Consider the following 43,579-nt stretch of genomic DNA (forward strand, 5'->3'; position numbering starts at 1 on the left):
GGTGCAAATCAAGCGATGAGCACGGATATTATTGCGGATAGCGAGACTGTCATTGCGGATGCAGATGTGTTAATTTCACAATTTGAAACACCTCAGACAGTCGCTTATGAAGCGTTTAAGGTTGCAAAGAAACATGGCGTTATGACGATTTTAAATCCTGCACCGGCAGCCGATATTTTAGATGGTTTGTTGGAAGTGACAGATTTGATTGTTCCCAATGAAACGGAAAGTGCCACATTGACGGGAATTAACGTCACTGACATTGACTCTATGGATCAGAATGCTGCAAAATTTGCTTCAATGGGTATTCAAAACTTGATTATTACAGTTGGAGACCGGGGCGCATATTATCACACTCCTGATGCGAGTGGATTTGTACCAGCATTTAAAGTGAATGCAAAGGACACAACGGCAGCGGGAGACACCTTTATTGGTGCTTTCAGTTCGAAGGTGCTTAAAGATCTTTCTAACATTGAGATGGCATTGACTTACGCTCAACAGGCGTCATCCATTACTGTTCAAAGGATGGGCGCATTGCCTTCAATTCCGACAACCGAAGAAATTTCTGCTGAATATAAATAAAACTTATTGTTTCCATTAGACCTTTTAGGCAGGGGAAAGTGTTTTTTTCAAAGGTGTTGATTTACTAAAGTTTATCTGTTAACATTACCAGACGTTAACGGGAATTTAAATTTAAGAACTTAACATATTCTTTAGGATTGCTAAGTTTGGCGTTAATCAATTCATTTTATACGTTTAAAGGGGTTTATAGCTATGAGTAATAAGTTAGAAATTCTTAAAGATTATCAAAAAGCAGCTTCCAAGCTAAATCGATTGAAATCACAAGAGGCTGAGGTCTGTCGTTCTGAAGATGGCGAAGACAAGGACACGGTTGTGATTAAACCGCAATTTGGAAATGAAATGAATCATCTTAATAAAGAGTGCGAACAGCTAAATATGATTCTCGAAGCAATGGATGCTTCGGAAGATTAAGGTTAGTCAACTCTATCAAAAAGAGATCTGGATATTTTAATCCGGATCTCTTTTTGATAATATCACTAGGTTGATGTAGACATAAAAATTAAAAATAGTTAGATAAAAGGGCAAAGGAGACAGCAATTTTTATTTGGCCGCGACCTTTTAAGTCTTTTAACCAATTTGGTGGAAATGTCACAGGTGCGTAAAGTAATGAAGCTAACATGGAAGTGATAGAACCGATGGTGTCCGCGTCATGACTTAACAGCAACAAAATACTGTTCCGAGTTAAACAAACACCAAAAGACTGAATTTAGTGTATCAACAACGTAGGCAGAACTTTTAATTTGAGTGCTTGTTTGCCGCAAAAAGCCAGAATCGCCTAGTTGCTCGAAATAGGGGACTTGATCCTTAAATTGGTTTTTACCCTTATAATAGTCTAAAGCTTCTTGAATCGCCCGTAACATCGCATATTTGTTGGGATTTTGAATGACTCTGATGATAACGTTGATTAAAATTCCGGAAGCTACTAGGCTGCGGGGATGGCGATGAGTTGTTGCAGTGAATCGATGGACAAGTGATGCTACCTGATCATTAAATTGGTAGTGGCGGTAATCGGTTAAGATGAAAAAAGCCAGCGGCATCATCCGCATTAGCGCACCATTGCCGTTATCCATTTCATCATTGCCACCGCAAAGTTCAGGGGTGATACCTTTATCAAAACGTTTGATAGCGTCTTTTGTTGTTTTACCAATATCAAAGGCAGTTCCAAACGGTGTATAGTCACCAAAATGATACCATTGAGAGTATCTTGTCATGAGATCATTAAGGTTGAACCCAAGCGATAGGCTAACTAAAGATGCAATAGATAACGACGTGTCGTCAGACCAGGTTCCCTTGGGAACATCGAATGCTCGATGGCCCAGCATTGTATCAACAGGGCTTTCAAGTAATTTTTCGCGCTCTTCAAATTGTACAGGGACTCCAAGGGCATCGCCCAGGGCGACAGCAGTTAAGGATTGAAATAAAAGGTAGCTTGTTGAATACATGAGATTTACCTCGATCTTGTGATTTCTAAACGGTAGTTCATAACGGTTTTATTGAAAGCAAAGCTGTTCGTTTAACCATAAGCCACTTGATAGTCATTTTCAATGCTAAATGTTGGTATTAAGCGGTTTATCTTGATCGTTTTCTGTTAAGAATTGAAGTTAAAGGGGATTTATGGTTTGTTCTTGAACTTTCAAAGCTGGGAATTATCCGTTTTCTTTATCCAAAATGGATAATCCTTTGTTTCGTAAGAAGCGTTATAAGTTTTATGACCAAGTTCTTCGCCATCAATTTGGCCATAGCGAGCTTTTTTGGTCTTTAATTCAAAATGAGTCTCAGAAAAATGATGGACAAAGCGAAGATGCAAATGACGCTTCAATAGTAGCATAAAAATAAATAACAGGATCTGACGGTAGGTTGGCTTCTCGACGATTACCAAGTCCAATTGCTCCTTATAAACAGACGCTCGTGGCGCAATATCGATGCCTCCGCCAAAGTAAGGGTGATTTGTAGCTGTTACGAGAAACGCTTTTGAATAAGTGTGAACAGTGCCGTTGGGATGGGTGACTGTTAGCTCAAAAGGTTGAACGGTTTGAATAGCGTGTAAGACGGATACCCAGTATGAAAAGCCGCTGAATTGTTTATGATGTTTTAATAAGGAATGGTTCGCCAAATAAACAACGGTTGCATCTAATCCGATTCCAAAATTATTAAGGAAATAACCATCTGTTGAAAGATCGTGATTAATGAAATGCCCAATATGGATTTTAGTAGGGACTTGGCATTCAAAAATATCATGAAGCGCTTTTTTCCAATGACGAGGAATTTTTAATGCCCGTGCGAAATCATTTCCAGAGCCGATTGGTAAAAGCCCAACTGGGACTCTAGGAACCTTTATCTGGGGGTGCTCAGCATAAAATCGCATGCAACCGAGGATTGTTTCGTGAAGAGTTCCATCGCCTCCTGTAGCGATAATAATTGCATCAGGATGATTGGTGGCCGTTATTTGATCAAGAATTCGCATAGCGATGGAAACTGCATGACCGTCGTATTCAGTAAAGTAGGCGCGGTAAGAGATGTTTTTCTTTTTGAGATATTGTTCAATTTGAGGCCATATTTTACGGCCATTGTTCCCACCAGCCGTGGGATTTACGATAATAAAGTATTCCATTCTTGAAAATGCCCCCGTTACAATAAATAATAAGCTTTAATATATGTAAAAGAAGCTTGAGAATCGAATGGTTAAACTATCCGATTCTCAAGCTTCTTGTCAATTATAGCCCCAAAGGTTGTTTTGAAATGTTTAGTGATTACCGTTCATGATTAACATTGGCAGAATCATTGGATGACGTTCGGTTTTATCGTATAAAAACTCTTGTAAGTCATCAATAACAGCATTTCGAATAGAAGCCTCAGTTGCTTTTTTATTATGCATGGCTTTTCTGATTGTCTTAAATACGCGTCTTCTGCCTTCGTCAAGTAGTTCACCTGACTCACGCATATACACAAATCCACGAGAAAGAATATCAGGACCGGATTGGATTTCTTGATTATGCAAGTTGATTGTTGCGACAACGACTACAATACCTTCTTCAGAAAGTAACTGTCGATCTCGCAATACAATACTTCCAATATCTCCGATGCCACTACCGTCAATGTAGACATCACCGGCTTGGAAGTGACCAGCTAATCTGGCAGTGTCTTTAGATAATGCCAAGACGTCACCATTTTGCATGATAAAACTATGATCAAGTGGGACACCACATTGTTCGGCAAGCTCTGTGTGGATTTTTAACATTCGGTATTCACCATGAATCGGCATAAAGAACTTGGGCTTCATTAAGCGAAGCATCAACTTCTGTTCTTCTTGACCACCATGTCCGGAAGTATGAATGTTATTAACTTTACCATGAATAACATTAGCACCAGCTTCTTCAAGCTTGTTGATAACATCATTCACGCTAGTTGTATTACCTGGAATTGGGTTACTTGAAAAAATAACGGTATCTCCAGGTTGAATTGAAATCTGTCTGTGAGTACCATTAGCAATTCGTGAAAGAGCTGCCATGGGTTCACCCTGAGAGCCGGTACATAAGATCATTGTTTTATTAGCAGGTAAGGATTGAAGTTGATTTGCATCAACAAATGCGTCATCAGGAATATCCAAATATCCTAATTCACGGCCATTAACAATGGCAGCATCCATACTCCGGCCAAACACCGCGATCTTACGTCCCCGAGCCAATGCATTATCACAGGCAGTTTTAATTCGGGAAATATTTGATGCAAATGTGGCAAAAATGATCCGATCTTTCACCTGATCAAAAATATGGGAAATGGAAATACCAACCCATTTTTCTGATTTAGTCCAAACCGGTTTTTCGGCATTTGTACTGTCAGACATTAGACAAAGGACACCTTCAGCACCTAACTTTGCCATTTCCTGAAGATCAGGCGGCTGATTAGTTACCGGTGTGAGGTCAAACTTATAATCACCGGTTTCGACAATGACACCCACTGGCGTATGAACTGCAACACCTAGTGTGTCAGGAATCGAATGAGTTGTTCTGAAGAATGAAACTTTTGTCTTGCGAAACTTGATGACGGATTTATCACTAATTTCATGAAGTTCTACAGAATTTAGAAGGCCGTGTTCTTCTAGTTTGTTTTTGATAAGAGCCATTGCTAACGGTCCGGCATAGATTGGGACGTTCAAAACCTTCATCAGGTATGGAACGCCACCGATATGATCTTCATGCCCATGTGTGATAACAAGTGCCTTAATCTTATCCTTATTGTCAACTAAATATTTGTAGTCCGGAATAACATAATCAACTCCGAGAAGATCGTCTTCAGGGAATTTGATTCCGGCATCAATTAGAATAATTTCATCCTGAAATTGGACGCCATAGGTGTTTTTTCCAATTTCACCAAGTCCGCCAACGCCATAGATAGCTGCTTCGTTATTTTTGACGTTCAGTTTTTTCATTTATTGTTAAACTCCGTTAATTTGAAATTCGAACTGTCTTGCTCGTATTTCAAGTGTTCACCTTGGAGCGGCTCCACGAATTCGATAGCATAATCAGTATTATCTTCTACTAATCCGCGAGCTTCTACTTCTGTATCGGCCTCAAGATACAGAGAGAGTGTCGTTTCCCGACGAGGTGTTTGCTTTTTGTCGGGTTGATATAAAACTTTAAAAATCATAAAAAAACTCCTTTATTCATGTGCTTTTTCGAAACGATCAGGTTTCTTTCCGAACAAGTGGTTGTGAGAACACAACTAATGGAGTTATTTTACCATAATCTAAAGAATAAGTATATAAACATGATATCAAACTCTAAAGGCGTTCTCATGTTAAAATTAATTTAGCAAAGTGAAATGGAAGTGAAAGGTAGATTGACTATGATGCTTATCATTCAAATCGTTATCGGTTTAGTTGCAGCTTTTGCCGTGTATAACCTGATTCACTACTTATTTGTTACACGTCCAAGTCGGAAGAGACTACTTTCAGCACAGAGAACAGTTAACAAAGCAGTTGCCGAAGTCCTTAAAGCTTTAATTTCGGCTGATAAACTTGCTCCTATAAAGGAAGAAGAATTACACTCAGAAATGATTGCCAATATTTGGGGGAGGGGTGTGATGGCATTCGAATATCATATTCCAATCGACCGGGTAAAGGGGGCGATTCCGGATTTAAAGGAATTGTTGACAAAGGGATTGGATGAGTATAGCCAGAAGAACGAGATTCATGCGCATGGAAAAAAGTCGTCCGTTTTTGTAGTAACCGATATCTGGCAATTGGATGACCGCTTGCACTTTGATGTCGCCTATTTGATAAATTTAACCACAATTGAATATATTGATGATCTCAATCGACTACATTGATAAATAAGTTGATTATTAGAACCGTTTTGGTTGAGAGACACAGGCTAAAATGATCTTACAGAAGTCGTGATTGTAAAATAAAGAGATTGGGCAAAAATGATTTGCTCCAACCTCTTTATTTGTTTTGTAAATGTCAAAAAAACAGCAGCCATAACAGCGTCGCTTCCGAATTTTTAGATGGCTTTAAGCACATCTAGGTCGACGTGACGAATGATGAGTTCCAGATTCAAAAGAGAGAACAGGGCCACGCGCACTTTGATTATTGAAATTATGTTTCATATTTTTTGAAATGCTAAAAATTACTTACAAAAAGTACGCTAATATAGTGATTCACAGCAGCATTATCAATTTCACGTTTTCAAGCGGACAAGCCCTGAAAGATTGTACAAGAATTAAAATGATCGATGTGTCACTTTTTACTGTTCAAACAACAGATTTAGTAAATGAATACCTCGTCATCATCTCGTTTAAAGGGATTGTCTTTGTTGATGTGATCATAAAACAAAATGCCGTGTAAATGATCGATTTCATGTTGACAAACAATTGCGGGATAGTTTTTTAAACGAATCTTGTGTTCATTACCGTCAACATCCTGATATTTTAACGTAATTCTTGCTGATCGAGGGACGTATCCAGGTACGTCACGATCAACGGAAAGGCAGCCTTCACCCTCGGTCAATGCACCACGTTGAACAGAATTTGAAACAATGACGGGGTTAATAATAACATCCTTGAAAAGTGGTTTACCTTTTTCATTTTCATCATCATTCGGAACTAAAACAGAGGCCATCATTTTAGAGACACCGACTTGTGGTGCTGCTAATCCGACTCCCGCACGAAGCTTGTACTTTTCACATAGTTCTGGATTTTGACTGACTTCAAGGTATTCCATTAAATTGTGTGCCAATTTTTTGTCATCGGCAGATAATGGGAATTTAACTTTTTTAGCTTCTTGTCGTAGAACGGGATCGCCATCTCGAACAATATCATCCATTAAAAACAAATCAAAGACCTCCGAATATTTTTATCACTATTTACATTTTATCTTAATATCTAAAAAAATACTATGCGTTAAAGTCATAAGTTATTTAGGAAATTGTTCAAAAATCGGCATAAAAGGTTGAATGAGATATAGATTTATGGCATAGATGCAGGGGCATTTATTAAATAAATAAACATATAACATTTCACAATCTATACTCGCACAAGCGGTTTCAAGGTTTATTTGCAAGAAAAAAGTAAGCAAACGAAAAAACCTCTTTGAAAGCAATGTAAGGGCTTGCAAATGGACTGAAAAAATGCTAAATTTTAAGTGTGGTTTAGAAGTGATCTATTTGTGCATCACAAGTCTGGCTTTACAGGAAAGGAAAGTGTTATCTATGGCAGCAAAGAGTAAGCATGTTGTTGATTTTGAGAACATCAAATCGACGATGAGCGATCCATACAAGAAACCTGTTCAAGTAATTGATGAGACTGGAAAGATCGTTAATCAAGAATTGTTCGATCGGTTCAGTGATGATGAACTGGTTACTTTGATGGAAAAGATGGTTTGGGAACGTGCATTGCACGAACAAACAATGAACTTTTCGCGTCAAGGTCGTTTAGGCTTCTATGCTCCAACTTTAGGTGAGGAAGCTTCCGAAATGGGAATTGCTCACGCAATGAAGAAACAAGACTACCTATTCCCAGCATATCGTGATTTACCACAATTAATTCAACACGGTGCAACCGTTAAAGAAGGATTCTTATGGTCTAAAGGTCACTATCAATGCTATGACTATGTACGACGTGGTGTTCGTGCATGGATTCCACAAATTATCATTGGTGCTCAGTACGTTCAATGTGCTGGCGCAGCATTAGGTATTAAAAAGAATGATGAAAAGGACACAGTTGCTTATGTATTTACAGGTGATGGCGGTACTTCGCAGGGTGACTTCTATGAAGGAATCAACTTTGCAAGTTCTTTCCAAGCACCGGCTGTCTTCTTTGTTCAAAATAATGGTTGGGCAATTTCAGTTCCACGAAAGACACAAACTGCTGCTGAAACACTCGCTCAAAAGGGTGTTGCTTCAGGTGTTCCAGGTGTTCAAGTTGATGGAATGGATATTTTGGCAACTTATCTTGTTGCTAAGGATGCTCGTGACTTTGCCGCTGCAGGCAATGGCCCTGCATTAGTTGAAACCTTAACTTATCGTTTCGGCGCTCACAGTTCTGCTGGCGATGATCCAAGTCGTTATCGTACTAAGGAAGAGGAAAAGCCTTGGTTTGATCGTGACCCATTAATTAGATTAAGAAAAGTATTGACTGACAAGAAACTTTGGGATCAAGACAAAGAAGACAAGTTGGTCGCTCAATACAAGGATCAATTCAAACAGGATATGAAAGATGCTGAAGCTGCACCTAAGCAAAAGGTCAGTGACTTCTTGAAACACACATTTGAAGTGCCTACCCCAGATGTTGCAGCCCAAATCAAAGAATTTGAAGCAAAGGAGTCGAAGTAATCATGGCTAAATTAACGTATATTAAAGCAATTACCGATGGACTTGACCAAGTATTGCAAGATGATCCGAAGACATTGATTTTCGGTGAAGACGTTGGTAAAAACGGTGGTGTTTTCAGAACCACTGTCGGCCTTCAAGACAAATACGGAACTGACCGTGTCTTCGATACACCATTGGCTGAATCAGGAATTCTTGGATTGTCAATTGGACTTGCATTAACTGGTTGGCGTCCAATCCCAGAAATTCAATTCATGGGATTCACAATGGAAGCTGTTGACTCCATTGGCGGTCAAATGTCACGTAACAGGTTCCGAATGTCAGGCGATGTTTCAATGCCGATCACAATCAGAACACCATTTGGTGGTGGTACCCATACCGCTGAACTTCATGGTGACTCGCTGGAAAATCTCTTCGTTGGAATCCCGGGGTTACGGGTTGTAACACCTGCAAATCCTTATGACGCCAAAGGAATGGTTATTTCAGCTGTTGAAAATAATGATCCGGTATTGTTCATGGAAAACCTGAAACTTTATCGTTCAATGAAAGATGAAGTTCCTGATGGTCATTATACAGTTCCGCTAGACAAGGCGAAGGTTGCCCGAGAAGGATCTGACATTACAATCGTTGCTTACAGTGCCGAAGTTAATGAAGCATTGAAAGTAGCTGATAAATTAGAAAAAGAGAATATTTCAGTTGAAGTTATTGATTTACGTTCATTATCACCAATCGATACTGAAACAATCTTTAATTCAATTGATAAGACTCATAAAGTAGTTGTTGCTCAAGAAGCACAAAAGATGGCCGGTGTTGGCGCTCAAGTTGCATCAGCAATTGCCGAAGACGACATTATGTCACTTGATGCTCCTATTGGTCGGGTTTCTGCTCCTGATAGCGTATTTCCATTTGCAATGGCTGAAAATGATTGGCTTCCAAATGCAGATGACATCGAAGCAAAAGTACGCGAAATTTTAAACTACTAAAATTCTAAGTAAGAAAGGAAGTTAGATCCCATGGCTTATAAGTTTAAACTCCCTGAGCTAGGAGAAGGAATGGCCGAAGGTGAAATTGCTTCATGGCTGGTCAAACCTGGCGATAAAGTTAAAGAGGACGATCCGTTAGTAGAGATTCAAAACGATAAGTCCGTTCAAGAGTTGCCATCTCCTGTTGCCGGAACTGTTAAGAGTATCGATAAGAATGAAGGAGACACTGCAGAGGTTGGGGATGTCCTCATCACAATTGATGACGGTTCTCCCGACACGCCGGATGATGCTGCTCCTGCACCCGCAAAAGAAGAAGCTGCTGCTCCTGCACCTGCTGAACCAGCTAAAGAAGCTGCACCAGCACCTGCCGCAGCACCTGCTGCCGCTGCACCTGCACCGGCTGGTAATCCGACTCCTTCTGATCCAAATAAATTAGTTAAAGCAATGCCATCTGTTCGTCAATATGCGCGTGACAAAGGCGTTGACATTACGGCTGTTCCAGCGACTGGTAATCACGGACAGGTTGTTAAAGCTGATATTGACAGCTTTAATCCTGCTGCGGCACCAGCAGCTCAAGCACCTGCCGCACCTGCTGCAGAAGCTGCAGCTCCGAAGGCTGCCGGTGGCCCAATCAAACCATACAAGTCTGCACAACCGGATCTTGAGACCCGTGAACCAATGTCCATGATGAGAAAGATCATTGCTAAATCAATGAGAGAATCTAAAGATATTGCACCTCACGTAACCTCATTCGATGACGTTGAAGTTAGTGCCTTGATGGCTAACCGTAAGAGATATAAGGAAATCGCCAAGGATCGCGATATTCATTTGACATTCCTGCCATATATCGTGAAAGCCTTAGTTGCTGTTATGAAACAGTATCCTGAATTTAATGCTTCAATCGACGATACGACCCAAGAGATTGTCTATAAACATTACTTTAACGTTGGAATTGCAACCAATACTGATGATGGATTGTATGTTCCAAATATTAAGAATGCAGACGCCAAAGGCATGTTCGAAATTGCTAAGGAAATTACCGAAAATACTCAAGCTGCATACGACAACAAGTTGTCTGCAGATAAGATGAGCGGCGGTTCAATTACTATTAGTAATGTCGGTTCAATTGGTGGTGGCTGGTTCACACCAGTTATCAACCAACCTGAAGTTGCAATTTTAGGTGTTGGCAAAATTGCCAAGGAACCATATGTTGATCCCGAAGATGGCGAAATCAAAGTTGGCAATATGCTGAAACTTTCATTGAGCTATGATCACAGATTGATTGATGGGGCACTTGCTCAAAATGCGTTGAACTTAATGAATAAGTTGCTTCATGATCCAGATATGCTTTTGATGGAAGGATGATCGAATAATGGCTGAAGTTGAAAAGAAAGAAACGGTTATTATCGGAGCCGGCCCTGGCGGGTATGTCGCTGCAATCCGTGCTTCCGAATTAGGGCAGAAAGTGACCCTGATTGAAAAGTCCGATACACTCGGTGGTGTTTGTTTAAACGTTGGTTGTGTACCTTCCAAAGCATTGATTCAAGCCGGCCATCGCTTCCAAGAAGCTAATGATGCCTCAACTTATGGTATTACGACACAACCCGCAACCATTGATTTTAAAAAGACTCAGGATTGGAAGCAAAAGAAGGTCGTTGATCGAATGACCAGCGGTGTTAAGATGCTTCTAAAAAAGCACAAAGTTGATGTTATTCAAGGCGAAGCAGTTCTTGATAGTGATACGCAGCTTCGAGTAATGCCGGTTGGGCCACAACAATTCATGAGTGCTGATACTGGATTAACGATTCAGTTTGATAATTTAATTATCGCTAGTGGTTCTCATCCAATTGAGATTCCTGGGTTTAAGTTTGATGGCCGAGTTGTTGATTCAACCGGTGGTCTCAATCTTCCAGAAATTCCTAAAGAATTTGTAGTTATTGGTGGCGGTTATGTTGGAACAGAGCTGGCAGGTGCTTATGCCAACATGGGTTCACATGTGACAATCATTGAAGGTACACCGTCGATCTTGGCAGGATTCTCAAAGGATATGGTTTCAATTGTTCAGAAATCATTGAAGAAGAAGGGCGTTGATATTATTACCAGTGCAACTGCCAAGTCTTCTTCTCAAGATGCTAACAGTGTTAGTGTCACCTACGAAGCAGACGGCAAAGAATCAACGATTAAGGCTGATTACTGCATGGTTACTGTTGGACGTAAACCAAATACGGATGATTTGGGTCTTGAATATACCAAAGTTAAACTCGATGATCGTGGTATCGTTCAAACCGATGATCAGGGTCGAACAGATTCACCACACATCTTTGCTATTGGGGACATCGCCTCAGGGCCTGCATTGGCTCATAAGGCATTCTTCCAAGGTAAAGTAGCTGCCGGTGCAATCTCCGGTAAGAACACTGCCAATGATTACGTTGGTGTTCCAGGTGTCTGCTTTACGGATCCTGAAATGGCCGTTGTTGGCTTGACTCAATCTCAAGCTAAGGATAAGGGCATTGACGTATCAACTGCAAAGTTCCCATTTGCCGGTAATGCACGTGCGGTTTCATTGGATGAAGCAGAAGGATTTGTTCGCTTGATCTACACAAAGGATGATAAAACCATTCTTGGTGGTGAAGTCGTTGGACCTGGCGCAAGTGACTTGATCGCTGAATTAAGCCTTGCAGTGAATGGCCGAATGAATGTTGAAGATATTGCTTTGACAATTCATCCACATCCAACATTGAGTGAGCCGATCCAAGAAGCAGCCGATGTTGCATTAGGATTCCCAACACACATCTAATTTTTACAATAAATTAGATGCTGGAATGTTAAAGTAATATGGTTAAAACGACCTACCGCATTTTGACGGTAGGCCGTTTTACTGTACTTAAAATTAAAAAGGAAAAGAATATTAGACATCATTATCGGCTTTTCCATTTCACAAAGTTTTGAAATAATCTATAATTGTTATTAAAGACCGAATTCTTTAAAACCTAATTCGTAATGAAATAACGATCGGAGACGATTTTATGAACGATGACTACTCATATCCATTGATTGATGGTTTAAGCAACGGTGAAGTCATTATACTCGTGACCTTTTTTCAGAGGGTTGAAGAGGCTTATGAAAAGCAAAGTGGCGTTGATCGAGAGTCATTTATGAATGCTTATCAAGATTTTGTGACTGTTGTACCGTCAAAAATGGAACAAAAGCAATTAGAAAAGCAATTTCAAGAACGTTCCGGATACAATGCATATCAAGTTATTAGGCAAGCTAAACAAGATGTGAAAACTTTGAAAATGAATGAGGCGTACAATGGAAATAAATGAGCTTGAAGAAATTGATAAAACTGTTAAGGGGTGGTTAAGAGAGTCCCGGGATAATGTTTTAAGAAATATTGACACCCGTTTAACAGTTAGTACCAAAACAAGTCGTCGTGACTTGGTAACGAATATCGATAAACAAAATGAAAAGTTTATTGTTTCCAAAATTCGTGAGTTCGAGCCACATGCAAGAATTCTTGGTGAGGAGGGGTTCGGAGATAAGGTAGATTCGACAAAGGGTCGCGTTTGGATTGTTGATCCTATTGATGGCACTATGAACTTTGTGAAGCAGAGGAATCATTTTGCAATTATGATTGCTTTATATAATGACGGGATTGGTGAATTAGGGTACATTCTAGATGTAATTGGTAATCGATTGTTGTCTGGTGGGCCCAAAATCGGCGTGTTCGATAATGGACAACCCCTCACGCCGATTGCCGACACAGCTCTTAAGGATGGCTTGATTGGCTTGAGTGGGCCAATGGTGTTAAATAATGAATTTAATATGGTAGATATTGCTGAAAAATCCCTTGGAATGCGCATCTATGGTAGTGCCGGAATCGACATCATTTCCGTCTTGCGCGGTGAGTTGGTTGGTTACATTTCATATTTGAAGCCTTGGGATTTTGGTGCCGGCAAAATTCTTTGCGAATCGGCCGGATTAAAGATGACAACTATTGACGGAAAGCAATTAGGTATGTTATCATCAACAGCGGTATTATTAGCAACGCGAAACGCACATCGAGACGTTCTTACTATCGTCGGTAAGTAATTAGTCATACTGTGACATGACAGTGGTCACAGTTTTTTTATGCGAATATATTATAACTGGATGTGCAACATTCGAGACTGATTTAAATGAAGGGAAGCAAATAATTTGGATACAAAACTTAAGACACGTGATGACATTCGAAATATCGCAATCATTGCTCACGTTGACCACGGTAAGACAACTTTAGTCAACGAAATGTTGAAGCAATCCGATACTTTGGCTGCGCATACTCAAATCGAAGATCGGGCACTTGATTCAAACGCAATTGAAAGAGAGCGTGGTATCACTATTCTTTCAAAGAACACGGCTGTTAAGTATGGGGATAAGCAGATCAATATTCTGGATACCCCGGGACATGCCGATTTTGGTGGTGAAGTTGAACGTATTATGCGAATGGTTGACGGTGTTTTACTTGTCGTCGATGCATTTGAAGGTACAATGCCACAAACTCGTTTTGTTTTAAAAAAGGCTTTGGAACAGCATTTAACGCCTATCGTAGTAATTAATAAAGTTGACCGTGAAGGCGCACGTCCAGAAGAAGTTGTTGATGAAGTACTTGATTTATTTATCGAATTGGGTGCTGATGAGGAACAACTTGACTTCCCAGTCATTTATGTATCAGCTATGAACGGAACTTCCAGTTATGATTCTGATATTTCGACACAAGAGCATACTATGAAGCCCGTTTTTGACACAATCATTAACCGAATTCCAGCACCAATTGATAATTCGGATGAACCACTTCAATTCCAAGTGGCCTTGCTTGACTATAATGATTTCGTTGGCCGAATCGGGATTGGACGAATTTTTCGTGGAAAGATCAAGGTTGGAGATAACGTTACCGTTATGAAACTTGATGGTTCAAAGAAAAACTTCCGAGTAACTAAATTGATGGGCTTTATTGGCCTCAAAAAGGTTGATATTAACGAAGCAAAAGCCGGAGATTTAATTGCTGTTTCGGGAATGGAAGAAATTAATGTTGGTGAGACGGTTGTTTCACCAAGTACACCGGAAGCTTTGCCAATTCTTCGAATCGATGCACCAACTCTTCAAATGACGTTTGGAACAAACACGTCACCATTCTCAGGTCAAGATGGCAAGTTTGTAACGGCACGTCAATTGGGTGATCGTTTAAAACGCGAACTCCACACTGATGTTTCGTTGCGGGTTGAAGATACTGACCAACCTGGATCATGGGTTGTTTCAGGTCGTGGTGAGCTGCATTTATCAATTTTAATTGAAACACTTCGTCGTGAAGGTTATGAACTGCAAGCTTCTCGTCCAGAAGTTATTTATCGAGAAATTGATGGACAGATGAGTGAACCTTTTGAATCTGTTCAGATCGATACACCAGATGAATATACAGGTTCAATTATTGATACACTCTCTCAACGTAAGGCTGAAATGCAGAATATGGAAACAACCGATAATGGTCAAACTCGTTTGACATTCTTGGCACCGTCACGTGGCTTGATTGGTTATTCAACTGAATTTTTGTCATTAACCCGTGGTTATGGTATTATGAACCATACTTTTGAAAAGTACCTCCCTGTTATTAAGGGATGGAACCCTGGTCGTAAGAAGGGAACTTTGGTTTCGATGAATTCTGGCAAGGCCACTACTTATGCCATGATGGGTATTGAAAGCCGTGGCGAACTGTTAATCAATCCAGGTACAGAAGTGTATGAAGGAATGATTGTTGGCCAAAATAACCGTGAAAATGATATTACGGTTAACATTACAAAGGGAAAGAACTTAACTAACGTTCGTGCCGCTGGTTCAGATGATATGGCTCGTATTAAGACACCAACTCATCTAACACTTGAAGAATCACTTGAATTCTTAAACGAAGATGAATTGTGTGAAGTCACACCGAACTTTATTCGTCTTCGTAAAAAGATTCTTAACACCAACACGCGTGAAAAAGAAGCTAAGAGAAGAAAGCATTCATAAAATGGTGGTAGTCGCTTATTTATGAATTTAAAATAATAGTTTAAAAGGGTTGCGTTGAAAGTCATTTTTAGCGCAGCCCTTTTTGTGATGTCGGGAGGTATTCGCTCTTTGTTTAAAATCTACTTATATCTTTAAGAAGACCACAGTTACCAGATTTTAATATGCTATAATTAAACCCAATGTTTGATGATATATTTTAAGGAAAAGTGGAGTGGACTTAATGGCTAAGGTTCGTTTGAGACATTTGGATTTGTTTATTTTTTTGCCATACATCATCCTTTGTGTTTTGGGGATTATCATGGTGTATTCTGCCAGCGCAAATATTGGCATTCAAAATGGTGGCAGTCCCAAAAGCTATTTGATTAAACAGATTATTTTTGTTGTTATTAGTCTGGTTTTGGTTTTTGGGACAACGGCTTTTAATTTAAAAAAAATTCGTAATAAAAAGTTTTTACGTTGGCTGGGTTATTGCTTTATTCTGGTCTTAATCGGTTTATTGGCAGTTGGTCAAACCGTCAATGGTGCTGCTGGCTGGATTCATATCGGGGGAATCAACATTCAGCCTGCGGAGTTTGCCAAGTTTTACTTGATTATTTTAGTAGCAGATGCTGTTGATCGAGATGAAAATGAGTTAACAATTTCGACTTCTCATTGGTGGCAGGCTTTAAGACACCCATTATTAATTGTAGCGGTTATGTTAATACTTATTTTTTTCCAGCCTGACGTTGGTGGGGCAGCAATCAATTTTGCAATTGTATTTATCATGTTGATTGCAAGCGGCTTTTCATGGAAACGTGGTGTGACTTATCTTGTAGGTTTTGGAATTACCGCCTATGCGTTTATGATGGTCGTGCTAGTTCCTTTATCAGAGAGTGGCAAAATCCAAAGCTACCAGTTGAGTCGAATTACTGCATTTGTGAATCCTTTTAAGCATGCAACCGGCGTTGGTCAACAACTTGTCAATTCGTTTTATGCGATTAGCAACGGTGGTTTGTTTGGCTCCGGATTGGGAAACAGTATTCAAAAAACCGGATATTTGCCGGAACCCAATACAGATTTTATTATGGCAATTTTGACTGAAGAGCTTGGCGCTTTGGCGACTGTTGCTGTAATGGCTATTCTTGCGTTGATTATTTTTAGGACGGTCCTAATTGGTATCCGTTGCAATAGCACCTATCACAGTCTAATTTGTTATGGTGTGGCAGCATATTTAACTGTTCAAGCGTTGTTCAATATGGGTGGTGTGGTTGGTTTGCTTCCAATTACAGGTGTAACTTTTCCATTTATTAGTTATGGTGGTTCAAGTATGATGACTTTATCACTGTGTATTGGGATCGTTTTGAATATTAGTGGTCGACAAAGACTAGAACGAAGTGATTATCAGGCAGCCACTAATTAATAGTATAAAGGAGATGTTGACTTGCCATTTGAAATTCAACCAACGATTGGACTGATCATTTATTTGCATTCGTTGAAGTATGTTCGCAATTTACGAAACTATGGTCGTCTTTACTACGTTTCAAAGCGAATGAGGTATGCGATCATTTATGTTGAAATGGATGATAAAGATGAAACGATTGCCAAACTTAAGACGCTTAACTACGTGAAACAGGTTGTACCCTCTAAGCTGAATGAACTGGTAAAAGAGGTTCAGAGTAAAGACCCAACAGAATTAGACAAGCAATTTGATGAAGATTTTGATGATTAATGAGGAACAAAAGAAATGAGAATTGTATCAGGAAAATTTGGTGGTATTCGGCTTAATCCGGTTAAAAGCGATAAAACGCGACCAACAACCGATAAGGTGAAAGAATCGCTTTTTAATATAACTGGGCCTTACTTCGATAGTGGCTTTTTTTTGGATCTGTTTGCTGGCTCTGGAGCTGTTGGTATTGAGGCAGTTTCAAGAGGCATGGAAAAAGCCGTTTTAGTTGATCGACAATTTCAAGCTATTAAAGCAATTAAAGAGAACATCAGCAAGGTCCATGCTGAAGATCAATTTGAAGTTATTAAAGGATCCGCTGAAAAAGTAATGGTCTCACTATCAAAAAAGGGTGAGCAGTTTAATATGGTTTACTTGGACCCCCCGTATAAACAGCAGAAGCTGATCGAAACGTTAGTAGCTCTGAGCGATTTCAATTTATTGATTGATGGTGCTGTCGTGATTTGTGAAACGGATAATCACACCGAATTACCGGATGTGTTGGATGGATTTAAAGTCATGAAACAAAAGAATTATGGTTTAACGAACTTGAAATTATATACTTATCAAATGGAGAAAAAATAAAAATGGTAGATGCACTTTATGCAGGAAGCTTTGATCCGATTACATTTGGTCATGTTGACGTGATTCAAAGGGCTAGCAATATATTTGACAAGGTCTTTGTTGCGATCAGTATTAATACTCACAAACACGCTCTTTTTACACCAGAGGAAAGAGCCGATTTTGTGAAACAAATATTTGCTGATAATGAACGAGTCAATGTATTAGTTTCTGAAGAATTAACAGTTCATTTAGCAAAGCGTTTGGGGACTTCAGTATTAGTTCGCGGCGTTCGTGGTAGTGCCGATCTTGATTCTGAGATGTCGATTGCTGGTTTAAATAGTGGTTTGGCGCCAGGTATTCAGACCGTGTTTTTGCCAACCGCCGGTCAATATCGAGACTTATCTTCCAGTATGATTAAGGAAATTGCAAAGTTTCATGGAGATGTTTCGGCCTTTGTTCCACCAGTGGTGTCTGAGGCACTTAAAAATAAATTTTAATAGAAGAGTGAAGAAAAGATGAAGAAGAAGGGAATCAAAAAATATGTTCTGGGGGTCATTGCGACAATTATTGTATTAGCAGTGATCTTTTGGCCATTACCCAACTACATTGAAGGCCCTGGAGATGCGTCAGATCTAAGCCAAATTGTGTCTATAAAAAATCATCCCGATAAACGGAAAGGCATGTTTATGTTAACGTCTGTCAGTATTGCCCAAGCACGGCCGCTGACTTATTTATATGCTAAAATAAGCCCTTATTACTCAGTCGAATCTGATGATAGTGTGACTGATGGTCAGAATATGAAGGAATATGATAAGGTTCAACATTTTTACATGGAAAGCTCAATTGGAGAAGCCATATATACGGCATATAAACACGCTCATCAACAAGTTAAACGGACCTACAATGGTATTTACATTCTGGATATTGAGAAAAATTCCAAATTTTATCACCAGCTTCAGGTTGGAGATATTGTGGTTAAGATTGATGGTCATCAATTTAAAAATTCAGATGGATTTGTCAACTATGTCCGTAAGCAAAAGGTTGGCCAGAAATTAACAATTGAGTATCGCCGTGGACAAAAAATGCATAAAGTCACAAAACCGTTGATTAAAATCGCCAATCATCAGCCAGGGATCGGTATCACACTTACCGATGATGTAAAAGTCCATACGGGCGTTCCGATCAAAGTAGATCCGGGCCAGGTAGGGGGGCCTTCCGGCGGTTTAATGTTTTCACTTCAAATATATAGTCAATTAACCAATCAAGATTTACGGCACGGGAAAAAAGTTGCCGGAACGGGGACGATTGATTCATACGGCAATGTTGGTGAAATTGGTGGCATTGATAAAAAGATTATTGCGGCAAAAAAGAATGGCGCAAAAATCTTTCTGGCACCTTATATTAAGCCAACAAAGACAATTTTAAAGTATGAACCTGGGCACCAAACCAACTATCAACTTGCAAAACAAACAGCGCAAAAATATGCACCTAAAATGAAAGTGATTCCAGTCAAAACTTTTGATCAAGCTGTTTCAGCATTACAAAAACAATAGATATATTTTTTAAGGATTAGAAGACGGCTAATCCTTTTTTTCGTATCTAATCAATGAAGGGAGGAACAGTATGAATAGGATTCGCGAGTTTATTGATGAGTATCTTTATCAAGTATTAATCAGTGCAGCCGTCATCATTATTATTTTGGTGGTGATTGTGTTTTCTTTAGTTTTGGGGCACTCTTCAAAGCCACAGGTGCAAGGGATGGTTTCAACAACAAGCGTTACTGAGGCTTCAACAACTTCCCAATCGAAAGGCAGTGATCCCATAGATACAGCTAGTAGCGTCCCGCAGAGCAGTAGTCAACAGCTTTACGTTGATGTTAAAGGGGCAGTGAAAAATCCTGGCGTTTATCAAGTTGGTGCAAATATGCGGGTAGTTGATGCAATTGATTTAGCTGGGGGATTTAACAGGTCGGCTGATAAGAAGCAGGTTAATTTAGCACAAAAATTAACCGACCAACAAATCGTCTATATTCCGATCAAAGGAGAAATTAAAGGAAATCGGTCGCTGGGGGCAACACCAAGTCAGTCACCGCCAGCAGAGACGTCATCCACAAATCCCCAAACAGCGGCGACTTCAAATGCTGAAAGTTCAAGTGGTTCTCCCACTGAAGGAACAGAAAAAATCAATCTAAATACTGCGGACAAGTCAAAACTTCAGGAACTAAACGGAATTGGTGATAAAAAAGCAGATCAGATTATTGCTTATCGGCAAGCGCACGGTCAGTTTAAAAGTATTGAGGAACTAAAGGATGTTCCCGGTTTTGGTGACAAAACGTTCGATAATTTAAAATCTACAATTTGTGTGTAGATCAAATCATCAAATTGAGATATGATTTATCTCATGGAAGGTGAAAAAATGGATAATCGAATTAAATGGGATCAATATTTTATGATGCAGGCGGTCTTGCTTGCGTCCAGAAGTACGTGTGAGCGCCTTTCTGTCGGTGCAGTTATTGTTCGTGACAAGCGGATTATTGCGGGGGGCTATAATGGCTCTGTTGTTGGGGATGATCACTGTATAGATGTCGGGTGTTACTTGGTAGACGGTCACTGTGTTCGAACAATTCATGCGGAAATGAATGCAATTTTACAATGTGCAAAGTTTGGGGAATCAACGGATAATGCCGAAATCTACGTCACTGATTTTCCTTGCCTACAATGCACTAAAATGTTGTTGCAGGCCGGCATCAGGCGGATTAATTATTTGCGTAATTATCATAATGACGAGTATGCACAAAAGTTGATTAGATTAAAGAACGTTGAATTAAATAAAATTAAACTCACTCATTCCGACATGGACAGAGTTCCATTCAATTCCTATTTATCTGACTAATTATTGGAAACTGGCTTATTTTTCCTGCTGCTGCGATGCTTTTTCTGAGTATTTTATTATTTGGAAATCCACTAATCGGCAGTTTTCTTTTGTCATTATTAATGATTCGTTTATGCCTGCTTAAAAGTATCAAATATACGACATTGACGGTGGCTCTAAGTGTGGTATTTTTATTCTGGGTTGGATTGACAACTAGCCATGAAATAGCGATAACGGATAAAAATGTTCAAGAGACAATTAAAGTTTACCCGGATATGATAAACGTTGACGGTGATCGTTTTAGGACAGTTGCTAAGTCGCCGACAATAGCACGAAAGGTTATTTATTATGCCCGTTTTGAGTCTTTGAGCCAAAAGCGGGCTATCATAAATTCGTCCAAACCATTACTTCTTTCGATTAATGGTGAACGACGGATGATTAGCCCGGCGACCAACATGAACCAGTTTGATATGCGGGATTACTATCAACATCAAAAGATTTATGAAACGTTTTCGATTGGCACTATAACAACTATCCATCCTGTTAATAAGTTGTCTTTGATTGATATCATTCATATGGTTCGCTTTCAATTTGATCGGTACTGTGATGGGTTACCCAAAACATTGCGTATTTATTCGATGGGGTTGATCAGTGGCAATCGGGAAAATGATTTTTTTACTGAGATGACTGGTGCCCAACAATTAGGGCTACTTCATATATTCAGTATTTCGGGTATGCATGTCTACTATTTTTTGACCATTCTTGATCAGGTTTTAACCCTATTGGGTATAGGCGACCGATATAAGGCAATTGTTAAACTATGCTGTCTTGGCGGCTATTTTATTTTTTCGGGTGGGTCACCAGGCTTATTACGGGCAGTGGTTATGGCTGGAATTGTGATAGTTAGCCAGTTGCTTGGCTTTAAAATGTCTCAATTATCAGCACTTAGTTTAACGTTAATAGTGAATCTTTTTCTGTTGCCCGAAGCAATATTTATGATGAGCGTTCAGCTTAGTTATGGATTAGCATTTGGATTGATTGCCTCTAGCAAAATGACGTATTTGAGACAAACGGTTTTGTTGAATTTACTGTCACTGCCAATCCTGTTATTTCATTTATATGAATGGCATGTTCTTAGTTTGGCTGTTAACTTGATGGTTTTACCACTGTTTGGAAGAACAATTTTTCCACTAGTCATTTTTGGCCTTCTTTTCGGTCTGGTCAGCAGTAAATTGGTCATACCTGTGGAATGGGTATTGATGGCTTTTAATCGTTCATTAAATATGGTTGGTCGATTACCCGGGATGATTGTGTTTGGTAAACCACAGCTAGTTGTTGTGCTATTGATGTTGGGTCTAACATTGATTATTATGATACATTCGAAAAAAAGGGTTAGGGGATATAAGATCATTTTAGCTGGCCTTTATTTGGTGACGTTTATTTGGATTCATTTTCCCATTCATGGAGAAGTGTCAATGTTTGATGTCGGACAAGGAGATAGTTTTCTCATTAGGACGCCTTTTAATCAATCAGTAACGATCATTGATACTGGCGGAAAAGTGACTTTTAACCAGCAACAGTGGCAACGGGGAACGGAGAATTACCAGGCAAATCGTATCTCTATCAATTATTTAAAAAGTATAGGCATTTCAAGAATTGATAATATTTGTATCAGTCATCAGGACGCCGATCACTGTGGCGATTTACCTGCTTTTATTAAAGAACTGAAAATCAAACGCATCATTATACCGCTCGGGATGGATCAAAACCCAGGCTTTGTGAAACGACTATCAGGCAAAGATCCTGCAACGGTTGTTATGCCGGTAAATGATGAATTTCGAGTAGGCGGCCTACCACTCATCATTTTTCATCCCTATCAACCGGGAAAGGGAGAAAATCATGACTCGGAGGTTCTTGGTGGTCGCTTTGGCGGCCTCAATTGGCTCTTTACGGGTGACTTGGACCGCCAGGGGGAAATGGATACCCTACAACGGCATCCGAGCCTTAGAACAGATGTTATTAAGGTTGGACACCATGGAAGCCGTACATCATCGGATCCGGCCTTTATTTCACAGATCCAGCCAAAAATTGCTCTAATTTCCGCGGGCCGACATAACCGTTATCACCATCCAAACGAGGAAACATTAACCACATTAAAAAGGGAGCACATCCGAGTTTTAAATACTCAGAAATCAGGTATGGTAAGATATGTATATCGAAACAATAACGGTTTCTTTGAATCGATGTTAGGACATAATGAAGGGAAAAACGAATGAATTTTTCACAACTAATGACACAGTTAAAACAACATAAGCAAGACGCTATTTATCTGATTTTAGGTGACCAATCTTATCTTTCCGATCAGATTAAACAAGCTTTTACCTCGTTAATTCCTGATGAGCAACGAGCTATGAATATTGGCGTTTATGATATGGAAGAAACGCCAGTTTCTAGCGCTGTAGAAGATGCCATCTCAGTTCCCTTTTTTGGGGAACAACGACTGGTTATGATTAATCGCCCATACTTTTTGACAGGTTTGCGTGTTAAATCAAAAGTGGAGCATCATGTGGATGATTTTCTGGAATATTTAAAGCATCCGGAAAGCTCAACGATTATGGTCATTTTTGCCCCTTATGATAAATTAGATTCACGAAAAAAAATAACAAAATCACTTAAAAAAGTTGCAACCACCGTTGAAATCGGAAAACTTAGAGAAAGTGAAATTAAATCGACGGTTAAACAAAGGATTGCGGCAGAGGGTTATGCCATTGATGAAGACGCACTTGAAAGAATGATGCAGCTTACTGCCGGTCAATTAACATCAATGATGAATGATTTGCCAAAGTTGTTTTTATATAATAAAGACGGCAAACAAATAACATTGTCATCTGTCAATGGTCTTGTGAGCCCATCAATTGAGCAAAGTGTTTTTGATTTGGTTAATAGTGTTTTAAAGAAGAATGCTAAAGAATCAATGGATATTTATCGTAATTTGGTTTTGGAAAATGAAGCACCGATTGGTATCAATGCTGTTCTCATTCAACAATTTAGATTGCTTTTACAAGTCATGATCTTACAAAAGCATGGGTATTCTCAAGGAAATTTGGCTGCTAGTTTGAAGGTTCACCCATATCGTGTTAAATTAGCTCTGCAGACAATCCGTCATTTTGATTATAAGCAACTACGTGATGCTTATTTAGGATTGGTCGAAACTGAAAGGGAGATGAAGTCTTCCAATCGCTCTCCTGAACTTTTATTTGAACTATTTCTTTTAAAATTCATGCGACCTGATGTCGCTTAGATCATCTTCGGTCTTATGGTGGGGTTGGCGCCTTGCCTTAAAAAGAGTCCGTCTGACAACATTTCAAATGAAGTGTTGTCAGACGGACTCTTTTAATTAATAAAAAAGTTGTTAGCATGTAAGTGACTAACAACTGAAAAGTTTTATTTAGATAAACGAGCAGTAAGACGTGACTTGTCACGAGCTGCTTTATTAGCTTTAATTAATCCCTTTGACTTAGCATGATCAATGGCACTAATTGCATTGATGTAAAGGTCCTTTACATCGTCTGAACCACTGAGTTGAGCTTTTTCAAACCGTTTAACAGCTGTTCTGTAAGTACTCAATTGAGCTGCGTTACGCTTTTGGGCTTTTTCATTAGTTTTTACTCGTTCGATAGCTGACTTGATAATTGGCATTGGATTCACCTCCGAAAGATTTCTTGGTAAAATTATTAAATTTCAACAAGCATCATTATACAAAACTGTAAGGATGATTGCAAGTCAAACCCAAATGGAAACGGAAAGATTTCCTTGTATTTAATAGATAAATTAGGTATACTATCCTTTGTATGTTACACGGACCTTCGACTTAGTTTACCGGTACCACTGCCGTTGACTCAGTTGTTGGATCATTTAAAGAAAAGGTGGAAATTAATTATGGCAGTTGCACAATCAGAAAAAGACGCACTTATCAAAAAGTACGCTCGTCACGATGGCGATACAGGTTCTGCAGAGGTTCAAATCGCTGTTTTGACTGCAGATATTAACGAAATCAACATTCATATGAAGAATCACCGTAAAGATTATCATTCACAACGTGGTCTTATGAAGAAAATTGGTCATCGTCGTAACTTGTTGGCATACTTGCGTAATAAGGATGTTACTCGTTATCGTGAATTAATCAAGAGCTTAGGATTGCGTCGTTAATATATCGACAATATCAAGTCTTCTTTGATAATTGTAAAAAGTCGCGGACAAAACATTTTTGTTTTGTTTGCGGCTTTTTTCGGTTTACAATGGAAAAATTCGGTTGTTTTGAAAAAATATGGTAAACTAATAGAAGCTGAATCCGAACGTTTAAAAAAGAACGATAAATATTTTTTGAGGTGAAACATGAAAAACGATATAAAAATTATGGCCATTGGTGGTGTCCGCGAGAATGGTAAAAACATGTATGCGATTGACATCAACGGCGGGATTTATATTTTAGATTGCGGTCTTAAATATCCCGAAAATGAATTACTGGGAATTGATGTAGTTATTCCTGATTTTAGTTATTTAGAAGAAAATAAGGATCGAATTGTTGGTGTATTCTTGACTCATGGACATGCTGATGCAATTGGCGCAATCTCATACTTTTTGAGTGAGTTTGATGTACCTGTATTTGGATCAGAAATGACAGTTGAGTTAGCTAAATTAAATGTGGCTGATTCTGAAGAGTTAAGCAGTTTTGACGACTTTCACATTGTTAGTGAACGTTCTGAAATTGATTTTGATGATGTCAAAGTTACTTTCTTTAAGACAACCCATTCAATTCCTGGCTCTTTAGGGATAGCACTTCATACTTCAGATGGTGCAATTGTATATACCGGTGACTTTAAGTTTGATCAAACAGCCGCCCCAATGTATCAAACCAATTATTCTGCTCTAACGCGCTTAGGCGATGAAGGTGTTTTGGCCTTACTTAGTGATTCTGGGAATGCTGAAAACCCGGCATCCAGCGCTTCGGAAAAGAAAATTGGCGAGTATATCACAGAAACATTCCATTATCATGATAGTCGGATTATTGTTGCTAGTGTTGCTTCAAATATCTTACGAATGCAGCAAGTCTTTAATGCTGCTGCCGAAACTGGCAGAAGGGTCTTCTTAACTGGTCACGACTTGGAGCGAATTGTTAAAACAGCACTAAGATTGCACAATTTGAAACTACCAGTGGACGATTTGTTGATTGACTCTGTGAAGGATGTCGATAAGATGAATCCTGATAAAGTGGTTATTATCCAAACGGGTAAAATGGGTGAGCCTATCAAGGCAATTCAACGAATGGCTAATAAAGAGCAGGGCGACATTAACATTGAACCTAATGATTTAGTCTTTATTACAACTACTCCCTCAACTGCTATGGAAACAACAGTTGCCAAAACGCGTGACATGGTTTATCGGGCTGATGGTGAAGTTGAGATGATTTCTGATCAAATGAATTCGTCTGGTGATGCAAGCCAAACCGATCTTCAGCTTATTATGAATTTATTAAAGCCGAAGTTTTTAATCCCTGTTTCAGGTGAATATCGCTTGTTGGAATCCCACGCACAATTAGCAAAACAAATTGGTTTTACAGATGATCGCATTTTTATCCCTGATAAGGGAGATATTGTTTCTGTTAATAAAGATGAAATGTGGATTAGTGGGAGTGCACCAATTTCTGATACCATGATTGATGGTATTGGTATTGGTGACATTGGTAATATCGTTCTTCGAGATCGAAAGGTGCTTTCAGAAGATGGCATTTTTGTTGCTGTTGTCACGATTGATCGGAAAAAGAAACGAATTGTTTCTCAGCCTAAGTTGACATCACGAGGATTTGTATACGTTAAAGCAAACAAGGACTTAATGAAGGAAGCTGCGGGAATTATTGAGAAGACAGTCCGCAATAATCTTGATCACAAAGAGTTTGATTGGAGTAATTTAAAGCAGGATGTTCGTGAAACTTTAAGCGATTATTTGTATAAGCAAACAAAACGTCGCCCGGTTATTCTTCCTGTTATTATGGAAGTTAATCAGCATCATAGACGTACTAATAAAAAGCATTCAAAGAATGCTGCCAAAAGTACAGCTAAAGAAGAAAATTAACTTTAATATCTTTATAACAAATAATCAGAGGTTGGGGGACAGAATGTTATTTTTGTTCCCCCAGACTCTGATTTGTTTTTAAACCACCTTTTTGTAATTAGTAACGGAGGGAATATGAGTAAATTTTCCAAAAATGATCAGGTTATCTTTTGGAGTGCTGAAGAGGACCTTGATGATCAAAAATTCCATCAGGTATTGAACAAAACGGAGCATCTAGAGAAAAAGTATCCTGACGACCTTCGTATTCACTTACTGATGGCGCAAGCTCTTTTTGCTTTGCATGAGTCTGCTGATGCCTATCGCATTATCTTTGATTATCGTGAGCAGCTTTTCGAGGTTCCCAAATATTTACCAGCTATTTTTCATATTGTGCTAGAAAATAATGGATTTATGTTTGCCAGAGAATTCTTGCCGAATGTGTCGTCAACTCAAAGGCTGAAATGGCTTGCCAAAATTGAAAATGCAGAAGAAAGATATCGAGAAAAAGACAGAAATGACTTGAATAACAAAATGAAAAATTTAGCACACTTGGGCTCATTGGATGCCTATAAACAGGTTCACGGCATTAATGATGCGCTGAAGATGCCATTGAAAGAGTATTTGACAGCAGCTAAATTGCTTCTGTCCGATCCATTTGGGTGGCAGGTTTCCAAAACCCAGGTTTTGCTTGAATTAAATGCAGTTGGAAGTGGGGAAACGATCGATTTAACTTGGATTGATAAAAATAGCTATCATCTTCCTCTCAATGAACTGAAACCGTTAACCGCTTATCATGTGCTTATTGATGCGTTGAGGGAAATCGATAAGCAATATGGAGCCGATGATCCTATTAAGTTTCAGTTACTCGAAAAAGAACTCTTTACGCAAAGCAGTTATATTTATCCTTTCTTTGATAAGGTTATTCAAGATTCTAAGTTCTGGGTTAAAATTATCGTAGCTGATTTATTTGGCGATCACTTAGAGGCAAACACACCGGCTCAGCGAGAGATGCTGGGATGGATTAAACAAATTCATCAAGCAGAAAGCTTCATAAAATTCGTTTAATGAAAAATATTTCGAGAAAACGATAATAATCTGTTTACAAACAAATTAAGTACCGATATAATACTTAAGGATTCTTCGAAATTAGACTGCTTTGTCTTTTCAAGAAGATGTAGTATAATATCATTTAGAAATGCATTGATGCGAATTGATGTAATTCTTGAAAACAACAGGAGGTTTCATTAATGGCAAAAGAACATTATGAAAGAACAAAACCCCATGTAAATATTGGTACTATTGGCCATATTGATCATGGGAAAACTACTTTAACTGCTGCAATCACAAAGGTATTGGCTTCTAAAGGTCTTGCAAAGGCTGAAGACTATGCTGATATCGATGCAGCCCCAGAGGAACGTGAACGTGGTATTACGATCAACACTGCTCACGTTGAGTACGAAACTGAAAAGCGTCACTATGCGCATATTGATGCCCCAGGACATGCTGACTACATCAAGAATATGATCACTGGTGCCGCTCAAATGGATGGTGCCATCTTGGTTGTTGCTGCAACTGATGGTCCTATGCCACAAACTCGTGAGCATATCTTGCTTGCCCACCAAGTTGGTGTTGATTACATCGTTGTCTTCTTAAACAAGACTGATTTAGTTGACGATGACGAATTAATTGATTTGGTTGAAATGGAAGTTCGTGAATTACTTTCTGAATACGATTATCCTGGTGATGACATTCCTGTTGTCCGTGGATCCGCTCTTAAGGCTCTTGAAGGCGACAAGGAACAAGAACAAGTTATCCTTGACTTAATGGATATCGTTGATGAATATATTCCAACTCCAGAACGTGATGACAGCAAGCCATTCTTGATGCCTGTTGAAGACGTATTTACGATCACTGGTCGTGGTACTGTTGCTTCAGGACGTATTGACCGTGGTGTTGTTAAGATTGGTGACGAAGTTGAAATCGTTGGTTTGAACGATGCTCCTTTGAAGTCAACTGTTACTGGTTTGGAAATGTTCCGTAAGACACTTGATGAAGGTCAAGCCGGCGATAACGTTGGTGTTCTTCTTCGTGGTATCGATCGCGACCAAGTTGTTCGTGGACAAGTTCTTGCCGCACCTGGTTCAATTCAAACTCACAAGAAGTTTGAAGGCCAAGTATATATCTTGACTAAAGAAGAAGGTGGCCGTCATACGCCATTCTTCTCAAACTACCGACCACAATTCTACTTCCATACTACCGATGTTACCGGTGTTATTGAACTAGAAAAGGGCGTTGAAATGGTTATGCCTGGTGATAACGTTACATTCAATGTTGAATTAACTAAGCCAGTTGCCATTGAAAAAGGTACTAAGTTTACCATCCGTGAAGGTGGCCATACTGTTGGTGCCGGTATTGTTAGTGACGTTAACGACTAATTTCGCTAATTAATATTGAAAAGCTGTGAGGAGTGATCCTTGCAGCTTTTTTATTTATCATATCAATTTGTCTACTTTAAATTCATTTAGCATTTTACATTTTGTTATTAATACGTTAAAATAACAATGTTATGCAATTATGAATTGTAAAAAAATATGTTTGTCGTCTCGGAGGGAAAAAGATGTCTGCAAAATGGGAAAAGAAGGGTACCAACGATGGTGAATTAACTTTCGAAATTGGTACTGATTCTATCAAAAGCGGTTTAGACCGTGCATTTAAGAAAAACAAAAACAGTATTCGGGTTCCTGGATTCCGTAAAGGAAAAGTACCTCGTGCCATTTTTAACCAAATGTATGGCGAGGAAGCATTGTATGAGGATGCTTTAAACATTCTATTGCCAGACGAATATTCAAAGGCTGTTGACGAAGCAAAAATTGAGCCAGTTGACCAACCAAAGATTGACGTTGAATCAATGGAAAAGGGCAAACCATGGGTTATTAAGGCTAATGTGACTGTTAAGCCGGAAGTAAAACTTGGTAACTACCAAGGATTAAGTGTACCAAAGCAAAATACCCGAGTTTACCAAAAGGATATTGACGCAGAACTTGAAAAGAAACGTCAAAACGAAGCAGAACTAGTTCTTAAAGAAGGTAAAGCTGCTGAAAAAGGCGATACGGTTGTGATCGACTTTGACGGAACAGTTGATGGCAAGCCATTTGATGGTGGCAGTGCCAAAAACCATTCCTTGGAACTTGGATCAAATTCGTTTATTCCAGGCTTTGAAGACCAATTAGTTGGCCATAAAGCTGGTGATGAAGTCGACGTTAAGGTAACATTCCCTGATGATTATCAAGCAAAGGATCTTCAAGGTAAAGACGCGATCTTTAAGACTACTATTCACGAAGTAAAAACAAAGGAATTGCCAAAATTAGACGACGATTTTGCTAAAGATGTCGATGAAGACGTAGATTCACTTGATGAGTTAAAAGAAAAGATTAAAGACGATCTTAAGACTCAAAAGAAAAATGAAGCTCGTGAAGCAATTGAAGATGCTGCTATTAACCAAGCTGTTGACAATTCAGAAGTTAAGGATATCCCACAAGCCATGCTTGATGAAGATATTCAACGACAAATGGATCAATACCTTGCAGGTATGCAACAACAAGGGATTAATCAGCAGATGTATTTCCAATTGACTGGTACAAAGCCGGAAGATTTGAAGAAACAATTTTCTGATGGTGCTGAGCGTCGTGTTAAGACCAATCTTGTTCTGGAAGCAATTGTGGATGCAGAAAAGATTAATCCAACCGAGGATGATATCAAAGCTGAAGTGAAGGATCTTGCTTCACAATATGGCATGAAAGAAGACGCTGTTCGCAGTGCTTTGACTGATGACATGCTCAAGCATGATATTGGTATCAAGAAGGCTATTGACTTGATCGTTGATTCTTCGAAACAGGATGCTAAAGCTAAAGAAGAAAAGTCTGATACAGATAAAAAAGATAGTTCGGAAAAGTAAACGGCTTTTCTTTAAAAGATCCGTTTTAATAACGGGTCTTTTTTTGAAGTGAACCCTTCTAATTGCAATTTGACTATTATATGTTAAAGTTACGTATAGTTGGAGAGTGAATAGGGCTAATTTTTACTGTGGTCAGTTTTATTCTTGGTCTCCATTGTTTGACCAGAATTAACTTCCAACTCTAATGGAGGAGTGAATATATTGTTCGAAGATAACGAATCAAATGGACCAATTACCTGTTCTTTTTGTGGTAAAACTCAAGATCAGGTAAAAAAGATTGTTGCTGGTCCAGGCGTTTACATTTGTAATGAATGTATCGATTTGTGTAAAGAGATCATTGATGAAGAACTAGCACCAGAGAAAACTTCAGAAGATTTATTGAAGGTGTTGACACCCGCACAAATCTTGGACAAACTAAATGAGTTTGTGATTGGCCAAGGAAACGCCAAACGTACTTTGGCTGTAGCCGTTTATAATCATTATAAGCGGGTAAATGAAATGATTAGCGATCCAAATGATGACTTGGAATTACAGAAGAGTAACATTTGTGTCATCGGACCAACGGGTTCTGGTAAAACCTATTTAGCCCAGACACTAGCTAAAATTTTAAATGTCCCATTTGCAATTGCAGATGCAACGACTTTGACGGAAGCCGGTTATGTTGGTGAGGATGTTGAAAACATTCTTTTAAAGTTATTGCAAAATGCAGATTATGATGTTGATAAAGCTGAAAAGGGCATTATTTACATTGATGAAATTGATAAGATTGCAAAGAAATCGGAGAACGTATCAATTACACGAGATGTTTCCGGTGAAGGTGTTCAACAAGCACTATTAAAAATTCTTGAAGGTACGATTGCAAATGTACCGCCTCAGGGTGGTCGTAAGCATCCGCAACAAGAATTCATTCAAATTGATACAACCAACATTTTGTTCATTGTTGGTGGTGCGTTTGATGGGATTGAAGGAATTGTTAAGAGCCGACTTGGTGATAAAACAATTGGGTTCGGCACAGATTCTGATGAAGCTAAAAATGTCAATTCAAAGAATATTATGCAGTCAGTTATTCCGGAGGATATGTTGAAATTTGGGTTAATTCCTGAATTTATAGGCCGACTCCCAATCCTGACAGCTTTAGATAAGTTGGATGAACATGATTTGGTTAGAATTTTAACGGAACCAAAAAATGCACTTGTTAAGCAATATCAAAAATTGATTGAGCTAGATGGTGCTGAACTTGAATTTCAACCAGCTGCTTTGCAAAAGATGGCACAACTTGCGATTTCTCGAAATACAGGTGCCCGTGGGCTCCGTTCAATTATCGAAGATGTTATGCGTGATATTATGTTTGATTTACCAAGCAGAAATGATGTTTCTAAGGTGATTATTACACCAGAAACCGTTACAAATCATACAGAGCCGCAACTTGTTCTGAAAAAGGCATCGTAATTAAAGGGGGTCTGATGTAAACTTTAATCAGTTTACCGTCAGGCTCTTTTTTTGTCTAAAATGAGATTTTGCATTATTTGAAAGGAAAGGAACGGTGATTTAATGGACGTACAAAACGTCGATTTAACGATTAGTGCAGTGGAGGCAAAGCAGTACCCGAATACGCGGTTTCCAGAAATTGCATTTGTCGGACGCTCCAACGTTGGGAAATCTTCTTTAACAAATGTGTTAATTAATCGAAAAGGATATGCACGAACTTCCAGTCAGCCGGGGAAGACGCAGACACTTAATTTTTACAATATCGAGGATAAACTTTTCTTCGTTGACGTGCCAGGATATGGTTATGCTAAAACTTCGAAGGCTAATCGTGAAAAATGGGGTAAAATGATTGAGAAGTATTTAACGGAAAGAGAACAATTGCGAGGGGTCATTACGCTGGTTGATGGTCGTCATGCGCCAACCAATGACGATGTATCCATGCATGAATGGTTGAAATACTACGGTATTGAAATTCTGACAGTGGCCACCAAGATGGATAAGATTGCCAAAGGCAAATGGAACAAACAAGAGTCCTTGATTCGAAAAACACTTAATTTGGATGCCAATGAAAAACTGATTTCTTTTTCTGCATTAACCAAACAAGGAAAGACAGAAATCTGGCAATGGATTGAAGGGAGAATGCATCAATGAATTTTGATGATTATCAAAAGGCTGCCAATCGTACTTTGATGGGGAAAGAGCAGGTCCTTACTAACTGTGTTTTGGGGCTAACAGGGGAATCAGGTGAAGTTGCTGACCTTGTCCGAAAATATACTTTTCAAAGTACAAAATTAGATAAAGGCCAACTGACAAAAGAATTGGGAGATGTTTTGTGGTATCTCTCGCAAATTGCTGAATGGGCTGATATTCCTTTTGACCAAATTGCTTCTGAAAATATTAAGCGATTGAAGCAACGCTACCCGTCATCAAAGGGTGGCCTGAATCAAGTTAATTTGTAATAATTATAAATAAAAGTAAGATGCTTTAAACAAGTAGATTAGGTCAGCCTGTATTTTGACCTAATCTACTTGTTTTTGTTTACAAAGAATTTCGGTTGTTATGTGATTAAATTCTTATCGTTTTCTAAGTAAGCGTCTGATTTGAAAAGGTTCTCAGTGCACAAGATACGCGCCAAAATGCATATTAAACTTAATATTTAGAAAAATAATGAATAAAACGCAAAAATGGTTGCAATTAATGAATATCGGTGTTAACCTCATTACTAATTGATAATTAAGAAATTCGAGGTATTTATAAATGACAGAAAATAAAAAAGTAATTTTAGCTTATTCAGGTGGTCTGGACACATCCGTTGCTATTCCTTGGTTAAACGATAAAGGTTACGACGTTGTCGCTTGTTGTATAAATGTTGGTGAAGGTAAGGATCTTAACTTTATTAAGCAAAAGGCACTTAATGTTGGGGCTGTCGAAGCATATGTTATCGATGCTTTGGACGACTTCGCAGACCATTATGCGTCTGTTGCATTAAAGGCTAATGCAATGTATGAAGGGGCTTATCCGTTAATTTCAGCATTGTCACGTCCACTTATTTCAAAGGCATTGGTTGACCTTGCTCATCAAGAACATGCCCAAGCAGTTGCTCATGGCTGTACTGGTAAGGGGAATGATCAAGTACGTTTTGAAGTTGCAATTCACAGTTTGGATCCACAGCTTGAGGTTCTAAGCCCGGTACGTGACTGGCACTGGTCTCGTGAACAGGAAATTGACTATGCAAAGAAACATAATATTCCAATTCCAATTGATTTGGATTCACCATATTCAATTGATGCAAATATTTGGGGACGTGCCAATGAAGCCGGTGTCTTGGAGGATCCATGGCATAGTGCGCCGGAAGATGCGTTTGCCATTACAAATGCATTGGGGGATACACCTGACAAACCCGCAGTTGTTGATTTAACCTTTGTTAAGGGACTTCCAACTGAGCTAAATGGTCAACCGATGAAATTCTCAGAAATTATCCAACAATTAAATACTATTGCTGGCGAACATGGAATCGGCCGAATCGACCACATTGAAAATCGTTTGGTGGGTATCAAGTCTCGTGAGGTTTATGAAGCCCCGGCCGCAACTGTTCTTCTTAAAGCACATAAAGAGCTTGAAGATCTAACTTTCGAACGTGACTTGGCTCATTTTAAACCAACGGTAGAGAAACAATTGAGCGAGCTGGTCTATAATGCACTTTGGTTCTCTCCTTTGATGGATGCTTTAAATGCCTTTATTGACAAGTCACAAGAAGTCGTTAGCGGTGTTATTAAAGCACAATTATTTAAAGGAAATGTCACAATTCTCGGTCGTAAATCGGGTTCCTCACTTTACGACAAGGACTTGGCAACTTATACGGCATCAGATTCATTTGATCAAGAAGCTGCCAAAGGATTCATTAAGCTTTGGGGCCTTCCAACACAGGTTTATTCACAAGTTCAACTAAAAAATAAGCAGTCCCAATTTGTAAAAGCAGTCACTGAGTCACACGCCGAAGACAAGGTTACTATTCAAGGAAATTACTCTTCTCAAATGGGAGCAAAGAAATAATGAGTACAAAGAAGCTTTGGGGTGGTCGTTTTCAGGAGCAAGCATCAAAATGGGTTGATGAGTTCGGTGCATCGATTTCGTTTGATCAACAAATGGCTGATGAAGATATCGAAGGGTCATTGGCTCATGTCAAGATGTTGGCTTATACAAAAATTCTTAATAGTAAAGATGTGGATCAAATCGTGGCTGGTCTGGAAGAACTTCGACAGGAGTTACACGAAGGTAAGCTCACCTTTACAGTTGAGAATGAAGATATTCATATGAATATTGAGGCACTCTTAACTGAGAAAATTGGGCCGGTTGCCGGAAAGCTCCATACGGCTCGTTCACGAAATGATCAAGTAGCGACGGATTTTCATTTATATGTCAAAAATCGTTTACCAAGGATCATCGATGAAATTACAACGCTTCAAAAAACGCTGGTATCAATGGCGGCACAAAACGTTGAAACAATTATGCCAGGGTACACGCATCTTCAACACGCACAACCAATTTCTTACGGTCATTATTTAATGGCTTATTATCAAATGCTGAAGCGGGATAAAGAACGCTTTGAATTTAACATGAAGCATACGGATATGATGCCTTTAGGAGCGGCTGCATTGGCTGGTACGACTTTTCCGATCGATCGGGAATACACAGCTAAAGAGCTTGGATTCGGACAAGTATATGCAAATTCTCTGGACGCTGTTTCTGATCGAGATTTTGCATTGGAGTTTTTAAGTAATAGTTCGATTTTGATGCTTCATTTATCACGTTTTTGTGAAGAAATCAGTATGTGGGTAAGTCACGAATTTAAGTATCTTGAGTTGAGTGATGCCTATACAACCGGTAGCTCAATCATGCCGCAAAAGAAGAATCCTGATATGGCAGAACTTATTCGTGGAAAGAGTGGCCGTGTGTATGGGCATTTAATGGGACTGTTAGCCACTATGAAGTCATTGCCACTTGCGTACAATAAAGACCTCCAAGAAGACAAAGAGGGTGTCTTTGATACGGTTAAGACGCTCCTGCCTTCATTAAAGGTCTTTAATGGGATGCTTAAGACTGCCAAACCCAACGTTGAACGTATGAAGCATGCGACTGAAAATGATTTTTCAAATGCTACTGAATTAGCTGACTATCTTGCTGCCAAGGGTGTACCGTTTCGTGAAGCCCACGGTATTGTGGGGCAGTTAGTGCTTAAGGGGCTTCAAACGCACAAAAACCTTCAAGATATGTCGCTTGAAGAGTTGAAAGAAGCATCCCCTAAAATTGAAGCAGATGTTTACCATGACCTTAAGTCAGAGGTGGCTGTAGAGCGTCGCCATTCGTTAGGTGGAACCGGTTTTGACCAAGTAAGAATCCAAATTAAAAATGCCAAGCAGGAATTAAGCAATTCGTAGATTAGAAAGCCTCTGCTGGTTTGTTTTAATATGGTCTTTCAAAAATTAACTATTGGGTCACATTATCATTAATACAAAATAAAAAAACGACTGATGACAATAGTGGAAAATTGTCATCAGTCGTTTTTATAATGAAGTGGATAATCGATGAATCCTCTAATGGATAAAGGATATTACTTTTTTTCTGGTCGTTTCTCGTTTTTCTGCTTCTTATCTTTATCGTTTTTCTTATGCTTTAAAAACTTGTCCCGCTTATCATCGTCGAGATTCATTTCAGCAAATTTGCCGAAGATGGCGTCCAGGTCGTCCTGTCGATTAATCTTGAGTGCCATTTAGTTCATCTCCTTATCTCTTTTCGTGATAATCATATCAAAATTAAACAGGAAAGTCACTTTTATTGGTTAATTTTGCATATATGCATTATATCGAGCATAATATGAATAAAAACGACTAATTTTCAATTTTTATTGCATAAACAATAAAAGTGAGGTAGTATATTCTGTATTATCTGTTTGAGAGAGGGAAAGTTGATGAAAAAGCTTAAAGCAATTATTCAAATGATGCTCGTTTTTGTGACCTTACTGACTGTTAGTGTCATTCAGACTAATAGTGCGTCGGCTGCGGACAATTCACTTCAAAGAGTTAAGCAAAGAGGTGAATTGATTATGGTAACCAGTCCGGATTATCCACCCTACGAATTCCAAGTGAATAAGGGCGGCAAAAGCCGAATTGTTGGAATGGATATTGACGTTGCCAAAAAAGTGGCTAAAGATTTAGGCGTGAAATTAGTCATTAAAAGTATGAATTTTGATTCACTGTTAGTGGCAATCCAAACTGGAAAAGCCGATATGGCCATTGGTGGGATTAATCCAACCAATGAGCGTCGTCAAAGTGTTGATTTTTCGGACATTTATTATTCGGGAGGTCAAAGCTTCCTGATTAATTCAAAAGATGTTAATAAATATAAAAGCGTGAAGAACTTGCGTGGTGGTAAAATTGGTGCCCAAACAGGAACGTTACAGTATGGTTTGGCAAAGAAACGAATTCCCGGAGCTACGGTTAAAGGAATGGATAAATCCACCGATTTGGTTTTGGCACTTAAAACTAACAAAATTGATGCTTTGGGAATTGAAAAGCCAAGTGCAGAAGCTTATGTCAAAAATGACCCAAGTCTTAAGATGATTCCTTCTGGATATCACCTCAATAAAAATGATATTGGCGCTGCAATTGCTTTTAAAAAGGGTTCTACAAGTTTGGTGAATGCCGTTAATAAGAGTATTGTCCAGATCAAAAAGAAGCATTTAACAGATAAATACTTAGCTAGCGCAGGGAAGTATATGAAAGTTAACACCGTTAATACATCAATGTTTCATTACTGGAAGTATTTTGCCAGTGGTGTTGAGTACACAATCCTGATTTCGTTAGTTTCAACATTCTTTGGTGTTTTGATCGGAGTAGTTTTAGCTTTAATGCGTTTCAGCAGACAGAGGTGGTTGCGCGGGCTTGCAATCAGCTACACTGAATTTATTCGAGGAACGCCTTTGATGGTTCAAGTGATGTTTGTCTATTTCGGAATTGGCGTGATCATTAATATTCCGGCTTTAATTTCAGGAATGATTGCTGTTTCGCTGAATAGTGGTGCTTATGTTGCTGAAATCATTCGAGGTGGCATTAATTCTGTTGGCAAAGGTCAAACAGAAGCAGCGGAAAGTTTGGGATTAACTAAAGGGGATATGATGCGATACGTCATTTTGCCTCAAGCGTTTAAAAATATTTGGCCGGCATTGGGGAATGAATTTATTTCGCTCATTAAGGAAAGTTCAATCGTCTCCATTATCGGAGTTACCGATCTTATTTATCAATTGAATATTGTCCGTGCCGACACGTATCGTGGTGTTATGCCGATATTCGTAGCGATGGTCCTTTACTTCCTAATGACATTCTTATTAACAAGATTATTGAATCACTACGAAGGGAAGATGAAACATGCAGGATAAAGCTGTAATTGAAGTTAATCATTTAAATAAAAAATTTGGTGAAAATACGATTTTAAAAGATATTAATGGTACAGTGAAATCCGGTCAGGTGATTTGTGTGATTGGTCCTTCCGGTGCCGGTAAAAGTACTTTTTTACGTTGCCTGAATCTCCTTGAAAAGCCCACTTCCGGAGAGGTTAAATTTGATGGTACGGATTTAACCCATGTTGATGGTAAGCAGTTGTTAGATTTACGTGAACGAATGGGAATGGTTTTTCAGAGCTTTAATTTATTCCCTAATATGACGGTGCTGAAAAATTTGATGTTAGCACCGATGCGAGTGAAGCATATGACGGAGGATGAAGCTAAAAAGACGGCCATGCATTTGTTAGACCGAGTTGGACTGCAATCTAAAGCGGATGCTTATCCAAGCAGCCTTTCGGGTGGTCAACAGCAGCGTGTTGCGATTGCACGGGCGTTGGCAATGAGCCCTGAAGTGATGCTTTTCGATGAACCGACCAGTGCATTGGACCCTGAAATGGTTGGTGAGGTTCTGGAAGTAATGCAGGAATTGGCAAATGAAGGGATGACAATGGTGGTTGTTACTCATGAAATGGGATTTGCCAAATCTGTTGCCAATCAAGTATGGTTTATGGCGGATGGCTATATTCTGGAAAAAGGTTCACCAAGCGAAATGTTTGATAATCCACAAAATGAGCGGGCCAAAGATTTTATTGGTAAAATTATTGAAGCTAAATAACTTTTTTGCGATCAAGCTGTTTTATTAATGGGTAAACAATAAAGTAATATGATTGTTACATTTGAACATGAAAGCCGCATCACTTTTGATATCTGAGTGGTGCGGCTTTTTCAATCAACATGGTTGTGATATGATTCCTTTTGAGAGTGACAAGATTCGGTATTTAATAATTGAAGCAAACGTACATTCGAGTTATACTCTTATATTGAGTATTAAGAAAGGAGTGGACATTTTTTGGCAAGCGAGTATTTAGAACATAAATTATCTTTATTACCAGGACTTCCAGGATGTTATCTGATGAAGGATATCAACGGTAAAATTATTTATGTTGGGAAAGCTAAAAATTTAAAAAATCGTGTTCGCTCATATTTTAAGAGTAGTCATGAAGGCAAAACAGCAAGACTGGTTTCAGAAATTGCTGATTTTGAAACAATTATTACTTCAACTGATAAAGAAGCGTTTTTACTCGAAATTACACTCATTCAAAAGCATCGTCCTTATTTCAACATTAAACTCAAGCAGGGACACAGTGGTTATCCATATATCAAGATTACCAATGAACGTGATCCTCAAATTAAAATTGTTAATACACTTTTAAAAGATGGCGCTTATTATTTTGGCCCTTATCCAAATGTCTATGCTGCGGAGGAGACGGTTAACTTTTTGCAGAAGGTTTATCCGCTTCGACGCTGCAACGGATTCCAAAATAGACCATGTCTTTATTACCACATGGGCCAATGCCTCGGTGCTTGTTTTAAAGTAGTCCCAGAGGCAGTATATGATCGTCAAATTAAGCGAATTAAGTCGTTTCTAAATGGCAACGTCGGCCATGCTAAACAAATGTTGGCTAAACGAATGGAAGACGCTTCGGCAAATATGGCCTATGAACGGGCGGCTGAAATTCGGGATTTAATTAAGTATATTGAGATAACAGTTGAAAAGCAGAAAATTATTTCGCATGACAATACACCTAGAGATATCTTTAATTATTATATGAATAAGGGATGGCTATCCATTCAAGTATTCTTTATCCGTCAATCTCGATTAATGAAACGCGAAAAGCGCTTTTTTCCAATTATTACTGATCCTGAAGAAGAAATGGTCAGTTTCATTTCACAATTCTATAAACAAAAAAATCAGATTCTGCCTAAAGAGATCTTGGTGCCCAGCTCCTTGCCTTACGATGTTGTTAGCTCGGTTGTTGATGATATTCCAGTAAGAACACCTAAACGTGGACAAAAACGTGATTTGTTGGAAATGGCCGGAAAAAATGCGCAGCTTGTTCTGGAAGAAAAATTTCGGTTGCTGGAATTGGATGAGAGCAAGACGACTGGTGCAATGAAGGAATTAACAGATGCGATGGGGATTCCAGAAGGTCACAAGGTTGAAGCTTTTGATCATTCTCATATTCAGGGCGCCGATTTGGTATCAGCAATGGTCGTTTTCGTTGACGGTCAACCTAATAAAAATTTATATCGAAAATATAAATTGAAGACTGTTGACCATGCCGACGAAGCAGCCAGTACCAGAGAAGTCATTCGGCGACGTTATACCCGGCTGTTAAAAGAGCATGCTCAAATGCCCGACTTGATATTAATGGACGGCGGTACGATTCAAATGAATGCAGTAAAAGATGTTTTGGTTAATGAACTTGGGTTAGATATTCCAGTTGGCGGGATGGTTAAAAACGAGCATCACCAAACGGCTGACTTGTTATTTGGCGATAGTGATACACCACTTCATTTAGATCCCAAGAGTCAGGGATTCTACCTCCTTCAGCGAATTCAAGATGAAGTCCACCGCTTTGCAATTACCTATCATCGCAAGGTACATGCTAAAAATTCTTTGGGTTCCCGATTGGACTCAATTGCTGGAGTGGGGCCAAAAACAAGAAATAAACTTTTGCGAAAGTTTGGATCTTTAAAGAAAATTTCCGCAGCACCTGTTGATGATTTGAAGGCTTTGGGAATTTCAGAAACGGTTGCTCAAACCATTAAGTTTTCATTGAGTAAAATTGATGCAGAAAGAAAAGTTGTTAATTATCAAGATAAAAAATTAATTAATTGATTCGTTATCTTTTAATCTTTTGTTCTTTTTTTCGGATTCCTTTGACCTTCTGATATAAACTCGGTATACTTCAAAAGGTAACAACTGTATGGGTTAAAGTTAAGGATTAATTTGAAATGGTGATAAGATGTTTGTTGATCAAGTAAAAATTGATGTACAAGCCGGAAATGGCGGCAATGGTATTGTTGCGTTTCGGCGTGAAAAGTTTGTTCCTAATGGTGGCCCAGCAGGCGGCGATGGTGGTCGAGGCGGAAGTATCATATTTAAAGTGGATTCAGGGATGAATACTTTGATGGATTTCCGCTACCATCGTAAGTTTAAAGCTAAAAATGGCGGCGATGGTGGTAACAAGTCGATGACGGGAAAAAGTGCCGATAATTTAATTGTGCCCGTACCGGAAGGAACCATCGTAACCGATACAACTACAGGTGAGGTTATTGGTGATTTGTTGAAACCGGATCAGGAATTAACAGTCGCTAAGGGCGGACGTGGTGGCCGTGGTAATATCCATTTTGCAAGTGCGACAAATCCGGCGCCTGAAATTGCTGAAAATGGTGAACCCGGTCAAGCAGTTTCTTTGAGTTTAGAGTTACGGGTACTGGCCGACGTTGGCTTGGTTGGATTCCCATCCGCTGGAAAGTCAACGTTACTTTCAGTTATTACCAGTGCGAAACCAAAAATTGCTGGGTATCATTTTACCACTCTGGTACCAAACCTTGGAATGGTTAGATTGGATGATGGCAGAGACTTTGCTGTTGCTGATTTACCAGGATTAGTGGAAGGTGCCTCGAAAGGTGTTGGGCTCGGTTTTCAATTCTTACGACACGTTGAGAGAACTCGGGTCATTTTACACCTTGTTGATATGTCCGGTGTTGAAGGCAGAGATCCTTATGATGATTATTTGGCAATCAATAAAGAATTAGTTGAATATGATCCGGATATCTTAAAACGGCCGCAAATTGTAGTCGCAACTAAGATGGATTTGCCAAATGCCAAAGATAATTTACAGATTTTTAAGGATAAATTGACATCAGGTCATTCCGTGGATACAGAGTTGCCTGAAGTTTTGGCTATATCATCAGTAACGCATGCCGGTTTATCGGAACTGATTAATAAAACCGCCGCTCTTCTGGATCAGACTCGCTTACAAGCACAGGAACAGTCCGAGACAGAAAGTAACACCAAGGAATACGATTTTGATAAAACTGATTCTCCGGCCTTTAAGATATCCTTTGATAAAGAAATCGATTCTTGGGTTATTTCCGGAGATAAAATTGAAAAACTGTTCAAGATGACTGATACTGAACATGATCAGAGTATGTTGAGATTCGCACGCCAAATGAGGGGTATGGGAATTGATAGTGCACTTGAGAAAGCCGGTGCTAAGGATGGAGACACAGTCACTATCCTCGACTTCTCATTCACTTATGTAGCTTAAAGTAATTTAATTAAGACAGGGAAGATTTTTAATGCAACAGGTTCGCTCACAACAAACTGGGAAAAGACTTAAGAAGAGTCGATATATAACAGGTTTTGATGGCATTCGTGCACTGGCCGTGGTTGGGGTAATTGTTTATCATTTATTGCCGTATAACCTCCAAGGTGGTTATCTTGGTGTGCCGACGTTCTTCGTTGTATCGGGTTATTTGATTACGGATTTATTGTTACAAGAGTGGGAGCAAAATGGCAAAATTGATTTTTGGGGATTTTATTCCCGGAGATTAAAACGGTTATATCCTGCTTTAGTATTTATGCTGGTGGGAACCGGCACGTACATAACCCTTTTTGAACGATCGCTTTTGACTAATTTAAGGTCGATTATTACTACTAATATGCTGTATTTATATAATTGGTGGGAAGTCGGTCATGGACAAAGTTATTTTGACAGGTTCAACGGAGAATCACCATTTACCCATTTATGGTCATTATCAATCGAAGGGCAGTATTATCTGATCTGGCCGTTGATTTTAATTGCCATGATTTTAATCATTAGAAGAAAAAAAGTAATCGCTTATATTTTACTTGCTTTGGCAGCTATATCGGGACTGTTAATGGGCGTTCTATACACTGGTCCGGATGCACTGAACCGTGTTTATTATGGGACTGATACGCGAATGTTTTCAATTGTATTTGGCGCCTTACTCGCGATTATCTGGCCATCTACTCATTTGCGGAAGAATATTTCTGGAGGATCCAGATGGACGTTAAATGTCATTGGAATCCTTTCGATAGGTGTAATGGCAGTGATGTTCTTTAAACTTGCCGGGCAAAATACGTTTACCTATCGCGGTGGCATGTTTATTATGGCGGTTGTTTCTACAACGTTGGTTGCTGCATGTGCACATCCGGGGGCCGATATCAATCGGTGGTTAACCAACCCGGTGTTTGCATGGATTGGTACTCGCAGTTATGGTATTTATCTCTATCAGTTTCCGGTAATGATTTTTTACGAGATGAAAATTCAGGATATCGCAGATCATCCGATTTTAAATGCGTTAATTGAAGTGGTACTCATTATGGTGATTAGTGAGCTATCGTATCGTTATATTGAAAAGCCACTTCGTCACTATCATTATAAGCAGCTTGGCCGTTCAATTACTGAGTTTGTCAAACCAAATTCACAGTTTGGACTTAAACGATTGTGGATGCTGCCCGCGTTAGGGTTAATTGGTATTTGTTTATACGGAAGTGCGATTGCACCAACCAAGGCT

At 39.1% G+C, this 43,579-nt stretch carries 41 protein-coding genes; 34 read left to right on the forward strand and 7 right to left on the reverse strand.

The genetic code is table 11. The features are described 5' to 3' along the window. On the forward strand, window positions 1–582 hold a 582-nt coding region (locus HMPREF0519_RS14495; protein ID WP_003636659.1), incomplete at its 5' end, for a PfkB family carbohydrate kinase. 192 nt (window positions 583–774) lie between these two features. Then, complete coding sequence (locus HMPREF0519_RS12265) at window positions 775–993, forward strand: hypothetical protein (protein WP_003561485.1); 219 nt, start codon at window positions 775–777, stop codon at window positions 991–993. 236 nt (window positions 994–1,229) lie between these two features. Here HMPREF0519_RS12265 and HMPREF0519_RS12270 read toward each other — a convergent pair whose 3' ends face one another. From HMPREF0519_RS12270 to HMPREF0519_RS12285, 4 genes are all read right to left on the reverse strand, one after another. Further along, entirely contained in the window at window positions 1,230–2,024 is a 795-nt protein-coding gene (locus HMPREF0519_RS12270; RefSeq protein WP_003636661.1) for an ADP-ribosylglycohydrolase family protein, read from the reverse strand. Window positions 2,025–2,215: 191 nt separating this feature from the next. Then, a complete protein-coding gene (locus tag HMPREF0519_RS12275; protein WP_003636662.1) occupies window positions 2,216–3,193 on the reverse strand; it encodes a diacylglycerol/lipid kinase family protein in 978 nt (325 codons plus the stop codon). A gap of 132 nt (window positions 3,194–3,325) precedes the next feature. Beyond that, window positions 3,326–5,011: a ribonuclease J1 gene (gene rnjA, locus HMPREF0519_RS12280; protein WP_003555219.1), complete on the reverse strand. Its 1,686-nt coding sequence runs from the start codon at window positions 5,009–5,011 to the stop codon at window positions 3,326–3,328. Then, complete coding sequence (locus tag HMPREF0519_RS12285) at window positions 5,008–5,229, reverse strand: DNA-directed RNA polymerase subunit epsilon (protein WP_003555220.1); 222 nt, start codon at window positions 5,227–5,229, stop codon at window positions 5,008–5,010. Before HMPREF0519_RS12285 ends, rnjA begins: the two co-directional genes overlap by 4 nt. A gap of 174 nt (window positions 5,230–5,403) precedes the next feature. Between HMPREF0519_RS12285 and HMPREF0519_RS12290 the strand changes: the two genes are divergently transcribed. Then, the gene (locus tag HMPREF0519_RS12290) at window positions 5,404–5,910 is read left to right on the forward strand and encodes a hypothetical protein (protein WP_003636664.1); all 507 of its coding nucleotides are present in this window, start codon (window positions 5,404–5,406) and stop codon (window positions 5,908–5,910) included. A 436-nt stretch (window positions 5,911–6,346) separates the two neighbouring features. Here the strand turns inward: HMPREF0519_RS12290 and def are convergent, their stop codons facing one another. After that, window positions 6,347–6,913 carry a peptide deformylase gene (def, locus tag HMPREF0519_RS12295; RefSeq protein ID WP_003636667.1) on the reverse strand — a complete coding sequence of 189 codons (567 nt, stop codon included), beginning with the start codon at window positions 6,911–6,913 and terminating at the stop codon, window positions 6,347–6,349. 376 nt (window positions 6,914–7,289) lie between these two features. Here def and pdhA point away from each other — a divergent pair, with 376 nt between their 5' ends. From pdhA to holA, 16 genes are all read left to right on the forward strand, one after another. Then, the gene (gene pdhA / locus HMPREF0519_RS12300) at window positions 7,290–8,411 is read left to right on the forward strand and encodes a pyruvate dehydrogenase (acetyl-transferring) E1 component subunit alpha (protein ID WP_035444946.1); all 1,122 of its coding nucleotides are present in this window, start codon (window positions 7,290–7,292) and stop codon (window positions 8,409–8,411) included. A 2-nt stretch (window positions 8,412–8,413) separates the two neighbouring features. Continuing rightward, entirely contained in the window at window positions 8,414–9,391 is a 978-nt protein-coding gene (locus HMPREF0519_RS12305; RefSeq protein WP_003555229.1) for an alpha-ketoacid dehydrogenase subunit beta, read from the forward strand. Window positions 9,392–9,421: 30 nt separating this feature from the next. Beyond that, entirely contained in the window at window positions 9,422–10,756 is a 1,335-nt protein-coding gene (locus HMPREF0519_RS12310) for a 2-oxo acid dehydrogenase subunit E2 (protein ID WP_003636670.1), read from the forward strand. 7 nt (window positions 10,757–10,763) lie between these two features. Further along, a complete protein-coding gene (gene lpdA, locus HMPREF0519_RS12315) occupies window positions 10,764–12,188 on the forward strand; it encodes a dihydrolipoyl dehydrogenase (protein ID WP_003636672.1) in 1,425 nt (474 codons plus the stop codon). Between the two features lie 229 nt (window positions 12,189–12,417). Further along, the gene (locus HMPREF0519_RS12320) at window positions 12,418–12,717 is read left to right on the forward strand and encodes a UPF0223 family protein (protein ID WP_003561466.1); all 300 of its coding nucleotides are present in this window, start codon (window positions 12,418–12,420) and stop codon (window positions 12,715–12,717) included. Continuing rightward, window positions 12,704–13,483 (forward strand): inositol monophosphatase family protein, encoded by a 780-nt coding sequence (locus HMPREF0519_RS12325; protein WP_003561464.1) that lies wholly within the window; start codon window positions 12,704–12,706, stop codon window positions 13,481–13,483. The genes HMPREF0519_RS12320 and HMPREF0519_RS12325 overlap by 14 nt, the downstream gene beginning before the upstream one ends. Before the next feature lie 105 nt (window positions 13,484–13,588). Next, window positions 13,589–15,436 (forward strand): translational GTPase TypA, encoded by a 1,848-nt coding sequence (gene typA / locus HMPREF0519_RS12330; protein ID WP_003561462.1) that lies wholly within the window; start codon window positions 13,589–13,591, stop codon window positions 15,434–15,436. Between the two features lie 220 nt (window positions 15,437–15,656). Beyond that, window positions 15,657–16,835: an FtsW/RodA/SpoVE family cell cycle protein gene (locus HMPREF0519_RS12335; protein WP_003561460.1), complete on the forward strand. Its 1,179-nt coding sequence runs from the start codon at window positions 15,657–15,659 to the stop codon at window positions 16,833–16,835. A 21-nt stretch (window positions 16,836–16,856) separates the two neighbouring features. Beyond that, window positions 16,857–17,144 (forward strand): YlbG family protein, encoded by a 288-nt coding sequence (locus HMPREF0519_RS12340; RefSeq protein WP_003561458.1) that lies wholly within the window; start codon window positions 16,857–16,859, stop codon window positions 17,142–17,144. Window positions 17,145–17,159: 15 nt separating this feature from the next. Then, window positions 17,160–17,723, forward strand: coding sequence for a 16S rRNA (guanine(966)-N(2))-methyltransferase RsmD (gene rsmD / locus HMPREF0519_RS12345; RefSeq protein WP_003636675.1), 564 nt, complete (start codon window positions 17,160–17,162; stop codon window positions 17,721–17,723). Window positions 17,724–17,725: 2 nt separating this feature from the next. Then, a complete protein-coding gene (gene coaD, locus HMPREF0519_RS12350) occupies window positions 17,726–18,199 on the forward strand; it encodes a pantetheine-phosphate adenylyltransferase (RefSeq protein WP_003636678.1) in 474 nt (157 codons plus the stop codon). 18 nt (window positions 18,200–18,217) lie between these two features. Continuing rightward, entirely contained in the window at window positions 18,218–19,255 is a 1,038-nt protein-coding gene (locus HMPREF0519_RS12355; protein ID WP_003636680.1) for a SepM family pheromone-processing serine protease, read from the forward strand. 70 nt (window positions 19,256–19,325) lie between these two features. Continuing rightward, the gene (locus HMPREF0519_RS12360; RefSeq protein WP_003636681.1) at window positions 19,326–20,069 is read left to right on the forward strand and encodes a helix-hairpin-helix domain-containing protein; all 744 of its coding nucleotides are present in this window, start codon (window positions 19,326–19,328) and stop codon (window positions 20,067–20,069) included. Between the two features lie 48 nt (window positions 20,070–20,117). Next, entirely contained in the window at window positions 20,118–20,594 is a 477-nt protein-coding gene (locus tag HMPREF0519_RS12365) for a ComE operon protein 2 (protein WP_225429160.1), read from the forward strand. A gap of 161 nt (window positions 20,595–20,755) precedes the next feature. Continuing rightward, entirely contained in the window at window positions 20,756–22,849 is a 2,094-nt protein-coding gene (locus HMPREF0519_RS12370) for a DNA internalization-related competence protein ComEC/Rec2 (RefSeq protein WP_318630593.1), read from the forward strand. Next, on the forward strand, window positions 22,846–23,874 hold the full coding sequence (gene holA, locus HMPREF0519_RS12375; protein ID WP_003636688.1) for a DNA polymerase III subunit delta: 1,029 nt from the start codon (window positions 22,846–22,848) through the stop codon (window positions 23,872–23,874). The genes HMPREF0519_RS12370 and holA overlap by 4 nt, the downstream gene beginning before the upstream one ends. Before the next feature lie 143 nt (window positions 23,875–24,017). On the opposite strand, the gene rpsT is transcribed toward holA, so the two are convergent. Beyond that, a complete protein-coding gene (gene rpsT, locus HMPREF0519_RS12380; protein ID WP_003555260.1) occupies window positions 24,018–24,272 on the reverse strand; it encodes a 30S ribosomal protein S20 in 255 nt (84 codons plus the stop codon). 240 nt (window positions 24,273–24,512) lie between these two features. Here rpsT and rpsO point away from each other — a divergent pair, with 240 nt between their 5' ends. From rpsO to argH, 10 genes are all read left to right on the forward strand, one after another. Next, entirely contained in the window at window positions 24,513–24,782 is a 270-nt protein-coding gene (gene rpsO, locus HMPREF0519_RS12385; RefSeq protein ID WP_003561445.1) for a 30S ribosomal protein S15, read from the forward strand. 186 nt (window positions 24,783–24,968) lie between these two features. Continuing rightward, on the forward strand, window positions 24,969–26,705 hold the full coding sequence (locus HMPREF0519_RS12390) for a ribonuclease J (protein ID WP_003636690.1): 1,737 nt from the start codon (window positions 24,969–24,971) through the stop codon (window positions 26,703–26,705). A gap of 114 nt (window positions 26,706–26,819) precedes the next feature. Beyond that, window positions 26,820–27,749 carry a hypothetical protein gene (locus HMPREF0519_RS12395; protein ID WP_003636691.1) on the forward strand — a complete coding sequence of 310 codons (930 nt, stop codon included), beginning with the start codon at window positions 26,820–26,822 and terminating at the stop codon, window positions 27,747–27,749. Between the two features lie 182 nt (window positions 27,750–27,931). Then, the gene (tuf, locus tag HMPREF0519_RS12400; protein ID WP_003636693.1) at window positions 27,932–29,119 is read left to right on the forward strand and encodes an elongation factor Tu; all 1,188 of its coding nucleotides are present in this window, start codon (window positions 27,932–27,934) and stop codon (window positions 29,117–29,119) included. 182 nt (window positions 29,120–29,301) lie between these two features. Continuing rightward, window positions 29,302–30,639 carry a trigger factor gene (tig, locus tag HMPREF0519_RS12405; RefSeq protein ID WP_003561437.1) on the forward strand — a complete coding sequence of 446 codons (1,338 nt, stop codon included), beginning with the start codon at window positions 29,302–29,304 and terminating at the stop codon, window positions 30,637–30,639. Between the two features lie 201 nt (window positions 30,640–30,840). Beyond that, on the forward strand, window positions 30,841–32,088 hold the full coding sequence (clpX, locus tag HMPREF0519_RS12410; RefSeq protein WP_035463037.1) for an ATP-dependent Clp protease ATP-binding subunit ClpX: 1,248 nt from the start codon (window positions 30,841–30,843) through the stop codon (window positions 32,086–32,088). Window positions 32,089–32,190: 102 nt separating this feature from the next. Continuing rightward, window positions 32,191–32,778, forward strand: a complete 588-nt coding sequence (yihA, locus tag HMPREF0519_RS12415) for a ribosome biogenesis GTP-binding protein YihA/YsxC (RefSeq protein ID WP_003555277.1) — start codon at window positions 32,191–32,193, stop codon at window positions 32,776–32,778. Beyond that, window positions 32,775–33,086, forward strand: a complete 312-nt coding sequence (locus HMPREF0519_RS12420) for a nucleoside triphosphate pyrophosphohydrolase family protein (protein WP_003561433.1) — start codon at window positions 32,775–32,777, stop codon at window positions 33,084–33,086. Before yihA ends, HMPREF0519_RS12420 begins: the two co-directional genes overlap by 4 nt. Before the next feature lie 298 nt (window positions 33,087–33,384). Then, the gene (locus tag HMPREF0519_RS12425; protein ID WP_003561431.1) at window positions 33,385–34,680 is read left to right on the forward strand and encodes an argininosuccinate synthase; all 1,296 of its coding nucleotides are present in this window, start codon (window positions 33,385–33,387) and stop codon (window positions 34,678–34,680) included. After that, window positions 34,680–36,065, forward strand: a complete 1,386-nt coding sequence (argH, locus tag HMPREF0519_RS12430) for an argininosuccinate lyase (RefSeq protein ID WP_003561429.1) — start codon at window positions 34,680–34,682, stop codon at window positions 36,063–36,065. The genes HMPREF0519_RS12425 and argH overlap by 1 nt, the downstream gene beginning before the upstream one ends. Before the next feature lie 173 nt (window positions 36,066–36,238). On the opposite strand, the gene HMPREF0519_RS13970 is transcribed toward argH, so the two are convergent. After that, window positions 36,239–36,397, reverse strand: a complete 159-nt coding sequence (locus tag HMPREF0519_RS13970; protein ID WP_003555285.1) for an SPJ_0845 family protein — start codon at window positions 36,395–36,397, stop codon at window positions 36,239–36,241. A gap of 198 nt (window positions 36,398–36,595) precedes the next feature. Here HMPREF0519_RS13970 and HMPREF0519_RS12435 point away from each other — a divergent pair, with 198 nt between their 5' ends. From HMPREF0519_RS12435 to HMPREF0519_RS12455, 5 genes are all read left to right on the forward strand, one after another. Then, window positions 36,596–38,062 carry an ABC transporter substrate-binding protein/permease gene (locus HMPREF0519_RS12435; RefSeq protein ID WP_003636697.1) on the forward strand — a complete coding sequence of 489 codons (1,467 nt, stop codon included), beginning with the start codon at window positions 36,596–36,598 and terminating at the stop codon, window positions 38,060–38,062. Further along, window positions 38,052–38,801: an amino acid ABC transporter ATP-binding protein gene (locus HMPREF0519_RS12440; RefSeq protein WP_003561427.1), complete on the forward strand. Its 750-nt coding sequence runs from the start codon at window positions 38,052–38,054 to the stop codon at window positions 38,799–38,801. The genes HMPREF0519_RS12435 and HMPREF0519_RS12440 overlap by 11 nt, the downstream gene beginning before the upstream one ends. A gap of 234 nt (window positions 38,802–39,035) precedes the next feature. Then, entirely contained in the window at window positions 39,036–40,868 is a 1,833-nt protein-coding gene (uvrC, locus tag HMPREF0519_RS12445) for an excinuclease ABC subunit UvrC (RefSeq protein ID WP_040472841.1), read from the forward strand. 127 nt (window positions 40,869–40,995) lie between these two features. Then, window positions 40,996–42,306, forward strand: coding sequence for a GTPase ObgE (gene obgE, locus HMPREF0519_RS12450; RefSeq protein WP_003636702.1), 1,311 nt, complete (start codon window positions 40,996–40,998; stop codon window positions 42,304–42,306). A 31-nt stretch (window positions 42,307–42,337) separates the two neighbouring features. Continuing rightward, window positions 42,338–43,579, forward strand: a 1,242-nt coding sequence (locus HMPREF0519_RS12455) for an acyltransferase family protein (protein ID WP_003636703.1), incomplete at its 3' end; no start/stop codon positions are given.

Origin of the sequence: Lentilactobacillus hilgardii DSM 20176 = ATCC 8290, from assembly GCF_000159315.1 — a bacterium.
Lineage (GTDB): Bacteria > Bacillota > Bacilli > Lactobacillales > Lactobacillaceae > Lentilactobacillus > Lentilactobacillus hilgardii.

Bases quoted from the DNA above. Each gene is read 5' to 3' on its own strand.
- HMPREF0519_RS12265 (WP_003561485.1), top strand. From the start codon at position 775: ATGAGTAATAAGTTAGAAATTCTTAAAGATTATCAAAAAGCAGCTTCC.
- HMPREF0519_RS12270 (WP_003636661.1), bottom strand. From the start codon at position 2,024: ATGTATTCAACAAGCTACCTTTTATTTCAATCCTTAACTGCTGTCGCC.
- HMPREF0519_RS12275 (WP_003636662.1), bottom strand. From the start codon at position 3,193: ATGGAATACTTTATTATCGTAAATCCCACGGCTGGTGGGAACAATGGC.
- rnjA (WP_003555219.1), bottom strand. From the start codon at position 5,011: ATGAAAAAACTGAACGTCAAAAATAACGAAGCAGCTATCTATGGCGTT.
- HMPREF0519_RS12285 (WP_003555220.1), bottom strand. From the start codon at position 5,229: ATGATTTTTAAAGTTTTATATCAACCCGACAAAAAGCAAACACCTCGT.
- HMPREF0519_RS12290 (WP_003636664.1), top strand. From the start codon at position 5,404: ATGGAAGTGAAAGGTAGATTGACTATGATGCTTATCATTCAAATCGTT.
- pdhA (WP_035444946.1), top strand. From the start codon at position 7,290: ATGGCAGCAAAGAGTAAGCATGTTGTTGATTTTGAGAACATCAAATCG.
- HMPREF0519_RS12305 (WP_003555229.1), top strand. From the start codon at position 8,414: ATGGCTAAATTAACGTATATTAAAGCAATTACCGATGGACTTGACCAA.
- HMPREF0519_RS12310 (WP_003636670.1), top strand. From the start codon at position 9,422: ATGGCTTATAAGTTTAAACTCCCTGAGCTAGGAGAAGGAATGGCCGAA.
- lpdA (WP_003636672.1), top strand. From the start codon at position 10,764: ATGGCTGAAGTTGAAAAGAAAGAAACGGTTATTATCGGAGCCGGCCCT.
- HMPREF0519_RS12320 (WP_003561466.1), top strand. From the start codon at position 12,418: ATGAACGATGACTACTCATATCCATTGATTGATGGTTTAAGCAACGGT.
- HMPREF0519_RS12325 (WP_003561464.1), top strand. From the start codon at position 12,704: ATGGAAATAAATGAGCTTGAAGAAATTGATAAAACTGTTAAGGGGTGG.
- HMPREF0519_RS12335 (WP_003561460.1), top strand. From the start codon at position 15,657: ATGGCTAAGGTTCGTTTGAGACATTTGGATTTGTTTATTTTTTTGCCA.
- rsmD (WP_003636675.1), top strand. From the start codon at position 17,160: ATGAGAATTGTATCAGGAAAATTTGGTGGTATTCGGCTTAATCCGGTT.
- coaD (WP_003636678.1), top strand. From the start codon at position 17,726: ATGGTAGATGCACTTTATGCAGGAAGCTTTGATCCGATTACATTTGGT.
- HMPREF0519_RS12355 (WP_003636680.1), top strand. From the start codon at position 18,218: ATGAAGAAGAAGGGAATCAAAAAATATGTTCTGGGGGTCATTGCGACA.
- HMPREF0519_RS12360 (WP_003636681.1), top strand. From the start codon at position 19,326: ATGAATAGGATTCGCGAGTTTATTGATGAGTATCTTTATCAAGTATTA.
- HMPREF0519_RS12365 (WP_225429160.1), top strand. From the start codon at position 20,118: ATGGATAATCGAATTAAATGGGATCAATATTTTATGATGCAGGCGGTC.
- holA (WP_003636688.1), top strand. From the start codon at position 22,846: ATGAATTTTTCACAACTAATGACACAGTTAAAACAACATAAGCAAGAC.
- rpsT (WP_003555260.1), bottom strand. From the start codon at position 24,272: ATGCCAATTATCAAGTCAGCTATCGAACGAGTAAAAACTAATGAAAAA.
- rpsO (WP_003561445.1), top strand. From the start codon at position 24,513: ATGGCAGTTGCACAATCAGAAAAAGACGCACTTATCAAAAAGTACGCT.
- HMPREF0519_RS12390 (WP_003636690.1), top strand. From the start codon at position 24,969: ATGAAAAACGATATAAAAATTATGGCCATTGGTGGTGTCCGCGAGAAT.
- HMPREF0519_RS12395 (WP_003636691.1), top strand. From the start codon at position 26,820: ATGAGTAAATTTTCCAAAAATGATCAGGTTATCTTTTGGAGTGCTGAA.
- tuf (WP_003636693.1), top strand. From the start codon at position 27,932: ATGGCAAAAGAACATTATGAAAGAACAAAACCCCATGTAAATATTGGT.
- tig (WP_003561437.1), top strand. From the start codon at position 29,302: ATGTCTGCAAAATGGGAAAAGAAGGGTACCAACGATGGTGAATTAACT.
- yihA (WP_003555277.1), top strand. From the start codon at position 32,191: ATGGACGTACAAAACGTCGATTTAACGATTAGTGCAGTGGAGGCAAAG.
- HMPREF0519_RS12420 (WP_003561433.1), top strand. From the start codon at position 32,775: ATGAATTTTGATGATTATCAAAAGGCTGCCAATCGTACTTTGATGGGG.
- HMPREF0519_RS12425 (WP_003561431.1), top strand. From the start codon at position 33,385: ATGACAGAAAATAAAAAAGTAATTTTAGCTTATTCAGGTGGTCTGGAC.
- argH (WP_003561429.1), top strand. From the start codon at position 34,680: ATGAGTACAAAGAAGCTTTGGGGTGGTCGTTTTCAGGAGCAAGCATCA.
- HMPREF0519_RS13970 (WP_003555285.1), bottom strand. From the start codon at position 36,397: ATGGCACTCAAGATTAATCGACAGGACGACCTGGACGCCATCTTCGGC.
- HMPREF0519_RS12435 (WP_003636697.1), top strand. From the start codon at position 36,596: ATGAAAAAGCTTAAAGCAATTATTCAAATGATGCTCGTTTTTGTGACC.
- HMPREF0519_RS12440 (WP_003561427.1), top strand. From the start codon at position 38,052: ATGCAGGATAAAGCTGTAATTGAAGTTAATCATTTAAATAAAAAATTT.
- obgE (WP_003636702.1), top strand. From the start codon at position 40,996: ATGTTTGTTGATCAAGTAAAAATTGATGTACAAGCCGGAAATGGCGGC.